The organism is Thalassobacillus sp. B23F22_16, assembly GCF_043496955.1.
Taxonomy (GTDB): Bacteria; Bacillota; Bacilli; order Bacillales; family Halobacillaceae; genus Thalassobacillus; species Thalassobacillus devorans_A.
Map to the genome: position 1 here is coordinate 56,508 of NZ_JBIEKD010000007.1, position 56,957 is coordinate 113,464.

General features: G+C 44.9%; 59 protein-coding genes (2 of these 59 cut by a window edge). 25 read left to right on the forward strand and 34 right to left on the reverse strand.

Annotated elements, in window-relative coordinates; genetic code table 11:
* A protein-coding gene (gene rnjA / locus ACGTNI_RS07645; RefSeq protein WP_394461266.1) for a ribonuclease J1 crosses the window boundary here: on the forward strand, positions 1-1,125 show its 3' portion. It extends 543 nt beyond the left edge of the window; only the last 1,125 of its 1,668 coding nucleotides appear in the window; its start codon lies off the left edge, out of view; the stop codon is at positions 1,123-1,125.
* 236 nt (positions 1,126-1,361) lie between these two features.
* On the opposite strand, the gene ACGTNI_RS07650 is transcribed toward rnjA, so the two are convergent.
* From ACGTNI_RS07650 to ACGTNI_RS07685, 8 genes are all read right to left on the reverse strand, one after another.
* Positions 1,362-3,083, reverse strand: coding sequence for a pyruvate oxidase (locus ACGTNI_RS07650; RefSeq protein WP_394461268.1), 1,722 nt, complete (start codon positions 3,081-3,083; stop codon positions 1,362-1,364).
* A gap of 182 nt (positions 3,084-3,265) precedes the next feature.
* Entirely contained in the window at positions 3,266-3,934 is a 669-nt protein-coding gene (locus tag ACGTNI_RS07655; protein WP_062445611.1) for a potassium channel family protein, read from the reverse strand.
* 116 nt (positions 3,935-4,050) lie between these two features.
* Positions 4,051-5,064: a cytochrome d ubiquinol oxidase subunit II gene (locus tag ACGTNI_RS07660; RefSeq protein WP_394461271.1), complete on the reverse strand. Its 1,014-nt coding sequence runs from the start codon at positions 5,062-5,064 to the stop codon at positions 4,051-4,053.
* On the reverse strand, positions 5,064-6,419 hold the full coding sequence (locus tag ACGTNI_RS07665; protein WP_394461273.1) for a cytochrome ubiquinol oxidase subunit I: 1,356 nt from the start codon (positions 6,417-6,419) through the stop codon (positions 5,064-5,066). The genes ACGTNI_RS07660 and ACGTNI_RS07665 overlap by 1 nt, the downstream gene beginning before the upstream one ends.
* A gap of 279 nt (positions 6,420-6,698) precedes the next feature.
* Positions 6,699-8,543, reverse strand: a complete 1,845-nt coding sequence (locus tag ACGTNI_RS07670; protein ID WP_394461275.1) for an ABC transporter ATP-binding protein — start codon at positions 8,541-8,543, stop codon at positions 6,699-6,701.
* A 22-nt stretch (positions 8,544-8,565) separates the two neighbouring features.
* Positions 8,566-10,320: an ABC transporter ATP-binding protein gene (locus tag ACGTNI_RS07675; RefSeq protein WP_394461277.1), complete on the reverse strand. Its 1,755-nt coding sequence runs from the start codon at positions 10,318-10,320 to the stop codon at positions 8,566-8,568.
* A gap of 223 nt (positions 10,321-10,543) precedes the next feature.
* Positions 10,544-10,993, reverse strand: coding sequence for a redoxin domain-containing protein (locus tag ACGTNI_RS07680; protein ID WP_085507924.1), 450 nt, complete (start codon positions 10,991-10,993; stop codon positions 10,544-10,546).
* A gap of 102 nt (positions 10,994-11,095) precedes the next feature.
* Positions 11,096-11,638, reverse strand: a complete 543-nt coding sequence (locus ACGTNI_RS07685; RefSeq protein WP_394461279.1) for a peroxiredoxin — start codon at positions 11,636-11,638, stop codon at positions 11,096-11,098.
* A gap of 325 nt (positions 11,639-11,963) precedes the next feature.
* Between ACGTNI_RS07685 and ACGTNI_RS07690 the strand changes: the two genes are divergently transcribed.
* Positions 11,964-12,818: a mechanosensitive ion channel family protein gene (locus ACGTNI_RS07690; RefSeq protein WP_394461281.1), complete on the forward strand. Its 855-nt coding sequence runs from the start codon at positions 11,964-11,966 to the stop codon at positions 12,816-12,818.
* Between the two features lie 211 nt (positions 12,819-13,029).
* On the opposite strand, the gene ACGTNI_RS07695 is transcribed toward ACGTNI_RS07690, so the two are convergent.
* The 6 genes from ACGTNI_RS07695 to cbpB form a co-directional block, all read right to left on the reverse strand.
* Complete coding sequence (locus ACGTNI_RS07695; protein WP_394461283.1) at positions 13,030-14,313, reverse strand: hemolysin family protein; 1,284 nt, start codon at positions 14,311-14,313, stop codon at positions 13,030-13,032.
* A 49-nt stretch (positions 14,314-14,362) separates the two neighbouring features.
* Positions 14,363-14,605 carry a YkuS family protein gene (locus ACGTNI_RS07700; protein ID WP_085507918.1) on the reverse strand — a complete coding sequence of 81 codons (243 nt, stop codon included), beginning with the start codon at positions 14,603-14,605 and terminating at the stop codon, positions 14,363-14,365.
* A gap of 79 nt (positions 14,606-14,684) precedes the next feature.
* Positions 14,685-15,803 carry an N-acetyldiaminopimelate deacetylase gene (locus tag ACGTNI_RS07705; RefSeq protein WP_394461285.1) on the reverse strand — a complete coding sequence of 373 codons (1,119 nt, stop codon included), beginning with the start codon at positions 15,801-15,803 and terminating at the stop codon, positions 14,685-14,687.
* Between the two features lie 680 nt (positions 15,804-16,483).
* On the reverse strand, positions 16,484-17,203 hold the full coding sequence (gene dapD / locus ACGTNI_RS07710) for a 2,3,4,5-tetrahydropyridine-2,6-dicarboxylate N-acetyltransferase (RefSeq protein WP_062445587.1): 720 nt from the start codon (positions 17,201-17,203) through the stop codon (positions 16,484-16,486).
* Positions 17,204-17,292: 89 nt separating this feature from the next.
* Positions 17,293-18,798 (reverse strand): MDR family MFS transporter, encoded by a 1,506-nt coding sequence (locus ACGTNI_RS07715; protein ID WP_394461287.1) that lies wholly within the window; start codon positions 18,796-18,798, stop codon positions 17,293-17,295.
* A gap of 90 nt (positions 18,799-18,888) precedes the next feature.
* On the reverse strand, positions 18,889-19,356 hold the full coding sequence (cbpB, locus tag ACGTNI_RS07720) for a cyclic-di-AMP-binding protein CbpB (RefSeq protein WP_394461289.1): 468 nt from the start codon (positions 19,354-19,356) through the stop codon (positions 18,889-18,891).
* Between the two features lie 464 nt (positions 19,357-19,820).
* Between cbpB and trhA the strand changes: the two genes are divergently transcribed.
* Positions 19,821-20,456 carry a PAQR family membrane homeostasis protein TrhA gene (trhA, locus tag ACGTNI_RS07725; protein WP_394461291.1) on the forward strand — a complete coding sequence of 212 codons (636 nt, stop codon included), beginning with the start codon at positions 19,821-19,823 and terminating at the stop codon, positions 20,454-20,456.
* A gap of 276 nt (positions 20,457-20,732) precedes the next feature.
* Here trhA and fadH read toward each other — a convergent pair whose 3' ends face one another.
* Positions 20,733-21,500: a 2,4-dienoyl-CoA reductase gene (gene fadH / locus ACGTNI_RS07730; RefSeq protein WP_394461293.1), complete on the reverse strand. Its 768-nt coding sequence runs from the start codon at positions 21,498-21,500 to the stop codon at positions 20,733-20,735.
* A gap of 199 nt (positions 21,501-21,699) precedes the next feature.
* Here fadH and ACGTNI_RS07735 point away from each other — a divergent pair, with 199 nt between their 5' ends.
* From ACGTNI_RS07735 to ACGTNI_RS07805, 15 genes are all read left to right on the forward strand, one after another.
* Positions 21,700-22,545, forward strand: coding sequence for a metallophosphoesterase (locus tag ACGTNI_RS07735; RefSeq protein ID WP_394461434.1), 846 nt, complete (start codon positions 21,700-21,702; stop codon positions 22,543-22,545).
* 116 nt (positions 22,546-22,661) lie between these two features.
* Positions 22,662-23,240: an SCO family protein gene (locus ACGTNI_RS07740; RefSeq protein ID WP_394461295.1), complete on the forward strand. Its 579-nt coding sequence runs from the start codon at positions 22,662-22,664 to the stop codon at positions 23,238-23,240.
* Between the two features lie 71 nt (positions 23,241-23,311).
* Positions 23,312-23,785, forward strand: coding sequence for a YkyB family protein (locus tag ACGTNI_RS07745; protein ID WP_085507902.1), 474 nt, complete (start codon positions 23,312-23,314; stop codon positions 23,783-23,785).
* Between the two features lie 465 nt (positions 23,786-24,250).
* Positions 24,251-25,156, forward strand: coding sequence for a branched-chain-amino-acid transaminase (gene ilvE, locus ACGTNI_RS07750; protein ID WP_394461297.1), 906 nt, complete (start codon positions 24,251-24,253; stop codon positions 25,154-25,156).
* A gap of 395 nt (positions 25,157-25,551) precedes the next feature.
* On the forward strand, positions 25,552-27,273 hold the full coding sequence (ilvB, locus tag ACGTNI_RS07755) for an acetolactate synthase large subunit (protein WP_394461299.1): 1,722 nt from the start codon (positions 25,552-25,554) through the stop codon (positions 27,271-27,273).
* A complete protein-coding gene (gene ilvN / locus ACGTNI_RS07760; RefSeq protein WP_062445571.1) occupies positions 27,270-27,791 on the forward strand; it encodes an acetolactate synthase small subunit in 522 nt (173 codons plus the stop codon). Before ilvB ends, ilvN begins: the two co-directional genes overlap by 4 nt.
* Positions 27,792-28,000: 209 nt before the next feature.
* On the forward strand, positions 28,001-29,014 hold the full coding sequence (gene ilvC, locus ACGTNI_RS07765; RefSeq protein ID WP_085507896.1) for a ketol-acid reductoisomerase: 1,014 nt from the start codon (positions 28,001-28,003) through the stop codon (positions 29,012-29,014).
* A 4-nt stretch (positions 29,015-29,018) separates the two neighbouring features.
* Entirely contained in the window at positions 29,019-30,563 is a 1,545-nt protein-coding gene (locus tag ACGTNI_RS07770) for a 2-isopropylmalate synthase (RefSeq protein WP_394461302.1), read from the forward strand.
* Between the two features lie 40 nt (positions 30,564-30,603).
* On the forward strand, positions 30,604-31,710 hold the full coding sequence (gene leuB, locus ACGTNI_RS07775) for a 3-isopropylmalate dehydrogenase (RefSeq protein ID WP_394461304.1): 1,107 nt from the start codon (positions 30,604-30,606) through the stop codon (positions 31,708-31,710).
* Between the two features lie 24 nt (positions 31,711-31,734).
* Complete coding sequence (gene leuC, locus ACGTNI_RS07780; protein WP_394461306.1) at positions 31,735-33,156, forward strand: 3-isopropylmalate dehydratase large subunit; 1,422 nt, start codon at positions 31,735-31,737, stop codon at positions 33,154-33,156.
* Positions 33,157-33,167: 11 nt separating this feature from the next.
* Positions 33,168-33,761, forward strand: coding sequence for a 3-isopropylmalate dehydratase small subunit (gene leuD, locus ACGTNI_RS07785; protein WP_394461308.1), 594 nt, complete (start codon positions 33,168-33,170; stop codon positions 33,759-33,761).
* Between the two features lie 113 nt (positions 33,762-33,874).
* Entirely contained in the window at positions 33,875-34,825 is a 951-nt protein-coding gene (ilvA, locus tag ACGTNI_RS07790) for a threonine ammonia-lyase (RefSeq protein ID WP_394461310.1), read from the forward strand.
* A gap of 123 nt (positions 34,826-34,948) precedes the next feature.
* Complete coding sequence (locus ACGTNI_RS07795) at positions 34,949-35,113, forward strand: YqaE/Pmp3 family membrane protein (protein WP_082412042.1); 165 nt, start codon at positions 34,949-34,951, stop codon at positions 35,111-35,113.
* A 624-nt stretch (positions 35,114-35,737) separates the two neighbouring features.
* Positions 35,738-36,475 carry a Bax inhibitor-1/YccA family protein gene (locus tag ACGTNI_RS07800; protein WP_394461312.1) on the forward strand — a complete coding sequence of 246 codons (738 nt, stop codon included), beginning with the start codon at positions 35,738-35,740 and terminating at the stop codon, positions 36,473-36,475.
* Positions 36,476-36,538: 63 nt separating this feature from the next.
* Positions 36,539-36,760, forward strand: coding sequence for a hypothetical protein (locus tag ACGTNI_RS07805; RefSeq protein WP_394461315.1), 222 nt, complete (start codon positions 36,539-36,541; stop codon positions 36,758-36,760).
* 234 nt (positions 36,761-36,994) lie between these two features.
* Here the strand turns inward: ACGTNI_RS07805 and ACGTNI_RS07810 are convergent, their stop codons facing one another.
* From ACGTNI_RS07810 to ACGTNI_RS07840, 7 genes are all read right to left on the reverse strand, one after another.
* Entirely contained in the window at positions 36,995-37,201 is a 207-nt protein-coding gene (locus tag ACGTNI_RS07810; RefSeq protein WP_085507881.1) for a PLDc N-terminal domain-containing protein, read from the reverse strand.
* Between the two features lie 138 nt (positions 37,202-37,339).
* Entirely contained in the window at positions 37,340-37,660 is a 321-nt protein-coding gene (locus tag ACGTNI_RS07815; protein ID WP_394461317.1) for a hypothetical protein, read from the reverse strand.
* Between the two features lie 109 nt (positions 37,661-37,769).
* Positions 37,770-38,054 (reverse strand): ferredoxin family protein, encoded by a 285-nt coding sequence (locus tag ACGTNI_RS07820; RefSeq protein ID WP_085509213.1) that lies wholly within the window; start codon positions 38,052-38,054, stop codon positions 37,770-37,772.
* Complete coding sequence (locus ACGTNI_RS07825) at positions 38,054-39,349, reverse strand: FAD-dependent oxidoreductase (protein WP_394461319.1); 1,296 nt, start codon at positions 39,347-39,349, stop codon at positions 38,054-38,056. Before ACGTNI_RS07825 ends, ACGTNI_RS07820 begins: the two co-directional genes overlap by 1 nt.
* Positions 39,342-40,364 (reverse strand): electron transfer flavoprotein subunit alpha/FixB family protein, encoded by a 1,023-nt coding sequence (locus tag ACGTNI_RS07830; RefSeq protein WP_394461321.1) that lies wholly within the window; start codon positions 40,362-40,364, stop codon positions 39,342-39,344. Before ACGTNI_RS07830 ends, ACGTNI_RS07825 begins: the two co-directional genes overlap by 8 nt.
* Positions 40,361-41,185 carry an electron transfer flavoprotein subunit beta/FixA family protein gene (locus ACGTNI_RS07835; RefSeq protein WP_394461323.1) on the reverse strand — a complete coding sequence of 275 codons (825 nt, stop codon included), beginning with the start codon at positions 41,183-41,185 and terminating at the stop codon, positions 40,361-40,363. Before ACGTNI_RS07835 ends, ACGTNI_RS07830 begins: the two co-directional genes overlap by 4 nt.
* Positions 41,186-41,571: 386 nt before the next feature.
* Entirely contained in the window at positions 41,572-41,976 is a 405-nt protein-coding gene (locus ACGTNI_RS07840; RefSeq protein ID WP_394461325.1) for a hypothetical protein, read from the reverse strand.
* Positions 41,977-42,111: 135 nt separating this feature from the next.
* On the opposite strand from ACGTNI_RS07840, the gene ACGTNI_RS07845 reads away from it, so the two are divergent.
* Both ACGTNI_RS07845 and ric read left to right on the forward strand, forming a co-directional pair.
* Positions 42,112-43,008: a DMT family transporter gene (locus ACGTNI_RS07845; protein ID WP_394461327.1), complete on the forward strand. Its 897-nt coding sequence runs from the start codon at positions 42,112-42,114 to the stop codon at positions 43,006-43,008.
* A 67-nt stretch (positions 43,009-43,075) separates the two neighbouring features.
* Positions 43,076-43,768 carry an iron-sulfur cluster repair di-iron protein gene (gene ric / locus ACGTNI_RS07850; protein ID WP_394461329.1) on the forward strand — a complete coding sequence of 231 codons (693 nt, stop codon included), beginning with the start codon at positions 43,076-43,078 and terminating at the stop codon, positions 43,766-43,768.
* Positions 43,769-43,808: 40 nt separating this feature from the next.
* Here ric and ACGTNI_RS07855 read toward each other — a convergent pair whose 3' ends face one another.
* Positions 43,809-44,660 (reverse strand): patatin-like phospholipase family protein, encoded by an 852-nt coding sequence (locus tag ACGTNI_RS07855; RefSeq protein WP_394461331.1) that lies wholly within the window; start codon positions 44,658-44,660, stop codon positions 43,809-43,811.
* A gap of 181 nt (positions 44,661-44,841) precedes the next feature.
* The gene (locus ACGTNI_RS07860) at positions 44,842-44,982 is read right to left on the reverse strand and encodes an FbpB family small basic protein (protein WP_139823822.1); all 141 of its coding nucleotides are present in this window, start codon (positions 44,980-44,982) and stop codon (positions 44,842-44,844) included.
* Between the two features lie 122 nt (positions 44,983-45,104).
* Between ACGTNI_RS07860 and ACGTNI_RS07865 the strand changes: the two genes are divergently transcribed.
* On the forward strand, positions 45,105-46,256 hold the full coding sequence (locus ACGTNI_RS07865) for an aminotransferase A (RefSeq protein ID WP_394461334.1): 1,152 nt from the start codon (positions 45,105-45,107) through the stop codon (positions 46,254-46,256).
* A gap of 228 nt (positions 46,257-46,484) precedes the next feature.
* On the opposite strand, the gene ACGTNI_RS07870 is transcribed toward ACGTNI_RS07865, so the two are convergent.
* The 3 genes from ACGTNI_RS07870 to ACGTNI_RS07880 all read right to left on the reverse strand — a co-directional run bounded on the left by ACGTNI_RS07870 (position 46,485) and on the right by ACGTNI_RS07880 (position 47,893).
* Entirely contained in the window at positions 46,485-47,342 is an 858-nt protein-coding gene (locus tag ACGTNI_RS07870) for an NAD(P)-dependent oxidoreductase (RefSeq protein WP_085507871.1), read from the reverse strand.
* Between the two features lie 114 nt (positions 47,343-47,456).
* Complete coding sequence (locus ACGTNI_RS07875; RefSeq protein ID WP_394461336.1) at positions 47,457-47,636, reverse strand: Spo0E family sporulation regulatory protein-aspartic acid phosphatase; 180 nt, start codon at positions 47,634-47,636, stop codon at positions 47,457-47,459.
* Between the two features lie 74 nt (positions 47,637-47,710).
* Positions 47,711-47,893 carry an aspartyl-phosphate phosphatase Spo0E family protein gene (locus ACGTNI_RS07880; protein ID WP_394461339.1) on the reverse strand — a complete coding sequence of 61 codons (183 nt, stop codon included), beginning with the start codon at positions 47,891-47,893 and terminating at the stop codon, positions 47,711-47,713.
* A gap of 360 nt (positions 47,894-48,253) precedes the next feature.
* Here ACGTNI_RS07880 and lepB point away from each other — a divergent pair, with 360 nt between their 5' ends.
* Positions 48,254-48,775: a signal peptidase I gene (gene lepB, locus ACGTNI_RS07885; RefSeq protein ID WP_085507869.1), complete on the forward strand. Its 522-nt coding sequence runs from the start codon at positions 48,254-48,256 to the stop codon at positions 48,773-48,775.
* A 53-nt stretch (positions 48,776-48,828) separates the two neighbouring features.
* Here lepB and ACGTNI_RS07890 read toward each other — a convergent pair whose 3' ends face one another.
* The 3 genes from ACGTNI_RS07890 to ACGTNI_RS07900 all read right to left on the reverse strand — a co-directional run bounded on the left by ACGTNI_RS07890 (position 48,829) and on the right by ACGTNI_RS07900 (position 49,497).
* Positions 48,829-48,966 (reverse strand): YvrJ family protein, encoded by a 138-nt coding sequence (locus ACGTNI_RS07890; protein WP_085507868.1) that lies wholly within the window; start codon positions 48,964-48,966, stop codon positions 48,829-48,831.
* Positions 48,967-49,027: 61 nt separating this feature from the next.
* Positions 49,028-49,240, reverse strand: a complete 213-nt coding sequence (locus ACGTNI_RS07895) for a DUF2922 domain-containing protein (protein ID WP_062445525.1) — start codon at positions 49,238-49,240, stop codon at positions 49,028-49,030.
* Positions 49,241-49,272: 32 nt separating this feature from the next.
* Complete coding sequence (locus ACGTNI_RS07900) at positions 49,273-49,497, reverse strand: DUF1659 domain-containing protein (protein ID WP_394461343.1); 225 nt, start codon at positions 49,495-49,497, stop codon at positions 49,273-49,275.
* A gap of 851 nt (positions 49,498-50,348) precedes the next feature.
* Between ACGTNI_RS07900 and ACGTNI_RS07905 the strand changes: the two genes are divergently transcribed.
* Entirely contained in the window at positions 50,349-50,855 is a 507-nt protein-coding gene (locus tag ACGTNI_RS07905) for a DoxX family protein (protein WP_085507865.1), read from the forward strand.
* An 82-nt stretch (positions 50,856-50,937) separates the two neighbouring features.
* Here ACGTNI_RS07905 and ACGTNI_RS07910 read toward each other — a convergent pair whose 3' ends face one another.
* The 3 genes from ACGTNI_RS07910 to ACGTNI_RS07920 all read right to left on the reverse strand — a co-directional run bounded on the left by ACGTNI_RS07910 (position 50,938) and on the right by ACGTNI_RS07920 (position 54,961).
* A complete protein-coding gene (locus ACGTNI_RS07910) occupies positions 50,938-51,456 on the reverse strand; it encodes a hypothetical protein (protein WP_394461346.1) in 519 nt (172 codons plus the stop codon).
* Positions 51,457-51,659: 203 nt separating this feature from the next.
* The gene (locus ACGTNI_RS07915) at positions 51,660-53,954 is read right to left on the reverse strand and encodes a thiamine pyrophosphate-dependent enzyme (RefSeq protein ID WP_394461348.1); all 2,295 of its coding nucleotides are present in this window, start codon (positions 53,952-53,954) and stop codon (positions 51,660-51,662) included.
* A complete protein-coding gene (locus ACGTNI_RS07920; RefSeq protein WP_394461350.1) occupies positions 53,951-54,961 on the reverse strand; it encodes a 2-oxoacid:acceptor oxidoreductase family protein in 1,011 nt (336 codons plus the stop codon). The genes ACGTNI_RS07915 and ACGTNI_RS07920 overlap by 4 nt, the downstream gene beginning before the upstream one ends.
* A gap of 297 nt (positions 54,962-55,258) precedes the next feature.
* On the opposite strand from ACGTNI_RS07920, the gene ACGTNI_RS07925 reads away from it, so the two are divergent.
* Positions 55,259-55,597: a DUF3905 domain-containing protein gene (locus tag ACGTNI_RS07925; RefSeq protein WP_085507859.1), complete on the forward strand. Its 339-nt coding sequence runs from the start codon at positions 55,259-55,261 to the stop codon at positions 55,595-55,597.
* 95 nt (positions 55,598-55,692) lie between these two features.
* On the forward strand, positions 55,693-55,803 hold the full coding sequence (locus tag ACGTNI_RS07930; protein WP_085507857.1) for a YjcZ family sporulation protein: 111 nt from the start codon (positions 55,693-55,695) through the stop codon (positions 55,801-55,803).
* Positions 55,804-55,877: 74 nt separating this feature from the next.
* On the opposite strand, the gene ACGTNI_RS07935 is transcribed toward ACGTNI_RS07930, so the two are convergent.
* A protein-coding gene (locus ACGTNI_RS07935) for a TrkH family potassium uptake protein (RefSeq protein ID WP_394461352.1) crosses the window boundary here: on the reverse strand, positions 55,878-56,957 show its 3' portion. Its footprint extends 288 nt past the window's final position; only the last 1,080 of its 1,368 coding nucleotides appear in the window; its start codon lies beyond the right edge, outside the window; it ends in the stop codon at positions 55,878-55,880.

Here is a 56,957-nt window from a genome sequence, read left to right on the forward strand (position 1 = left end):
GCTGAAATCGGAAAAGAAGGCGTCTTAGCTCTATTATCGGATAGTACGAACAGTGAAGTCCCAGGTTTTACAAAGTCTGAAAGTGTTGTCGGACAAAGCATCCAGGATATTTTCAGCCGCGTCAATGGACGAGTCATTTTCGCCACTTTTGCATCCAATATCTATCGTTTACAGCAGGCGGTAGAAGCAGCGGTGAAACATAACCGTAAAGTCGCCGTATTTGGACGCAGCATGGAATCGTCCATTCGAATCGGCCAGGAACTCGGCTATATTCAGGCGCCGAAGGATACTTTTATCGATGCCCATCAGATCAACCGTCTTCCAGCACATGAGGTCATGATCCTGTGTACCGGCTCCCAAGGGGAACCAATGGCAGCTCTATCCCGTATCGCCAATGGTACACATCGTCAGATTCAGATCATGCCAGGAGATACTGTCGTGTTCTCCTCTTCCCCAATCCCAGGGAACACGTTGAGTGTATCTAAGACAATCAACATGCTTTACCGTAACGGTGCGGATGTTATTCACGGACCATTAAATGACATCCATACTTCTGGTCATGGAAGCCAGGAGGAAATGAAATTGATGCTTCGTTTGATGCAGCCTAAGTATTTCATGCCGATACATGGTGAATACCGTATGTTAAAAGAGCACACGAAACTGGCACAACAGACAAACATCGATCCGAGCGACTGCTTCGTTATGGATAACGGGGACGTTTTGGCCCTCGGTAAAGATAATGCAATGATTGCAGGTAAAATCCCATCCGGTTCTGTATATGTAGATGGAAGCGGTATTGGTGATATCGGGAATATCGTGTTACGCGACCGTCGCATCCTTTCTGAAGAAGGGCTTGTGATCGTAGTTGTAAGTATCAACATGAAGGAATTCAAGATCGCATCCGGTCCAGATATTATATCGCGCGGTTTTGTCTATATGCGTGAATCTGAAGATCTCATCAAAGAAGCGCAAAAGCTTGTTTCCCAGCATGTTGAAAAAGTGATGGAACGCCGTACGACCCAGTGGTCGGAAATCAAGAATGAAATTACGGATACCATTGCACCATTCTTATTTGATAAAACAAAACGCCGTCCGATGATCCTTCCGATCATTATGGAGGTATAATAAAAAATCCCGGACATGTATAAAATGTCCGGGATTTTTTACATTTCAGGAGCCAGATTCGGATGATGGCTTAAATGGAAGCATATAACAGGAACTTCTTACTTAACGCCTCCATGTTCTTCCCTATCACCAATAACTTCTGCCCTAACGACCAGACGTTCCTCCCTAACTCAACAAACTTCTGCCCTAACGACGGAAACTTCTCCCCTAACTGAAAAATAGGGCTTACCCTGCCATCAGGTTAGTCGGTCGATTGTTTTTTTCATATCAGGAAGTTCAATGTTGCCTGTATCGAAGAATTCTTTAATCAAAAATTTGCTGTAATTGACTGCCTGGGTATAACCGATGTGACCTGGTAATGGCGCCTGCTCTTCAATTACGACGTCAATGATGGCGGGTTTGTCGCTAGCGAATGCCTGGTTCATACTGCTGCTTAAGTCTTCAAATTTTTCCACGCGATAACCTTCTCCGCCGCATGCTTCAGCAAATTTAGCAAAATCCATTTCTCCTAAGTCAGTTTGATACGTCTGGTGTCCCATTTGCTGCTGCTCGTATTTGATCATGCCAATGGATTTGTTATTGAGGATAATCACTTTGATCGGAAGTTCGTATTTTACGGCTGTCACAAAATCCTGGGATACCATATTGAAGCCGCCATCTCCGCATACAGCGATTGCCTGGCGATTCGGATAGGCAATTTGTGCCGCTATTGCTCCTGGAAGCCCGCTTCCCATCGTCGCCAGCCAGCCTGAAATGATGAAATCCTGCTGCATCAATGGAAGAAAGCGGGTCACCCAAACGGTCACATTACCGACATCACAGGAAATAACCGCATTCTTGTCCATCACCTGCTCGAGCTGATACATCACTTGCGGGGCATGCATTGGATCCTGTTCCAGCTTTTTCTCCTCCTGAATCTTAACATGCCATTCTTTCATTCTTTCCTGACTCTCTGTTAAAAACGAATCGTCTTGCTTTTCACTCATATGAGAAGTAAGATAGGCAAGTGTTTCCTTGGCATCGCCTGCAAGTCCCACTTCGATCGGATACATTTTTCCAAGATGTTCAGGCTTATAATCAATCTGGATGGCTTTTACACCATCGGGGAGGAAATCGCGGTACGGAAATTGTGTACCAATCAGGATAATTAAGTCTGCGTCCATCATTGCCTTGTAGGCAGGTTTTGTCCCTATCTGCCCATGCTGTCCAAGACAAAGCGGATGCTGGTCCGGGATCACCCCTTTAGCCAGCAGACTAAGGATAATTGGCGCTTTGATATGTTCAGCAAACGCCACCAGTTCCTCACTGGCTCCTTTCACCCCTTTACCCGCGAGGATGACCGGCTTTTTCGCCTCGTCAAGCAGCGATCGTGCTTCTTTTAATGATCCTTCTGATGGGAAAATTTGCGGACGATAGGATCCTTGAGATGTCAGCCGGCTTTCATTTTTAAACTTTTTGGCAAAAAAATCATCCGGTACAATCAATACCGAAACACCTTTATTTACATAAGCCTCACGAATCGCCTGATTCAATAAGTCAGGAAGCTGGGATTCCGTCGCTGCCCGCTTGTTAAAGACGGCGACATCATCAAACATCCGCTCCAGGTTGACTTCCTGAAATGCATCCGTGCCAATTTCTTCACTGTCCACTTGCCCGACAATGGCGAGGACAGGTGCCCTGTCAGCTTTGGCATCATATAACCCATTCATCAGATGGATGGCTCCTGGTCCTGCGATGGACATACATACCCCGATTTTTCCGGTTAGTTTAGCATACGAGGCGGCAGCGAGCGCTCCTACCTCTTCATGGCGCACTTGAATAAATTTTAATTTCTCTTCCTGTTTTCGTAGATCGTCAATCAATTCATTGATGGAATCACCTGGCATGCCATAGACATGATCAATTCCCCAATCGATCAACATTTCTGTCATTACTGTACCAGTTCGTTTTTCTAACACCATTAAGCACCCTCTCTACATCTAGTTATCTTATATCCATGTGTATATCCTTCCCCGCAACAAAGGAAACCTTCCCCATAAAAACACTTGGCAGAAAATTATCATACAAAAAAGACTGACAGAGTTCATTTTCCGCCAGTCCTTGATCAGCTTATCACTAATTTTTGTAAAACATTCCTAATTTAATCGTCTTCGACCACCAGATTTTTCTCGAAGCGTGAGATATCCTTATCAGCACCGATAACGATCAGGATATCGCCTTCCTGAATCATCTCGGTTGCCATTGGAGAGACGATAACATCCTTATCACGCTTAATAGCAACAACGTTACATCCATATTGCGCACGAATATCAAGATCGACAAGTGAACGTCCGCTCATTTTATTTCCGGCTTTCACTTCCACGACACTGTGGTCGTCAGAAAGCTCGATATAGTCGAGAATATTGTTAGACATGATGTTATGGGCAATTCGTTTACCCATGTCACGTTCCGGGTGAATGACGTGATCGGCACCTATTTTGCTCAGTATTTTTTCATGGTAATCATTCTGAGCTTTGACAGTAATCTTTTTAATACCAAGTTCTTCCAGGATTACGGTAGTCAGAAGACTTGCCTGGATATTGTCGCCAATGGCAACGATCACATGATCGATATTACGGATTCCCAGTTCTCTCAACACGGTTTCATCGGTAGAATCAGCAATAACAGCGTGTGATGCAATTTCTTTGTATTCATTTACTTTATCTTCATCTAAATCAATGGCGAGTACTTCAAGACCTTCTTTGCTCAATTCCTTGCAGATACTTCCGCCGAAGCGCCCCAAGCCAATGACTGCATACTCTTTCTTCATCGTTAATCCTCCATTTTCGCTTACATCAGATAGAAGTATTCTATCATAATTTAAGGTTTGCGACGACCACTCCAAAAGAATTAAACACAGCCTCCGCGTATGGGAGGCTGTCACCATCATTTTTTCCCTTTGACATAATCAGCATCAAACAAGAACATCCTCATTAATAAAATGAGCGATGGAATCAATAGGAACAACCCGGCAATAAAGGCAATCACCAGTGCAAGCCCCATCGCATCATTGACGACACCCTCGGAAAGGGTAATATAAGGATAAAGCAGGTAAGGCAAGTGAGATGCACCATAACCGAAAAATGCGGTGAAAAACTGGAACATGACGGCTATGAACGCCCAGCCGTAATATTTGCCCTGGTAAATCAGGAAGATTGCAAGCATGAAAAACCCGACAGACAGTCCAAACACCCACCATAGTTCCATCATCCGGTTAAAGTGATCTTCATTATGCTGACTCATCGCAATAAATGTGGTGAGACTGGCAATAATCGTAGGCGAACTCCAAAACAAGGCATACTTTTTCACTAAGTTTAATGCTCCCTGGTCATCAGCACGGTGGGCATAGAAGCTTAGGAATGCTGCACTGATATATAAGACAGAAACTATTGCTAGAAATACCACGCTCCAGGAATACGGACTGGTTAGTAATTCACCTGTCAGTAAGTGTACGCCTTCCGCGGTCTCTTTTATGAACCCGCCTTCCGAGATCGTCAGTGCTGTTGATAAGGAAGCAGGAATCAACAGACCAGTAGCTCCATAAAGGAACAAATAAACGTTACTCTGTTTCGACCCGTAGTTTTCAAATGCATAGAATGAGCCACGGATAGCAATCAGTACAATTGCTATACTCCCAGGAACGAGCAGTGTCTGCCCGTAGTAATAGGCCGCATCCGGGAAGAAACCGACAAGTCCCACGAAGAAAAATACGAAAAAAACATTGGTCACTTCCCACACCGGGGACAAATAACGGGAAATCAACCGATTGATTAAATGATCCCGCTTTGTCACCTTGGCATAATAGGCAAAAAATCCGGCACCGAAATCAATCGAAGCAACAATAAGGTAGCCGTATAAAAAGATCCATAATACAGTGATTCCTATCAGTTCGTATGTCATCAGCGCTCCTCCCCTTTAGCCGTGAATTCTGGATAATGCCGTTCCAGTTCTGATTCAGCAGGGTTGTTTTTGAACAATTTGCGCAGCACGGTGACGACACCGATCCCTAACACGGTATATAAAAGAATGAACAATAAGAGCATCCAGCCGACATTCGGAGAGGTAGTGGCACCTTCTGCAACGGTCATGTACCCTCTCAAAATCCATGGCTGCCGTCCTACCTCGGCATAAATCCAGCCGAATTCAATGGCAAGCATGGCAAGCGGCCCGTTGAATACAATCAGCCACAACAGCCATTTGTTGTTTTCATTCCATTTTTTCACCTTAGCCACTATCAAATAGAGCAAGCTCACCCCTAAGGAATAGAATCCAATCAGCACCATTAAGTCAAACATGTAATGCACCCATAACGGAGCTATTTCATCTTCAGGAAATTGATCAAGCCCGACTACTTCGCCATTGAAATCTCCGGTGGCAAGAAAGCTCAATGCTTTTGGCAGGCGAAGGGCATTTTCGACCTCGTTATCCTCGTTCAACCGACCGAATAATATTAAGTCTGCCCCTTCTTCTGTTTCAAAATGCCATTCTGCTACGGCCAGTTTTTCCGGTTGTTCATGCGCCAGGAATTTCGCAGATAAATCCCCCGCGACAGCCGTCAACAAAGCAAAAATGAATATGGAGCCGACCGTCAGTTTTAAAGCTTTTTTATGGTATTCCGTGTTTCTTTTTCTAATGATATAAAAAGCAGTGATAGCCGCAAGGATCGCAGCAGATGTCAAATAAGCTGTCGACAGCACATGGAACACCTTCGTCGGTGTCGCCGGATTGAACATGGCAACAAGCGGCTGGACATTCACTAACGCTCCATCCTTGACATCAAACCCTTGCGGTGTATTCATAAAGGAGTTGACGGTCGTAATGAAAAACGCCGACATTCCGGCTCCAATCACGACAGGAATGGATAAAAACCAATGATAGATCGGCTTTTTAAATCGATCCCAGGTATATAAGTAGGCACCAAGAAAAATTGCCTCAAAAAAGAAGGCGAACGTTTCCAGGAACAATGGGAGGCTGATGACGTTACCAGCAACCTGCATGAAACTCGGCCATAACAAGGACAATTGCAACCCAATAGCCGTACCGGTTACCACACCAACCGCTACGAGTATAATGAACCCTCTTGTCCACCTTCTGGCCAGCAGGGTATAATTCGGGTCTTTCTTTTTGATCCCCATGAATTCCGCAATGGAAATCAATAGCGGAACCCCGACCCCGATCGTTGCAAAAATAATATGAAAACCAAGCGTTAACGATGTCAATAACCTGCTTAGCATGACGTTATCTAATTCAAACAAATACCTTCCCTCCCCATTACACTTCAAAATACATGGTCTCTATGGTTACTCTACCCTAAAAATACTAACCCTAGTATAATATGTGAAATCGTTTTATTTTTAATATAATCATGACTATTTTGTGACATACTTCACATATTCTTTCTAGTTTTTATCGTATAATATTTGTTTCGTTATTGTCCAAAGAAAAAGCCTGGCTCGACTCCGTTTTCAAAACAAGATTAAATTAAAAAAACGCTTGGATTATGACATCCAAGCGTTTTGAGGTTTCTTTGCTTTTTATATAGCGTCTAGCATTTGGAATTGGGTCTTGACCAGGTCGTAATATTCACCTTTTTGGTCCATCAGTTCATCATGGCTGCCTTGTTCAAGAATCTTTCCATGCTCCAGAACAATGATGTTATCCGCTTCCCTGATCGTAGAAAGACGGTGAGCGATAATGATCGCTGTCCTTCCTTTTAGTAACCTGCGCAGTGCCGACTGAATTTTCACTTCGGTTTCTGTATCGATGCTTGCTGTCGCTTCATCCAGAATCAGGATTCTTGGATCAGCGAGCAGCGCTCTTGCAAACGAGAGTAATTGACGTTCCCCTGCAGAGAGAACGTTGCCTCGTTCTTCCACTTCTGTCTCATATCCATTCGAAAGACGCTGGATGAATTCATCAGCCCCGACGACCTTTGCCGCTTCGATTACTTCCTCATCCGTTGCATCCGGGCGGCCGAAACGAATATTTTCCATGATGGTGCCGGAAAAAATAAAGGTATCCTGAAGGACGACACTGATTTGCTGCCGGACACTGTCAATGGTAACATCGCGCAGGTCGGTTCCATCAATTTTCACAGCTCCTTTGGTAGGATCATAGAAACGACTGATCAAATTGGCAATTGTAGATTTACCGGAACCTGTATGACCGACCAATGCTACAGTCTGCCCTTGTTTCATCTCCAGTGAAATTTCATGAAGTGCAATCCTTTTATCATCATATGAAAACTGGACATGGTCGAATTCGATATGACCCTTGATGCGGTCTAACTGTTTCGCATTTGGCTTCTCCGCCACGTTTGGCTGCTCATCAAGAAATTCAAATATCCGTTCTGACGCTGCCATTGCCATCAGCAGCTGGTTATACATCTGTCCGAGACGTGAAATCGGCTCCCAGAACATTCCGAGGAAAAAGGCAAAGGAGACAAAGGTACCAACTTCAATTCCCCCGTTCGCCGGTCCCTGAATGATCAGCCACGCCCCATAAGAAATAAGAATGACTGTGCCAATGGCGTTACTCATTTCTACAAATGGACGGAACATAGCACTTTTCTTCGTCGCGTTCCGCCAGGCTTCAAAACTGTCGGTATTGACACCATCAAAGAACTCTGCATTTTCTTTTTCCTGCGAAAACGACTGGGTGATCCGGATTCCCTGAATGCTTTCATTCAGATGAGAATTCAAGCGGGATTGCTGGATCCTAACCCGCTGCCAGGAACGTCGGATATTCCGGCGTAATTTTGTTGAAATGTAAAACATGATTGGCAGGACGACCATGATCGCCAATGCCAGTTTCGGGCTCAGCACGAATAATATTATGATAATGCCAAGCAAGGTCACGATGTCCATCAATAGATTGATAATTCCATTAGTGAACAGTTCCTGCAATGAATTGATATCATTCATGATCCGGACAAGTATCGAACCGGCTGAACGCGAGTCGAAAAACCGGTGTGATAACCGCTGGACATGGGAGAACAAGTGCTGACGCAAATCATAAATGACGTTTTGCCCCAGGATGTTCACCCATTTAATCCGGAATACGTTCCCAAGATAACTGAATAAGTAAAGAATGGCGATTCCGACTACGAGCTGAATCAGCATATTGACGTCCTGATTCGCAATCGCAATATCAATCGCTACTTTACCTATCAGGATCGGTACGACTAACCGGATGATCGTTGATACCAGCATAGCTATGATTGCTGCCGGCAGCAGCGTTTTTGCGTATGGTTTTAAATATTTTAATAACCGGACCATCTGTTCCCAGTTGAACGGCTTCTCAATTGCCTGGTCGATGGTGTAATGAAACCGGTTCAAGTGCTTATTTTCCTGTGGTTTCGTTTTTTGTCTGCGTGCCAAGGTGACTCCCCCCTTTTTGATTTCAGGTATTGGATGCTTTCAAAATCTGTTCTTTATCCTGATACTGAATATCATAGATACGCTGATATGGACCACCGTTAGAAAGCAGGAAGTCGTGGGTACCACGCTCTTTTACTTCCCCATCCTCCAGGACGATAATTTCATCCGCGTGCTTCAAGGAAGAAATTCGGTGTGCAATGATGAAGGTCGTTCTCCCTTGCATCACTTCCTTCAAAGCTTTTTGTATCTTGAATTCTGTTTCCATATCCACAGCTGAAGTAGCATCATCCAAAACGAGGATACTCGGATCAATCAATATCGCCCGGGCAATTGCGATCCGCTGCTTTTGTCCACCGGATAAGCCCATTCCCCGCTCACCTAACAACGTATCGTAACCTTCCGGCATATCCATGATGAATTCATGTGCCTGTGCCCGCTTGGCAGCATCGATGACTTCTTCTAACGTAGCATCCGGGTTCCCATAAGCAATATTTTCTTTGATCGTCGTTGAAAAAAGGAACGATTCCTGAAGTACAAACCCGATATTGCGGCGTAAAGTTTTCAAGGAATAGTGGTCTACAGGTTTGCCATCAACTAGTACTTCTCCGGTTTCAGGTTCATAAAATCGAGTGATTAACTGGGTGATACTTGTTTTCCCGGAACCAGTTGCCCCGATTAAACCGATGACCTTGCCTGGAGGGGCATCAAAATTGACATTTTTTAATGCTGAATCATCATCTTCCGTATAAGTCAGCGTGACATCACGGAAAGTGACATGACCGTTTAAACGCTCCAGAGTAATTGGTTTATCCTTTTCCTGAATATCTTCTTTCGCTTCTAAAATTTCGAGAAGGCGTTCCCCGGACGCTTTCGATTGAGAAAATAAGTTAATCACAAAGCCGAGGTTCATTAATGGTCCAAGGATATACCAGACGAGGCTGAAGAATGCGACGAGTTCCCCGAGGCCAAGATTCCCATTGACGACCATGCTGCCTCCGTACGCCAGCAATGCGACGACAGACACATTTCCGATGAACTCCATCAATGGAAAGTATTTTGCCCAGATATTGGCGGTGGTCAGGTAATTCTGTCGGTAGTCCTGGTTACGGTCGGAGAATCTGCCGATTTCAAAACCTTCCCTTGATAATGATTTAACGGTTGTCATGCCGCTGATATTTTCCTGTACGCGTGTATTCAGTTTCCCGAACGATTTACGAATGCCTCGGAAAGCTGGATGGACGCGTTTATCAAACTGGAAAACTACGACTGCCAGAAATGGCATGGCTGCCATCGTTACAAGCGCCAGTGGCACGGAATAATAAAACATGACACTTAGGCTGATGACAATCAATAACGTGATACGGATCAATTCAGCAATACCGAATGAAAGGAAAAATCGGAACCCTTCCACATCCGCTGTCAGCCGGGACATGATATCGCCGGTTTTGGCGTTGTCATAATACTTAAATGGGAGACGCTGTAATTTTTTATAAAGTTCATCTCTTAATTTATAGACGGAAGTGATACCGAATAAATCACCTAAGTATTGTTGTAAGTAAGTAGCAATCCCTTTGATGGCCATCAGGATAATGAAGGCGCCTGCCAAATAAGGAATAAGATTATACCGTTCATCTGCTACCACATCATCGATTGTGATCTGCAGGATGATCGGGTATACCACAGTAATTCCCGTCACAAATAATAAAAATAACAGCGACCAAAAGAAATACTTTTTATAAGGCCAGTAAAATTCTTTCAGCTTTTTAAAAGTATCCATTGTCTCCCTCCTCTTTCTGTAAAATTTTAACGTAATTATAAATATATCGGGTTACGAAATAAATATCCACCTTTTTGAGCTAATTTTTTTAAAATTCTCCATGCTTTATTCTATTGTAAAATTGGATAGCACTAATGTACATGACAGGTGGATTTTCATAGGGAAACGAAGGATATAAGTCATAAAAAAACCACCAGCCTAAACTGGTGGTTTCGGTTACTGCTTATTTTTCTTTATTGCCAAGGACGCGATTGACGCGTTTGCGGAGCATTTTCATACCGCCGCCACCTGCCTGGAAGTGACGAAGGTTGCCTTCTTCATCGAACACATAGTACGCAGGTACATATTGATTTTCAAAGGCATCGGTAAGTGCGTGTTTGTTGTCTACGAAAATTGGCTGCGTAATATCATGCTCAGCAGCCACTTCTTTGATTTTATCCAAATCAAGATCTTTTTCAGAGCGTGGCATATGGACAGCAACCACGTTCAAGTCGTCTTTGTATTCGTCACGGAATTCATTGACATTCGGCATAGCTTCTTTACATAGGCCGCAGCTGACAGACCAGAAATGGATCAATGTAGGTTTATCTCCTAAAAGCTCATCTTTAGAGACTTGTCCGTTCAACCATTCGGTTGCGCCTTCCAGTTCAGGCATTGGTGCTCTTAAACGCATGTTAATTCCTCCTTAAAAAAGGTACAGTTCGATTATTTAGATATAAAAGGGCCTAACATGAAGTTAGACCCTTGTAAATAGCTTGTCCTTTTATGACCCCTATTATAGAGTCTCTTGACCTGGCTTCCAGTTTGCAGGGCAAAGTCCGCCAGTTTGAAGTGCTTGAAGTACACGTAGTGTTTCATCAACGTCACGACCGATGTTGTTGTGGTTAACTACTTGATACATCAATTCGCCTTCCGGGCTGATGATGAATAGGCCGCGAAGTGCAACACCTTCATCTTCAATTAGTACACCAAAGTCTTCAGAGACTTTATGGTTCGTGTCAGCAGCCAATGGGTAAGCAAGATCGCCTAGACCATTTTCATCGCGGGAAGTGTTGATCCATGCCAAGTGTGTGTGGATAGTATCTGTAGATACTCCAACTACCTCTGCATCCAGATCTTCGAATTCGTCATAACGATCGGAAAGTGCAGTGATTTCTGTCGGACATACGAAAGTGAAGTCCATTGGATAGAAGAATAGCACTGTCCATTTGTCGTTTTTCATGTTTTCTTCCAAAGATACTTTTCCGAATTCTTTGTTCGGAAGTACTGCGTCCATTTCGAAGCGTGGAGCTTGTTTTGCTACCATACGTTCTGCCATGAAAATCCCTCCAAAAAATATTGAATTAGTTGTTGTAATCACTCACAATTCCTATTATAACGAGCAGCTTGTTTAAAGTCAATATTAAATTATAATAAATTTAATCTGGCTTCTTTGACTTCCATAATCAAGCATGCCCTAATAATATAACCCTTACACATTCTCATTAAACAATAATGATTGATGAATGTAAAATGATAGGCTTTACATCCGGCAAAAACCTTTTCTATCCCGGTTATCAGCGAATCAACCGTTTGATTTGATAAATTATTACAAAATCCGCTATTCTATTACATAGCATGTTATGAACTAAGGAGTTGTTTACATGAATTTGTTTGAAGATGGTTTCCAGATCAACTTAACGGAAATCACAGAGCTATTGATTACAGTAGGGTTAAAAATCCTGGTGCTTCTCATAGCATTCGCAATCATAGCACCGATTGGCCGAAAAGCGACCAGTGGTGCCATCAACCGGATCAGCAGGCATAGGAAAATTCCGGAGCCTCGCACGAAAACATTGGAACGTCTTTCGATCAATTTGTTTTCCTACATTATGATGTTCGTTTTTGTGGTGATGCTGCTTGAGATGGTCGGTATTCCGATCGGACCATTACTTGCGGGTGCTGGTATTGTCGGTCTCGCCATTGGTTTTGGTGCTCAAGGCCTTGTCAGTGATATCGTTACCGGTTTTTTCATTTTAATTGAGCGACAGGTAGATGTAGATGATTACGTGACCGCAGCAGGTTATGACGGAGTGGTGGAAGAAGTTGGCCTGCGGACGACAAAGCTGCGCGGCTTTGATGGAACTCTTCATTATATCCCCAACCGGGAAATCTCAGGTGTCAGTAACCACTCTCGCGGCAACATGCGCGCGATGATCGACATCGGCATCGCTTATGATGAAAATATCGAGGAAGCCGTAGCTGTTCTTCAGCGCGTCTGTGATGATTTCGCAGCCAACGATGAACGAATCAAAGAAGGACCGGATGTCCTGGGCGTTCAAACACTTGGTTCGTCCGATGTCGTCTTACGAATTCTTGGTAAAACCACAAACATGGAACAATGGGGCGTCGAAAGAGATTTACGCAAGGCGATGAAAGAAGCCCTTGATGCTGCAGGCATTGAAATCCCGTTCCCGCATCAGGTTTATATGGAGAAGAAGGATATTGCGGAAGCTTAAGGGCCCCACTGTACCGGCTGTCTCATATATGGGTAGTTTGTCTCGAAAATTTTCGTATTTGTCTCATTAAATCACGAATTTGTCTCTCATAATTTAAATTTTGTCTCATTTACGAACCTGACTGTCTCAGATACGCAGGAGTATTCTCACATAAACAGGTTTTATCTCATTAAACATCATAAAGAATCCCGGGCTCCTGCGCCCGGGATTTTTATTCTTCCCATACCTCTACTTTTCTAATTTGCCCATCAATCATATCGACGATTTTAAAATGATGATTCCGGAAGGTGACCTCTGTCCCTTCCGAAGCATCGATATCATTCGTATAAATAAAGCCGGCAATCGTGTCGTAGTCTTCATTCTCAAGATCCAAATCAAAATATTCATTTATATCCTGAATAGAGACTTTCCCTTCCACAAGGAAGTGGCCGTTTTTCAGACGTTTGATCGCCCGCTCTTCTTCGTGGTCGAATTCATCGCGGATTTCCCCTACGATTTCTTCAATAATATCTTCGATGGTTACAATCCCGGATGTCCCTCCATATTCATCGATCAGGACAGCCATATGCGTCCGTTCTTTTTGCATCCGGACCAGCAAGTCATGAATTGGGATATTTTCAAATACTTTGAAGGCAGGGCGGATGAAAGGCTCTAGCGTCTCCAGATCTTCGAAATCATTATAGAATAATTCCTTCAAATGAATGACACCCAGGATATGGTCTTTATCACCGTCAATGACTGGATATCTCGTAAAACGTTCTTGCTGTATATAACGACTGATCGCTTTGACAGAATCGTTGATTTCTATAACAGCCATTTCCGTACGGGGAATCATGATTTCCTTTGCTGTCCGGTTATCAAATTCAAAAATACGGTCCACGTAGGTGAATTCCGATCGGTTAATTTCCCCTTTTTGATAACTTTCCGATAAGATGTGCCGCAATTCTTCTTCGGAGTGCACCTCTTCGGATTCATTGGCCGCATGAAGTCCGAACATACGGACCAGAATATTGGCAGACCCATTCAGCAGCCATATCAACGGGTACATTAGCTTGCTGTATAAAATCAATGGTTTTGCCAATAGCAGCGTGATTGCCTCTGCTTTTTGGATGGCAACTGTCTTTGGGGCTAGTTCTCCTAAAACCACATGTAAAAAGGTGATGACAAAAAAGGCGATTCCGAATGAGATGGTATGACTGACAGCACTCGGCAGCTCAAATCCTTCCAATAACGGGTGGAGAAGCACCTCGAGGGTCGGTTCACCGAGCCAGCCTAATCCCAATGCGGTAATGGTGATTCCCAGCTGACAGGCAGATAGGTAATAATCCAGGTTATTTGTCAGCCGTAATACACTCTTCGCTTTTTTATCCCCTGCTTCAGCCCTTGCATCCATTTTTGTTTTCCGAACCTTTACGATAGCGAATTCACTCGCTACAAAAAAAGCCGTCAATACGATCAGCAAGGCTACTGCCAAAAGCTTTAACGTGGTTTCCATCCAATCTCTCCTCTAACGACTATGTATCGGGGCAATGCGCCCCATTTGCTTATCGCATCCGCTGCTCCACTTGCTGACATACTTCTTCCGCTGTCGCACCATGGGCATTGATGACCGACTGCTCTGTTTGTGCGTCCGCCATTCCCATCACATCTTTATCCTGACCGGAAATGACACAGCAGTCGCATCCTTGTGCATCCTGTTCATTTCGAAGGGTTACTATATCATACCCTTTTTCCTGTAAAGCGGAACTAATATCTGTCAAACTTTCCTCTACTGCAATTTTTCTCATTTCTTATTCCTCCTTGAATAGGGTAAGGTCTACGTCCCTATTGTTACCAACGTTAAAGGAGGTATGCAGATAACCATGCTTACCAGTTTCGAGTGACAGCTTCCACTATGTCCACCCCAACAGCTAATGCACGTTCATCCGGTGTTAGTTTTGCGTGATGAAGTCCATATTCAGATTCCACTCCAAGCCAGAACATAAACCCGGGAATCTCTTTCAGCATATAACCGAAGTCCTCCCCAGTCATGGCTGGAGGTGCTTCCTGGAACGTGACACCATCCACTTTTTCGGAAATCTGGCGGAAAACATCCACATGCTTGCCGTTATTGTACACCTGATAATAATTGGCTCCATAATCAATAGAAGCGGTACATTCATGGCCGATTTCAAGTCCTTCTGCCAGCCGTTCAATATTCGCCTTTACCTTTTTCATCGCTTCCGGGGACATCGTCCGGATGGTCCCTTCCAGGCGGGCGTGTTCTGCAATTACATTCTGGACCGTTCCACCAGTAATTTTACCAATTGTGACGACTGCACTATCCAACGGATCGACACGCCGGGCAACGATTTGCTGCAGCTGCGTGACAAAATAGCTCGCGGCCACTACCATATCATGCGTCTGATGGGGGTAAGCGGCATGTCCACCCTTCCCTTTCAGATCAATAAACAACTCGCTGGTGTTGGCAAACAGGAGGCCTTCTCTGGAGGAAACGGTCCCGACTGGCAGATCTGGCGCAATATGAAGAGCAAAAATGACATCAGGACGCCACGCTTGAAATTCTTTACTATTCAAAAGCGGCTCAGCACCGCCCGGTCCTTCCTCTGCCGGCTGAAAAATAAACAATGTGTTGTCAGCTGCCGGGTTTTCGGCAAGCCGTCTTAATGAACCCAATGCGATTGTCATATGGAAGTCATGCCCGCAGGCGTGCATGCTGCCTTCATGTCGGGATTGAAACTCATACCCGGTTTCTTCCGTGATAGGCAGTCCGTCAATATCGGCTCGGTAGCCAATTGTTTTTGACGGATTCAAGCCTTTTACAAAAACTAGAATGCCTGTCCGCCATGTTTTAATTTCGATATGTTCCTGTGGCATCCGTCCGATTTCATCTAAGAGATACTGTTGAGTTTTGAATTCCTGGAAGCCAAGCTCCGGGATCTGATGCAAGTCTCTTCTTATTATTTGAAGCTGGTTTTTATCCAACCATACCCACCTCTTTCCTCTAGGATCTGCAAAACATTGTGGTTGATTTTTCAATTAAAAAGCCGAAAAGTCGAAGACTTGTCAAGGGTTCTTTATCATAAAGGAGTCAGGGGTGGCTGGGAAACTACTCGCTTTCCTGCGGGGGAACCGGCAAGCCTCCTCAGTCGTTTCACTCCCTGCGGGGTCTCACCTGGCTCCTTCTCCCGCGGGAGTCTCGCAGTTTCCCAGCCACCCCATTCGACGATTGAGAGCAACGAACCCCTGCCATATATAAAGATGTCTTACACGTAATGATGCAAGTGACAAGAACGCTTTTATAAACAGCTCTCCTCATTGTTGAAGGACTGCATATAAATGTTTCCGTTTTTCCCATAAACGCAAGGAGGCCCGGGAAATTGCGAGACTCCTCGAAAATGCTACGCATTTCCTTCGTGCGGTGTCTATTCAAGAAGCTTATTCAAAGTCCAATGGGAAGATAGTACATGGTGAGATCCCGCAGGGCTATAGCCCGAGGAAGCTCACCGTACGCCCATGGAAAGCGAGTGATTTCCCGGACCTCCCTACCGTTACTACCGTAACGGAAACAAATATATCTCGAAACTGAGTCTTCTATTAAAGGGAAACGGATGCAATAATTCTTATAGAAAAGGCCCTGCGATGTGCAAGGCCTTAAGGGTTGATCAGTTATCCAGTTTGCGTAGTTCCTGCTTAATTTCTGTCTTGGATTTAGTCTGATCGTCGATATCTTTGATTTTTTTCGCTGGTGTACCGGCAACCAGTGTATTTGGAGGGACATCTTCTGTAACGATGGATCCTGCTGCAACAACAGAACCTTCACCGACTGTGACACCTTCCAGTACTACTGCGTTTGCGCCGATTACGACACCATCTTCAATTACTACCGGGCTGGCAGATGGCGGCTCGATAACTCCTGCAAGTACCGCGCCTGCTCCGATGTGGCAGTTTTTGCCGACCGTAGCACGTCCGCCTAGTACCACGTTCATATCGATCATGGTACCTTCACCAACAACAGAACCGATGTTGATCATGGAGCCCATCATGATGACACAGCCATCGCCGATTTCAACCTGGTCACGGATGACAGCGCCTGGCTCGATACGAGCGTTGATGCCCTTCAAGTCAAGCAATGGAATCGCAGAGTTTCTGCGGTCGTTTTCTACTACGTAATCCGCAATAGCATCTTTATTATTTTCAAGCAGCTGTTCAATGTCTTTCCATTCACCGAAAAGTACACCGCTTTTTTCTTCGACAAAATCCTGAACGTTCTCACCGAAGTCGATGCTCTTCAAGTTTTCCCCTTTCAGGTAAACTTTGACTGGTGTCGACTTGGTGCTATTCGAAATAAACGAAATAATTTCGTTTGCATCCATTTGTTTCATGTGTCAATTCCTCCTTCATGGTATGTAACGTACTGCTTCATTTACTTTATCAAAGTGAAATGTTTGTGACAAGAATTTCACTTGTTTCTTTATTTTTTCGACATGTGGCTTTTGTCCCCTTTTGGCAGCAAACTGATCAAAAAAAGACTGATGATCGCAAGGACCAGTATACCGAGATAGACAAGATGAAGCCCGGAGGTTAAGGCGTCCTGCAGCACTTCAAGTGCACCGGGGGAAAGACTCTCCCTTTTTTCCGCATCCAGGAGCAGATTAGTAGAATCCACGGTCAACTCCTTGCCCAGGTCCGCTTGAGCAATGGCTGTCTGAATTCTGCTGTTGAGCATGCCTCCGAGCAAAGCTGCGCCGACCGCACTCCCCAGGGAACGCATGAACATGTTGGATGCTGTAGCGATTCCCCTTGTTTTCCAATCTACCGTACTTTGAATCGAGACAATGAAGGAAGTCGTCGAAAGCCCCATGCCGACACCGATGAAAAACGAGCCTGTCGCTGCCCAAACCGGACCTTTTTCAGGAGATAACAAAAAGAAGAAGATACAGCCGATAATTAAAGAAATACCACCAATTAATGAGGTGGACCGAAATCCGATCCGAAGCAGCAATCTCCCGGCAAGAGCAGATGAGATAGGCCAGCCAATCGACATCGTGGTTAACGTGAAACCGGCGACAATCGCAGGCTTCTCCATCACACCCTGAACGAATGCCGGCAAATAACTGGAAACACCGATAAGGATCATTCCTGTGGTCAATGAGGTGATATTGGCAATGGATATTGAGCGATGCTTCCAGATTTCAAATGGCATCATCGGTGCGCTTATCCTTTTCTCCTGGAAGAAAAATAAGACGAATCCGATAGATGATAGACTGGCAAGTAAGAGCATCAACTGTGAATTCCAGGCTATCCTGACCCCGCCTTCCACGAGAATCAGCATGAGGGCACTGACAGCAATGAACATGTACAAGGCACCGCCATAGTCGATTTTCCTGTCTGTCTTATCCAGTTCCTCATGAAAGAAAAGGATAATGCCTGCCATCGCCAGCAAACCTAACGGGATATTCATCCAGAATACATACGGCCAGCTCAACACATCAACAAAAAAGCCGCCGAGTGCCGGGCCGGTTACAGCAGAAATTCCCCAGACGCTTGCTAGGTAGCCTTGAATATTTGCCCGCTCTTCTTTCGTATAAATATCGCCGACGATTGTCGTGGCAATCGGCATCAATGCCCCGGCCCCTAATCCCTGGATCAGCCGGGTGAAAATAAGCATTTCCATGGAAACAGCAAACCCGCTTAATGTCGAACCAATTAAAAACACCGATATTCCAAATAAAAATATCGGTTTTCTTCCGAAGATGTCTGAGAGTTTACCGAATATCAGCACCGTGGCAGCATTCGTCAACAAATAAGCAGAAAATACCCAGCTGTATAGACTGAATCCTCCTAAATCGGCGACAATGCTTGGCATTGCTGTAGAAACAATCGTAGCTTCAATTGCTGCCAGAAACATAGCGAGCATAATAGATGCTAACACGAGCGGCCGTTTGATCGTTTTTTTATGTACAACAGACTGTTCCATAAATCCCCTTCACTTTCTTCATCTTAAGATAAAACAGGGGCTGACTCTTTAATAGAGTCGAGCCCCGGTTGATTACCTTTTCTTTTTTCTCTACCCCTTCACCTTATCCCGTAAGAGGTGCGTTTCTGTATGCAAATAACGATTCAACTGCTTTAAAATTGCTCTGCGCGTCAAAATACCATCAAAAGAACCTTCTTCATCTGCAACACAGACAAACGGGTGATCGATGACATACTTCAACGCCTTTTCAAACGAATCATCCCGGTGAAGAATCGGGATTTCTGTTTTCATGACCGTGTTGACACACATCTCGGATAGTTTATTAAATTCAAATTGTTCGATTCCTAATGTTTGTTCGATGATAGCGGCTTTGCTGATTGTCCCTTTCAGCTTAAATGCAGCATCCAGTACAGGAACAGCAGAATATCCGGTCTTCACTAAGACCAGTAAAGCGTGCTCGAGTGGATTGCCTACCTGAACATGGGCGACTTTATCAGCAGGAATCATCAGTTCGTTTACTGTGGTGTGGAGCAACTCATCGTTTGGTACATTAATCATTCTTCAACACTCCCTTATCATCCAGCAGTCGAAGGAGCATACGGAAAACACAATACATAGCAAAAAGGCTTTTATCAAAGCCTTCCCTCCCACTGTTCATGGATATTACATGGAACCACGGGATATGCTACCTCATTATTTTAACATAATCCGGTGAAGCGAGTAGACTTTTATGGAAGAAAACTTTTTTAACGTTCGCGGCCGACGGATCCCTCCTATTCCTCATTGGCAGCTTCTTTATCGACATTAATGATAATTTCGACTAATGTAATTTTATTACATTTCTTACAATACCCCGGCTTTCTATAAAGCAAACAGCATTTAGGACATTTATAAAACATAAGAAAAACACCCTTTTTAACAGTTTATGTACCAATTAAAGCCGTGGTGTTCTCTAGCCAGGCAAAATAAAACATGAGATAATGGATGTTAATGAAAGAAAACAAGGAGATGTTCGTCCAAAAATGTCAACACATACCTTTACGAAACCGGAAGAGATAGCCAATACGATTACCCATGGGATCGGAGCGATATTAAGTGTGGCGGCGCTTGTATTACTTTTAGTGTTTGCCAGTATGGAAGGAAACCCGTGGCATATTGTTTCCGTAGCTATTTACGGGGCGACCATGGTATTAATGTACGTTTCTTCCACATTATGTCATGGTTTTCCAAAAGGGAAAATGAAAGATCTCTTTGAAATTTTTGACCACTCGGCCATCTATTTATTTATAGCCGGAACTTACACTCCAATTATGCTCGTTCCATTGAGAGGCACTCTGGGCTGGACGTTGTTCGGCACCGTGTGGGGCATTGCTATTCTGGGTATTGTTTTCAAAGTTTTCTTTGTCAAACGCTTCGTCATGCTGTCAACTTTGTTCTATATTTTGATGGGGTGGCTGATTATTCTTGCCTGGGGACCGCTGACTGCGGAGTTACCGGCACAAGGGATAACCTATCTTGTTGTCGGCGGCGTGCTGTACTCGATCGGCAGTATTTTTTACGTGTGGCGGAGTTTTCCATTTCACCACATGGTGTGGCATCTGTTCGTGCTAGGAGGATCAATGTTCCACTTCTTCACCATTTTCTTTTATATCCATTGATAAAAACGAGAACAGGCACAGATGTGTAACACATTAGAATTTCATCTATATAAGTGAATGTAATAGCGTATATGAGACAGCCTACATCATAAGAGAGACATTTTTTTAATTATGAGAGACAAATTTGAAAATAAAATAGACAATACCTGCATTATATGAGAATGAAATAAGTGTAAAAGAGAAACCAACCTTTATAAGAGAGAAAAGAGAAGCACCACCTGACAGGTTCAGGTGGTGCTTCTTGTATTTCTTATGCAAATCGGGGCCCGTATAACCTTAAAAAGGGAATTGGTTAAGCCATTGGCCGCCGTCCAGGGTGACGACCTCGCCATTCATATAAGACGCCTTATCCGAAAGTATGAAATGCGCCAAATCAGCAATTTCTTCCGGGGTTCCCAGTCTTCTCAATGGAACCGATTGAAGCGTCCGCTTCGCTGCCTCTTCTGACTCAAACAGTTTATCTGCTCCTCCGGTTCGTTCGATCGGACCAGGCGCTATCGCGTTGACCCTTACCCCATATTTGGAGCCCCATTCCACTGCTAATGTCCGCGTCATACTGAGTACGCCTGCTTTTGCGGCTGCGGAATGAATGACACCAGCTCCAGCATTCCAGGCATAAGTAGCCACCATGTTCAATATAGTACCCTTTGTTTTATTTTCGATCCAGTAATTTCCTACAGCATGACTACAATAAAATGTCCCGTTTAAAACGATATCAATGACGGTCTTCCATCCATTTGCAGACAGCTTCTCTGCAGGAGCGATAAAATTACCGGCCGCATTATTGACCAGGTGATCAATCCGCCCGAAGGCTGCTTCTGTCTCTATTACCATCCGTTCGGCATCCTCTATATTTCTTACATCCATAACAACGGTAAGTACCTGAGCTGGGTCATCCCCCATAATTTCCTCTTTTGCTGATTGCAGGCGTTCCTCATTACGGCCGGTTATGACAACATTTGCGCCCTCCTGGACGAACTTCTTTGCCATGTACTTCCCCATTCCGCTGGAACCGCCTGTAACTATTACAACTTGACCTTCCATAACAACTCCTCCTTCACTATGTATGTATTCCATATCAAAAACTGAATTCCTGTTCATTTTTCAAAATATATCAATCTATTTTCATTTTCACCATAAATCTAGCACATATCCTACTTTCTGCTATAATAACCTAGACTGAGGGAATAGATGATGCAACCGAAGACATTTACATGGATATAGAAAGGAAATTTATATGAAGATGAATCGGCGAGCTTTCCTGAAAAAAGCATTCGGCAGTCTTCTTGCCTTCATGGGCCTAACCGGCGGAACATACTATTATGCGAGATACATGGAGCCGGATATGCTCACCATCCAGGAAGAAACACTGACAAATAGTAAAATTCCCGGGTCATTCCGTGACTTTAAGATCGTACAGTTTTCCGATACTCATATCGGCTTTCACTATACATTGGAGCAATTGAAAGAAGTCGTTGATCGAATTAACCGTATGAACCCGGATCTGATACTTTTCACTGGAGACCTGGTCGATCGTCCGAACGCCTACGAATGGAATGGCAAGATTGTAGAGGTATTAAAAAAGCTGCAAGCTCCCCATGGGAAGTACTGGATTTACGGCAATCATGACCATGGTGGTTATGGCACAGATATCGTCAAGAAAAAGATGGACGAAGCCGGCTTTCAACTGCTCCAAAACGAACATACTGTCATAAAAAAGGAACAATCTTCCTTTATTCTTGCTGGGGTTGACGATCTCATGCTTGGTAAACCGGATATGGAAAAAACACTTCAGGGAGCAGATAGCGATTCTTTCGTACTTCTGATGGTTCATGAACCGGATTATGCGGATGAGGTAGCCAACTATCCGGTAGACGTGCAATTATCAGGGCATAGCCATGGCGGTCAAGTCCAGATACCTTTTTTCGGATACCTTGTCACACCACCCTATGCTGAAAAATATGTAGAAGGCCGGCATACGATCGGTAATCTCGATCTCTATGTCAGCCGTGGTCTCGGTACCACCCGGCTTCCTTACCGATTCTTGTGTAAACCGGAAATTACGATTCATACGTTAAAAAATAGTTGAGAAAAATACGACATTTTTATGACAAATAAGCCAAAAATAGCAACACGCCAGCCTTCATGTTACAATAAATTCCGAATGTTAAAGAAGATGGACAGCTTCAGGTTGGAGGGAACAGGATGAAACTTATGTACAAACTGTCCTTGCCTTTTTTTGCTGTGTTGTTATTCCTTGCTGCATGCGGTCAGGAAATTGAGGAAAATATGTCCCGGGATGTAGAAGAATTCTCAGCAATCAATGAGCAAGGCGAGGAAAGAAGTTTAGAAGACTACCAGGGTCAATATTGGGTAGCTGATTTTATTTTCACCAATTGTGATACCGTATGTCCGCCAATGACTGCTAATATGGCACGCCTTCAGACAATGATGGAAGAAGAAGGTATTGAAGATGTGCAGTTAGTCTCTTTCAGTGTCGACCCTGAAAATGATGATCCTGAGGCATTAACAGAATTCGGAGATAAATTCCAGGCAGACTTTGGCAATTGGGACTTTTTGACTGGCTATGATTTTGATGAAATCCGTCAGCTTTCCATCAAGTCGTTTCAATCCATGCTGGAAGAAGAACCCAATTCAGATCAAATGATGCATGGTACACGCTTTTATTTGGTGAATCCTGATGGAGAAGCAATCAAACATTACAGTGGTACAGAATCGGGATCCATGGAAGAGATTTTAGAGGACCTTAAGAAAACACAATAATCCAATGGCGCACCTTATTGTGCGCCTTTACCTTTACCCTTGTCCAGTGTTGTAAGAAAGGAGTGTATCCGTTGAAAGAAAAACATGCCTTGACCGACCATGAATTAGCCGAATCGTTATTTATTATCAACCGCCACGCTAAGACAGCACCTGAACCAAAAGAATTATATGATTTAAAAAAACAAACCATCGCGAAGCTTCTCAAGGAAAACCGCGCCAAAAAAGTCGGTCTCCACTTTTCTGATCATCCTAAATTAAGTCAGCAGCATTCCACCCTGTTGATTCAGATAGGAAACTATTACTTTCATATTCCCGCTCAGAAAAAGGATTTTCAGGAACTTCGCCATTTAGGGAAGTTGGACAAGGATTACCGGAACCCCAAACCACGATTGTCTCTTTCCCGCGCGAAGAAAAATTTGTATCGTTATTTGGATCGGAAACCGGCACCCTCCAATAACAAATCTTTTCAAAAAAGCTCCTATACCTCCTCCTATCTTGGAAGTATGAACTTCCGCCCCTGGAATCAACGTGGTAAACGGTCTTGATTGAAAATCAAATAAAAGAAATAATAAATTCTCCTAAAAAACTTTCAGCCATTTTTGACTGGAAGTTTTTATTTTTTCGCCAATATTTTTTCCATTAACACCCAGGCCAAAACTTCCCCAACCCGCTCTGAACAGGTATTCACCCGCCATACAGAATATACTTTTAAAATTTTTTAGAAATATTTTTTAAAAACAAAAGGTTGTCATTTCAACGATGTAAGCGTTTACTGTTTTTCTGATTTATCTAAACTATCAGAAAATTTACTTTTACCCTGTTGACGCCCTGCAAATAAGGGCGTATAGTAATCGTCAAATTCAAAAAAAATTAATTTTCTGAAAGCTGAAAGGCAGGAAGTTTTGGGCCCTGAAACTTACACATATTTTGAAAGCCGGGCTCATAAATTTCACAACAATCCTTTATGAATTTTAAACAATAATCAGTTAAAGAGAGGAGTGTGCAAAAGGATGAGTAACCAATGGATTTATCTCAACGGCGAATACGTCACCAAACAGGACGCAGTCGTTTCTGTTTATGATCATGGTTTTCTATACGGAGATGGGGTGTTCGAAGGTATTCGTGTTTACAGCGGAAACATCTTCAAACTCGATGAACACCTTGACCGTTTATATGACTCAGCAAAATCGATCATGCTGAATATTCCCTACACAAAAGAGGAGTTTCAGGACATTATTGTCGAGACTGTCCGCAAGAATCAGTTGGAAACAGCCTATATTCGCGTCGTTGTTTCCCGCGGTCCAGGAGATCTCGGGTTAGATCCAAATAAGTGCTCAGAACCTCGAATCGTAGTCATCGCGGAAGCACTCGCTCTCTTCCCGAAAGAACTTTATGAACGAGGTGTCCGGCTGGCATCGGTTGCAAGTCGAAGGAACCGTGCCGATGTTCTTCCTCCACAAGTGAAATCATTGAATTATTTAAATAATATTTTAGTGAAAATGGAAGCGAACCAGGCTGGAGTCGATGAAGCGCTGATGCTGAACGACCAGGGTTATGTCACAGAAGGATCCGCCGATAATGTCTTCATCGTAAAAAACGGGGTCATCATAACTCCTCCCGTCTACCTGGGAGCCCTGGAAGGCATTACAAGAAACACAATCATCGACTTAGCGAAGCAATTAGGTTATGAAATGCGGGAAGAGCCATTCACCCGCCACGATGTCTATGTAGCAGATGAAGTATTCCTGACAGGGACAGCGGCTGAAGTCATTGCCGTCAATGAAGTGGATTCCCGGGTAATTAACAATCGTAAACCGGGTAAGGTCACCAACCATCTGTTATCGGAATTCCGTAAACTCACTACCGAAGACGGTGTGAAAGTATATGATTCTGATGCAAAAGTTCAAGTGAGCTGAAGCTGACAAATTAATAGTTAACTCCATGACGGGAACAAAGGGATAAGTTACTGTATTCACAGAGAGCCGGGGTTGCTGGAAGCCCGGAAATACACCTTATTCCGACATCCTCCCTGAGTGTCGGGCTGAACGATTTATCCATTAGGTCCGACCAGGTGCCTTCCTAAGCACCTGTTATCAAAAGAAGCTGTACTGGTTGAATAGGCAGCTTCCCAAGGCAGTATTTGTGAGGATACTGTAAACGAGGGTGGTACCGTGAAAAGCAAAGTCTTTTCTCCCCTCTTGCTCCACACGTTAGTTCCATGTGGAAACAAGAGATGGATGAAAAGGCTTTTTTCATTGCTAAAAATGTTTAGATTAAAAGTATCAAATATCACTTAGGAGGGATTTAAAAAATGAAGGTAGAAGCGAAGCCGCACTATGAAACCCAAACGAAACCAAAGTCAGGTGCGGACCTGCTCGTGGATGCATTGATCCAGGAAGAAGTCAAAACCATTTTTGGATATCCGGGGGGTGCAGTCTTACCGATTTATGACGCGCTGTATCGTGCCGGTGATGCATTCCATCACGTCTTAGCCCGGCATGAGCAAGGTTCTATCCATGCTGCTGAAGGCTATGCCAGAGTAACCGGGAAGCCAGGCGTTGTCATTGCCACTTCCGGACCAGGGGCGACAAACCTGATTACCGGCATTGCGGATGCCATGATGGATTCCCTTCCGGTCGTCGTTTTCACCGGGCAGGTGGCCCGCGGCGTTATCGGAACAGATGCTTTTCAAGAAGCGGATGTTATGGGGATTACGACGCCAATCACCAAGCATAACTACCAGGTACAGTCACTGTCCGACCTGCCTAGAATTGTAAAAGAAGCCTTTCACATCGCTTCTACCGGACGGCCGGGACCTGTTGTGGTTGATATTCCGAAAGATATTTCAACCGAGGTGGATGATAACCCTCCAAGTGTTGAGTTTTCCTTGCCGGGCTATCAACCGAACTTGAAACCGAATCCGCTCCAAATTAAAAAGCTGACAGATGCGATGGCGCAGGCAAAGAAACCAGTGCTGCTCGCCGGAGCCGGCGTGCATCACGGGAAAGCTTCCGAACAGTTGAAGGCTTTTGCTGAACAGCATTCCCTCCCTGTCGTACACACACTGCACGGGCTGGGTACTTTCCCTGGCAGCCACTCCCTTTCATTCGGAATGGCAGGAATGCACGGCACCTATGCAGCCAACATGGCGCTTTATGAATGCGATTTGCTCATCAACATCGGATCTCGTTTCGATGACCGTCTGACCGGAAAATTAGAACATTTCGCACCGAAAGCAACCGTCGCTCATATTGATGTCGACCCAGCAGAAATCGGAAAGAATGTACCAACCCAAATACCGATTGTCTCCGACTCAAAAGCGGCATTGGAAGCTCTATTAAAAAATGCAGATGCTTCCCCATCAACGGAAGAATGGTACAAAAAGCTGGATAGCTACCGTGAAGAATATCCACTTTGGTACAACAAACCGGAAACGGACATGGTGCCACAATGGCTGATGGAAAAGGTCCACAGCTACACCGGTGGAGATGCTATTGTGACTACGGACGTTGGCCAGCACCAAATGTGGGCTGCACAGTACTACAAATTGGAAAAACCGAATCGCTGGGTCACTTCCGGAGGACTTGGCACCATGGGATTCGGCTTCCCGGCAGCCATTGGGGCTCAGCTTGCTGCTCCTGAAGATAAAGTCGTAGCTGTCGTTGGCGATGGCGGTTTCCAAATGACATTGCAGGAGCTGTCCCTGCTTCAGGAAATGAAGCTTCCTGTAAAAGTGATCATCGTCAACAACCAGGCACTTGGAATGGTCCGCCAATGGCAGGAAAGCTTTTATGAAAAACGCTATTCCGAATCGATCCTGTCGACACAGCCTGATTTTGTAAAGCTTGCCGAAAGCTACAATATAAAAGGCATGAGAATCGAGTCACAGCAGGACCTGGAAGAAAGACTTCCAGAAGCACTCTCAAACGATGAACCAGTTGTCGTTGACTGCCGGGTACTCCAGCAGGAAAACGTCTATCCGATGATTGCACCAGGAAAAGGAATCCACGAAATGATCGGGGTGAAACCATGAGAAGAATTGTGACAGCAACTGTTCAAAACCGAAGCGGCGTACTGAACCGGGTGACAGGGCTGTTAGCGAAACGGCAGTTCAATATCGAAAGTATCTCTGTTGGCCGCACGGAAGCAGAAGGTATTTCAAAAATGACATTTGTCGTCGACGTTGAAGACGAACGGAAACTGGAACAGCTGACCAAGCAACTGAATAAACAAATCGATGTTCTCAAGGTTTCCGATATTACCGATAAAGCGATTGTTGCAAGTGAACTTGCATTGATACGAGTAGTCAGCAATGCACAGATAAGAAATGAAATTCAGGGTATCATCGAGCCATTCCGGGCGTCGATCATCGATATCAGCAAGGACAGTCTGACCGTTCAGGTGACAGGCAAACACGAAAAAATTGAAGCATTAATCGACCTGCTTCGCCCATACGGCATCAAAGAACTGGCACGGACCGGCCTCACCGCCTTCCTCCGCGGCCAGCAGCCACAAGTAGCAGAAATGAAAAACTACTCTATTTTAAAATAATAGTTTATTAGTTTAAGCATTGTTGATTCACCCATAGGCATGGGAAACGGCGAGACTCCCGCGGGAAGAGCAAGACTGACAAGACCCCACAGGGCGATAGCCCGAGGAGGCTTGACGTCTTCCCCGCGGAAAGCGAGTCGTTTCCCCCGCCTCCCATTAAAATATCAACAATAAATTACAAATAATAAAATTCTGGAGGATGATTAATTATGGCAAAGGTACTTTATCACAACGACATTAACGAACAGGTATTGATGAATAAAAAGGTAGCGGTTGTAGGCTATGGTTCTCAAGGTCACGCTCACGCACAAAACTTGAAAGAAAGCGGCCATCAGGTAGTTGTTGGTCTAAGACCAGGAAAGTCCTGGGACAAAGCGGAAGAAGACGGCCAGGAAGTCAAAACCGTACCAGAAGCAGTTGAAGAAGCAGACGTAGTAATGGTGCTCCTTCCAGATGAACACCAGCCGAAAGTTTTCGAAGAACAAATCAAGCCGAATCTGCAGGAAGGCAATGCACTTGTTTTCGCTCACGGATTCAACGTCCATTTCAACCAGGTCGTCCCTCCTTCTGACGTCGACGTATTTCTTGTAGCACCGAAAGGCCCAGGACATCTGGTACGCCGGACATTCGAAGAAGGCGCAGGCGTTCCGGCATTGATCGGTGTCGAACAGGATTATACTGGTGAAGCAAAAGAGTTAGCACTTGCCTACGCAAAAGGCATCGGCGCTGGCCGTGCAGGCGTATTGGAAACGACGTTCCAGGAAGAAACAGAAACAGACTTGTTCGGTGAGCAAGCGGTCCTTTGCGGCGGGCTTTCCAATCTTGTCAAATCCGGTTTTGAAACATTGACAGAAGCAGGCTACCAGCCTGAAGTTGCCTACTTCGAATGTATGCACGAACTGAAATTGATCGTCGACTTGATGTATGAAGGCGGACTGGAAGGCATGCGTTATTCCATTTCCGATACAGCACAATGGGGCGACTTCGTTTCCGGACCACGTGTCATCAACGAAGAAACAAAAGCCCGCATGAAAGAAGTGCTAAGTGATATCCAGACAGGTAAATTCGCGAAGGGCTGGATCACAGAAAATCAGGTCAACCGTCCAGAATTCAACGCAACCAACAACCTTGAAAATAACCATCAAATCGAAAAAGTGGGACGTGAATTACGCGAACTGATGCCTTTCGTCAAGCAGCAGAAGAAACAAAAACAGGAGGTGTAAGTATATGACCCATGTGAAGGTGTTTGATACCACCCTTCGTGACGGTGAACAATCAGCCGGAGTCAATCTGAACAAACTGGAAAAAATCGAAATCGCCAAGCAGCTGGAACGTTTCGGCGTTGATATCATGGAAGCCGGTTTTCCGGCTTCCTCAGAAGGAGAGTTCGAAGCGGTACGCGAAATCGCCCGAACGATCAAAAACGTTTCGGTGACAGGATTGGCTCGCGCAGTAAAAAGTGATATCGATACAGCATGGGAAGCATTAAAGGATGGTGTGGAGCCCCGCCTCCACGTCTTCCTTGCCACCTCCCCCATTCACATGACTTATAAATTGAAGAAAACACCGGAAGAAGTTTTGCAGACGGCAGTCGAAACAGTCGCTTATGCGAAACAGAAATTCCATCACATCGAATGGTCAGCGGAAGATGCTACCAGAACGGACAAAGATTTTCTTGTTAAAATCATCGAAGCTGTCATTGATGCCGGGGCTACCGTCATCAACATTCCGGATACAGTCGGCTATACGACACCGGAAGAATACGGCAGTCTGTTCCGCCATCTGAAAGAAAACGTTCCAAATATCGATAAAGTCTCCCTTTCTGCCCATTGTCATGATGACCTTGGCATGGCAGTAGCCAACTCGATCGCAGCGATTGAAAATGGTGCAACCCAGGTGGAAGGTACAATCAACGGCATCGGCGAACGTGCCGGCAATGCGTCTCTTGAAGAAATTGCAGTCGCGATGAAAATTCGCCAGGATGTCTATCCGTTTACAAACAGCCTGAACTTGAAAGAAATCAAACGGACGAGTGACATGGTCAGTAAGCTGACCGGCATGATGATTCCCGGAAACAAAGCAGTGGTCGGCCGCAATGCGTTTGCCCATGAATCAGGAATCCATCAGGATGGCGTCTTAAAAGAAGCCTCCACCTACGAAATCATCACACCGGAAATGGTCGGAGTGAAATCAAACAACATGGTGCTTGGTAAGCATTCCGGCAGCCATGCTTTCAAAGAAAAAGTTCATGAGCTTGGCTATCGCTTCAACGATGCAAAAATGAAAGAAGCGTTCAAAGCCTTTAAACAGCTGACAGCCAAGAAAAAAGAAGTCACCGACGATGACTTGTTTACGATCCTGATGGATACGCAGGTCGACAGTGCTGCCATCAAAAAATATAAGCTGGAAGCATTCCAGGTCCAATATGGTTCTGCCAACCTGCCAACAGCGACAGTAGCTTTGACTACTCCAGAAGGAACAAGACTCGAACATGCCGGCACCGGTCAAGGAAGTGTCGAGGCCATTTATAACACGCTCGAAAGTCTTGTCCATGAAGAAATTCACCTGGAGGACTATCAATTGAGCTCGATCGGTAAAGGACGCGATGCTTTAGCAGAAGTCCATGTGAAAATGACCGTCAATGACACAGAAACAAGCGGCCGCGGTACTGCCCAGGACGTATTAGAAGCTTCCGCCAATGCATTTTTGAATGCGGTCAACCGGGTATTTGTCACCCAGCACGTTCAGGAACAAAAACAAGCGCACGTATAAACGTCAAAGGACCACTACTTTTAATGAGGGAGGAAATTTAATGAACAAACATATCGTATTGCTGCCTGGAGATGGAGTCGGTCAGGAAATCATCGGTTCCGCCCGTTCCGTCCTGGAAGAAATTGCTGAAAAATACGGTCATTCGTTTACGTTTGAAACTCATGCCATCGGCGGTACAGCTGTCGATGAGCATGGCGCTCCCCTTCCGGAGGAGACAGTCGCCGCTTGTAAAGGAGCGGATGCTGTATTGCTGGGTGCGGTCGGTGGTCCTAAATGGGATGACCTCCCTTCCCACCTTCGTCCTGAAAAAGGATTGCTTGGCATCCGAAAAGAACTTGGTCTGTTTGCCAACCTTCGTCCGGTCAAAGGGTTCAAGAAATTACTTGGCGCTTCCCCGCTGAAGGAAGAACTTGTCGAAGACAGCGACCTGTTAATTGTCCGTGAATTAACGGGAGGGCTTTATTTCGGTACTCCATCAGAACGCCGCGAGGACGGACAGTCGGTTGTCGATACACTTTACTATGAACGCCATGAAATCGAAAGAATCGTAGATAAAGCATTCCAAAGCGCTCGTCTGCGTCGCAACCATCTTACTTCGGTCGATAAAGCCAATGTACTGGAGTCCAGTAAGCTGTGGCGCGAAGTCGTCGAAGAGAAGAAGGCAGATTATCCGGACGTTACGGTCGAGCATATGCTTGTTGATGCGGCGGCTATGAAGCTGATTCAGAACCCTGCACAGTTCGATGTCATCGTCACAGAAAATATGTTCGGTGACATCCTGAGTGATGAAGCTTCTGTATTGACTGGATCACTGGGCATGCTTCCTTCTGCCAGCCTTCGTTCCGATGGTGTCGGACTGTATGAACCAGTACACGGTTCTGCACCGGATATTGCCGGGCAGAATATCGCCAACCCGCTGGCGATGATTTTATCTACAGCCTTGATGCTGCGCCACTCTTTCGGTATGGAAGAAGAAGCAGCCTGCATTGAAAAAGCAGTAGAAGAAGTCATCGACACCGGTTATCATACAAAAGATTTGAAAGTAGCGAATGGCATTGAAACGGATACGACGAACATGACTCGTAAAGTCGTGGAATATCTGACAGAAAGTGATGCGGCCAGCTGTATCATGAGTGCCTATGCCTGATTACTGACGCGAGGAGTGAAAACAATGACCCAGCCAAAAACAATCATCGAAAAAATTTGGGAGAATCATATCGTCCATCAGGAGCCTGGCAAGCCTGATCTGCTTTATATCGATTTGCACCTGATTCATGAAGTCACTTCTCCCCAGGCTTTTGAAGGACTAAGAATGAAGGGGCGGAAAGTGCGTCGTCCTGAATTGACGTTCGCTACGATGGACCATAATGTCCCAACGAAGCAACGGCATATCATCAAAGATGAAGTTTCTAAAAAACAGATGCACACCTTGAAAGAAAATTGTGAAGAGTTCGGTGTCCCGCTTGCTGACATCGACCACCCTGATCAGGGGATCGTCCACGTTATCGGACCAGAGCTTGGTCTCACCCAGCCAGGCAAGACCATTGTCTGCGGGGACAGCCATACCTCGACTCACGGTGCATTCGGGGCGTTAGCCTTTGGAATTGGAACCAGTGAAGTGGAACATGTCCTTTCCACCCAGACACTTGGCCAGGCACCTCCGAAAACGCTTGAGGTTAAAGTGAATGGCAAGCTTGGCACAGGCGTTACGGCTAAGGATTTGATTCTGGCTATCATCGCCAAGCATGGCGTCCGTTTCGGTACCGGTTATGTTATCGAATATACCGGTGAAGCTGTCCGCAATCTTTCCATGGAAGAACGGATGACGGTCTGTAACATGTCGATTGAAGCCGGTGCTCGCGCCGGTCTGATTTCACCAGACGATACAACGATCGAGTACCTTCGCGGCCGACGCCATGTTCCGGATGGAGAAGCTTTTGATGAAGCTGCCGATCAATGGCGTGCCCTGGCTACCGATGAAGGTGCAAGCTACGATGCCACCGTTGAAATCGATGCCTATGAAGTCGAACCCCAGGTAACATGGGGAACGAATCCATCCATGTGTATTCCGGTCAGCGCCAATGTACCGGACCCTGCCAGCCAGGAAAAAGATTATGAGCAGGACGCTGTCCAGCGGGCTCTCGACTACATGGGACTGGAAGCCAATCAGCCGATCGATTCTGTTAAAGTCGATTATGTGTTCATCGGCTCTTGTACCAACTCCCGGCTGAGCGATTTGAAAAAAGCAGCAGATGTCATTCAAGGCAGAAAAGTCGATGAAAAAGTCACTGCCCTCGTTGTTCCAGGCTCGAGAACAGTCAAGGAACAAGCGGAAGCAGAAGGTCTGGATGTCATCTTCAAAACAGCCGGCTTTGAATGGCGTGAAGCAGGATGCAGCATGTGCCTGGCGATGAATGACGATATCGTCCCTCCTGGCGAACGGTGCGCATCTACTTCCAACCGTAACTTCGAAGGCAGACAAGGAAACGGGGCCCGCACCCACCTGGTCAGCCCGGAAATGGCGGCAGCGGCTGCACTTGAAGGTCATTTTGTTGATGTAAGAAAAATTACCGATACAGCAGTAAACAGATAGGAGGTCTTTCCATGGAACCGATACGCGTTCATTCCGGGCTTGTCTACCCATTGAATCGCTCAAATGTCGATACAGACCAAATCATCCCAAAACAATTCCTGAAACGAATCGAACGCCAGGGCTTCGGCCAATTCCTTTTTTATAACTGGCGTTTTGATGAAGAAGGAGAAAAACGTGACATCTTTACGATGAATGATGAGAAGTATAATGACGCTTCCATTCTGGTCGCCGGAGATAATTTCGGCTGCGGTTCCTCCCGGGAACACGCACCCTGGGCAATTTTGGATTACGGCTTCCAAGTTGTAATCGCACCAAGCTTCGCCGATATTTTTTATAATAACTGCGTCAAGAACGGCATCCTCCCTGTCAAACTGACAGAAGATGAAACACAGGCAATCATTAAAAAAGCGGAACAGCAGATGCTTAACTTGACGGTTGATCTGGAAAAGCAGCTGGTCGTCGATGAAGAGGACTTCAGCTTCAGCTTCGACATTTCGGATTACCATAAACAGATGCTGTTGAACGGCTGGGATGAAATCGCCGTCACATTAACAAACGAAGACAAAATCACCGCCTATGAAGAACGTCAGCAAATTATTGGATGATGAGATTGGATAGAGTTTAATTCTTCCACCATCATTAGAAAATCATAATAAAAAATTATAAGGAGTGTGAAGACATTGGGAATTCGTTATTATTAACCAAGGTGGCGGATGCTATGGAACAGCTTTCCTCTGTTGTGCATCGTACCCCGCTCACCACTTCAGCGACATTAAATGAACAAACAGGAAAAAATGTGTTTATGAAGATGGAAAACCAGCAAAAAACCGGCGCATTTAAAATCAGAGGTGCCAGCTACAAAATCTCGCAATTGACCAAGCATGAAATGAAGCGTGGGGTAATTGCCGCTTCTGCCGGCAACCATGCCCAGGGTGTCGCGCTGGCAGCCGCAAAACGCGGCATCGAAGCAAAAATTTTCATGCCAGCCAACACACCGAAAGCAAAGACCAAAGCTACGGAAGGCTACGGAGCAAAAATCGTGCTGACGGGCGAGTCTTTTCAGGAAGCCTATGAGGCGGCTATCGAAGAACAGAAGCGATCCAAAGCTGTATTCATCCACCCTTTTGATGATCCCGATGTCATGGCGGGACAAGGAACGATTGCCATCGAGATGCTTGAGGACCAGCCTTCCCTCGATACACTTATCGTCCCTGTCGGCGGGGGCGGCCTGATCAGCGGCATCGCTTTTGCCGCGAAAAGCATCAACCCGGCCATCCAGGTAATCGGCGTTCAGGCGGAAGGTGCGAGTGCCACTTATAATCAGTTTCACTCCAAAGGGGCTACTTCCCTGCCATCTGTTTCGACGATTGCTGATGGAATTGCAGTAAAACGCCCGGGAGAAAAAACGTATCCGATCATCCGAAACTATGTCGATAAGATGATCACAGTTTCTGATCAGCAGATTGCGGCCACCATGGTCCAGCTGCTGGAAAGGGAAAAAACCATGGTAGAAGGCGCCGGCGCTACAGCATTAGCAGCCCTCCTTTCCTATCATAAAAAAATCAATTCCCAAAACTGTGGTATCGTCGTCAGTGGAGGTAACATGGATATTGCAAAACTCCCTGCCATCCAGTCCTTGTCTCAGCAAAACAAATATAAAGTCGTATGATCGTACAGGCAGCCCACATATCGGGGCTGCCTGTTTTTCTGAGCTATATTACTCATTTTTCAATGAGAAGATTAATGCCCGCCTTCTAGTGGTATGTTATACATTAAAAGGAGGCATTTGATTATGTTAAAATACATTCTAGCCGTACTACTGCCGCCTTTAGCAGTATTCATGGCAGGCAGACCAATGACAGCTCTATTCAACTTGATTCTTACAGCGATTTTCTGGATTCCAGGTGCCATCCACGCTGTCTTAGTAGTACGTAACAAAGAACTCGGCACCGTTTAACTAAAATTCATTCTGAAAGGGCCCCTTCCCCCAGGGGTCTTTTCTTTTGGCTTTTTACAATGCACTGTCGCCCTTTAACACCCAGTATATATAAACTGCGAAACAATGATTTTTTTCGTGAGTGCTGCTCACCCGCTTCGGCAGAACACTTCGCTTTCCTGGGGCACGGCCTCAGCCTCCTCGCGGAAACCCACCGCTGTGGGGTCTTCGGACTCGTGCTGTTCCCCAAGGAGTCTACGTATTCTGCCTACGCTAGTATTAATTCTCAAATGAAAATTTTATTATTTAGAATCTTCGTGTGCAATTAAGAAACCTCAGTATAAAAAAAGACAAGATACTTCATTAAAAAGACACAGCTCACTATCAGCGGAAGAAATACACGGAGACTCCTGCGGGAGCAGAGGCCTGGATGAGACCCCGGAGAGCGTTAGCTCGAGGAGGCTCATCAGCCGCCCGCGGAAAGCGTAGTGTATTTCTGCAGCGGTATTTTAGCCTGAACCATAAAGTATTTCACTAGTTCGCAGTTTGTTTAAAACAGTCTTTTTTTTTACATAGCTTACGGATAGGCATAGAATAAGAAGGAAGAAACATAGACTAGCCTAACGATATATAAGGAGGGATCCCATGCGAACTGCTAATCCTACGTTGAATGACCGGACTTTCAATAAACAGCGTGCTGCCACTGGTAAGCGCACGATGACGGTACAAGGGACCGTCAATCGAGTATTCATTCTGCTGTTCCTTTTGATGGCTACTGCCTACTATACCTGGAACCTCTACGCTGCAGGTGAGCCTGTCGGCGTCTACATTTGGGTTGGCATCATCGGCTCGTTGATTTTTGCTTTAATCACAGCTTTTGTACCAAAAGCGGCTCCTGTCACAGCTCCAGTATACGCCGCGTTAGAAGGGTTATTCATCGGAGCTATTTCGGCGCAGTATGCCAGTTTGTACGAAGGCATCGTCGTCCAGGCTGCACTGCTTACGATCATGACTTTATTCGGACTATTGATTATTTATAAACTGCGTATTATCAAGGTCACGAAGAATTTCCGTATGGGTGTGATGGCTGCTACTCTCGGAATTTTCCTTGTCTATTTAGTGGATATTGTCCTTCGTGTCTTTACATCATCGATGCACGTACCGCTTCTTCATGAGTCCAGTCTGCTCGGAATCGGTATCAGTCTTTTCATTGTAGCGATTGCCGCTTTGAACCTCGTGCTTGATTTTGATTTTATTGAGCGGGCATCGAATCGTGGAGTTCCAAAGCACATGGAGTGGTATGGAGCATTTGGCCTTGTGGTTACCCTTGTCTGGTTATATATTGAGATGCTCCGGCTGCTCGCAAAATTAAGAAGCCGCTAGGACCCCCTGCTATCAGCTCTACGCTGACTGCAGGTTTTATTTTTTCCGATAAGAGGAAGATAGATGGTAGAGGAGGTAGATATGATGGATCAAATGAATGATTTTCTCTATCAATTGAAACGGCATATGCAATACACAAGTGAACTCAGGGACGCTTACGAAAAATTGCCAGTCGAGCAAAAAGAAATCGTGAAAAATGCTTCCCCACGGAAGGAATCCCCGGAGGATCTATCCAAGCATGCCTATCAATGGCACGACAACCTGTTCAAGGTGGTTGACAAATAAAATCTCTCACCGGAATAGAAAAGGCTGTACCCAACCGGGTGCAGCCTTTTGGTTATGTATCATACGATTTTTCCAGACGCGCAGCTGGTTTACTAGACAGAAGGTGTAGCCTTCTGGACATCTTGATGAACTTACTAGACAGTTCTGAAGTTTATTGGACACTTATTATTTTTTTACTAGACTTTCTTGAACATTTACTGGACACAACCACCGATTACTAGACAATTTCAGAAATCAGACGTCATTACGGATGATTAAGTAAATGATCAAGCCGATAACCGGAAAAAATAAAGTGCCGATTAAAATGAGTAAGGCATACTCCTGGCTTTTACCTTTTCTCCGTGAATCGCGGTAAGCCCAAATGCTGGTTATAATATTCAGCACAAAGACCAGCACTCCAAATAACAGGAATAAAGCAAAAATGCTTCCCACTTCCACCATCAACATACGCTCCCTTCTGTTTCTCCCATTCTATTATCGGCTTCCTGCGTTTATGTTTCAAGAATTTGAAAACCATGCCTGAAGCTAATTTAATGATTTTCCTACAAAAAATAAAACACGTCTATGGTGTAGACGTGTTCATGTCGCTTGCCCTTCTTCAAACCAGCGATCTTCCCATAACCTGTACTCCCACTCTTTGATAAGATCGAGACCTGCCTGGAAAGAAGTACAGTCTTTTTCACTAACAGGCCTGGCATGGCAGTCATAACTTCCATCACGCCTCGCTGTCATTAAAGCAACCTTCCATTTTTCTTTTACATCTTCCGCATCGGCTCCTCTTAATACGACCAGCCAGTATTCTGCCTCCCTGTCATTACTATTCACTAAACTTCTTAATACTTTCAGATCTCTTTCTCCAATCGAAATCGCTTTTTTCGTATAGTATTCTACATAATTCATCCCAGCCTTCCCCCTCTCCTGAAATCAAAACGGTAATTTGAATTTTCTGAATTCAATACTCAAAAATGTTGTGCTGCCCCTATGATTAAATTAAGAGCAGCACTTCTAACTATGCCAGTCGGAATACGACGCCATACCCGCCTTTCGGGTACTTCCATTCAATATTATCGTGAGGACAGCCAATCCTGCAGCTGCCGCATTCATGACAACCTTCATACCCCACCTGAATTCGGTCCCCTTCAAACTTATACACTTCTCCCGGACAAAAATACGTACAAGGCTTATCCGGGCATTTTTCCAGGCAAATCGTCTGGTCAAGAATCTTCAAATGGGATTCCTTATCCGCTCGGAACCTGACGAGGTACTGCTTTTCTTCAATCGTCGCTTTCGCCATTATTTCATCACCTTCCATGCCCGGTACATATCCTGTACTGTCCGGATTTTTCCGCGTTCCATAAACATATTGAAAATCCCTTTTTGCTTTTCCTGTTTACTTATTCCGTCCACGGTAAAGAAGGTACGGGCAGCCCGGTTCAGCATCGGAATATACTCTTTCAAATATTGCGGATGGTTTTCCAATGTTTCCGTGGCATCTTTATACTTTTTTAAGTCCTTGCCAATAAAGCTTTCGTAAACTTTTTCCCGGTAGATATCCAGTACTTCTTCGGTATACTTACCGGTTTGTTTCGCCAGCAAGATGGCTTCAGCAGCAAAACTACCGGATTTCATCGCCATATTAGAACCTTCGCGGTGAATGCCGTTGACCAGCTGGGCGGCATCGCCGGCAACAATCACTCCGTCACCAACCAGCTTCGGGATGGCGTGATACCCTCCTTCTGGTATTAAATGGGCGAGATATTCCGCTTCCTCGGCGCCTTTAATGAGCGGTTTGACGATCGGATGATTTTTCACATATTCCAAAAGATCATAGGGCTTCATTTTACTGTTAACAAGGCTCGACAATGTGGTTCCCACACCGATATTCAGGCTTTCCTTGTTTGTATACAGGAAGGCCGTCCCGAGATGACCTTTTGTGGCATCACCGAACATTTCTATCGTACACCCCTGCCCGTCTTCCAGGTTGAACCGCTCATTGATGGTTTCCGCTGGCAGGTTGAGTACTTCCATCACCGTCAATGCCACTTGAGCAGGCTCGATTTCCTCATGGAAACCGAGTTGTTTGGCAAGCAGCGAATTGACACCGTCTGCCAGTACGACGACATCAGCATACACATCCCCATCAGGACGATCGGTTCTTACCCCTACGACTTTTCCATTTTCAACAAGACAAGCATCCACTACCGTTTCGTTAATTAATGTTACCCCTTGTTCCTGTGCTTTTTTTGCAAACCATTGATCGAACTTGGCACGCAATATCGTAAAGTTATTATAGTTCTCTTCATTTGCCCACGCCTGGCCCTTATAGCCAAGTGTAATCGCAGATTCTTCATCGAGCAGCCACATCCGCTGCTCCACTATCGGTCGTTCAATGGGAGCTTCCTTCCAGAATTCAGGAATGATTTCTTCCAACTGCTGCTTATACAGCACCCCGCCCATGACGTTTTTTGCGCCAGGATATTCCCCTCGTTCAATTTGGAGTACCTTCAGTCCGTTTTTCGCACATAAATAGGCACAGCTGGTACCGGCCGGACCGGCACCAACGACGATGACGTCAAATCTTTCAGGCATGGGAAACCACCTCTTCCTTCAGCAGCTCATCAAAAGCATGGATCAGAACCGGCAGGATTTCCCTGGCATCTCCTACCATCCCGTAGGTGGCGACTTCAAAGATAGGAGCCTCCGGATCTTTATTAATGGCGATGATCATTTCGGAGTTTTTCATCCCGACTGTATGCTGGATCGCACCGGAGACTCCAATGGCGAAATAAATTTTCGGAGTCACTGTTTCACCCGTCTGCCCGATCTGGTGATCATGGGAAAGCCAGCCTGCTTCGACAGCATCCCTGGTACCGCCAACCGTGGCACCGATTGTTTCGGCAAATTGATGAATGAGCTGGAATCCTTGTTCATCTCCCATCCCTTTGCCGCCGCAGACAATGACATCGGCATCTTCCAGGTTTACCGACTTACCTGGTCCTTTGACAATTTCAAGTACCTTCGTGCGGATATCTGCTTCCTTCATGTCCAGGCTTTCTTCGATAACCGCGCCTTTCCGGGAAGCATCCGGTTCTAATGCTTTCATCACCTTTGGGCGGACAGTGGCCATTTGCGGGCGATGTTTTTTACATAGAATGGTCGCCATGATGTTGCCTCCAAACGCGGGTCTGCTTGCCTCTAATAATCTTTTATCTACATCGACATCAAGCATCGTACAATCGGCCGTAAGCCCAGTCTTCAAGTCGGTTGCGACTGCAGATGCAATGTCTTTTCCATTGGGAGTAGCTCCATAGAGGATGATTTCCGGCAGGTGTATGCGCGCTAATTTTCCCATTCCTGCTAAATATGGTTCGGTTCTGTAGTCCTTTAATACCGGTGCGTCGATGACATATACTTCATCGGCACCATGGTGGATCAACGGTTCGGTCAGATGCCGGATTTCATGTCCTAACAGTACCGCTGCAAGCGGCGTTTCCAGCTTATCTGCTAATTCTCTTCCTGCGCCGAGAAGCTCAAGCGATACTCCTGCTATGCTGCCATCGACGACTTCAGCGAACACCCAGATACCCCGATGGTCTTCTATCATACCGCTGCTCCCCCTTTCTTATGGAACAAGTGACGTTTTTCCTGCAATACATGAAGCAGCTGGTCTACTTGCTCCTGGGGGCTACCTTCCAGCCTGTGTCCGCCTTCCTGCTTCGGAGGTGCGAACATTTTTCCTACTACGGTCGGCGATCCTTTCAGTCCTAGTTGTTTTCGGTCGACTTCTCCTAACTGGTCGACATTCCAAACGACCGGTTGATAAGAGACTGCTTTCAACATATTCGGGAACGGTGCATATTCAATCTCGTTTATTTCCTTTTCTATGGTTATCAGACAAGGAAGTATGGTACGGATATGGGCATACCCGTCTTGAAGCTTACGTTGGAGTTCTACATAGTCTTTGGTGACTTTTGTGATGGAAGTGATGTTTGTTACTGGCGGGATATCGAGCCTGCTGGCTATACCGGGTCCTACCTGCCCGGTATCTCCGTCGATAGCATGTTTTCCGCAGAAAATCATATCGATCGGGGAAGCTGAGCTTATTTTTTCGAGCGCTTTTGTCAGGGCATAACTGGTGGCTAATGTGTCGGCTCCGGCAAATGCCCTGTCGGAGATCAAGTACCCTTCATCAGCACCGATTTCGATGCTTTTTTTGATAACCGCATCGGCCTGAGGCGGCCCCATGGATAATACGGACACCTTTCCTCCGTATTCGCGTTTCAAACGCACGGCTTCCTGTACCGCATGAGCATCATAAGGATTCATGATCGAGGGGACGCCCCGCCGGTCCAGCGTATTTGTTTTCGGATTGATTTTGATTACTTTCGTATCTGGTACCTGTTTCACACAAACAACAATGTGCATGCAGTATCAACCCCCTTTCTTTTAAATGGCCTTGTTCCCAACCCTAACCAGCAAAGGAGCAAAGCCTGATAGTAAGATTTTCTGTCCATCATTTGTTAGCGCTTGCAAGATTGGGTGAACAGGCGAATGTTCCCAAGAGCAAGACAGATAACGGGGATGAAATCTATCTATTCCGATTAGATGATGACAGAAAATTCATTTTCCACCTTGATACTAGCAAACAACTGAACCTTCCTCTATGACATACATCACAGATTGTTCAGGGTAAGGAATAATTTTTGCAAACGACGATGAGATATATGCTAGTTTTATCTTTACTTGGTCCTCCCCTCATGTATTTGGGCATAAAAAAACCTGCTGCCTTTTTAGCAACAGGTTTGTAATCTTTACCACCGCTTGACGGCGGGTCTTGATGATTTTCTGAAGAAACGGAACACTTGCCTGATGAGGCCATACAACGTATAACAAACACCAAATACTACGACTGCGAGCAGCTGCACGGCCAATGCTTCCTCCGCAATACTTCCATTCAGTTTCACCACCCGGTACAACTGAATGCTGATCAACAGATTGGTTACCGCAAGGCTGATCACCAAAAATGTGAGCAGCCGCTTCCAGTTGGCGTGCATAAGCCATAACGTAACCGGTTCAAACAGCCAGACTCCGGCAGCCAGCAGCATAAACGGCAGAAGAAAATGTATATAAATCGGATCGATTCCAAGGATTGCAAACGTGTCGACATCGAACTCCAGCCACTTGCTTATCATATTCCAATTAAACCAGTCTTTCATTTCATCACGTCCCCTTTTCATTTACGACCAGTTTGGCCAGTTCTGGGGGATTTTAAACCCATGTAAGTAATCGGAAAGAATGATAGCCGGTCAGCTTTTACTTCTGATATAATTCGTTCATCAGGAGGAATTTCAATGAAAAAAGCAATCCTATTCGTGCTGATCGGCGCCTCGCTTTGGGGAACGATCGGGTTATATGTAAAAATGCTGGAACAAGCAGGCTTTACCTCAATGGAAATTGTAACGATTCGGGTGTTTTTCGCCAGCGTATTTCTGCTTGGCTACATGCTGCTACGGTATCGTAAACAGATGAAACTGAAAAACTGGAAAGACATCCGGTATTTTATCGGCACCGGAATCGGGAGCATCGTGTTCTTCAACTATTGCCTGTTTGCCAGTATGGCAGAAACCAACATCCCGATTGCCACTGCCCTCTTATATACTGGTCCAGCTTTTGTGATGATTCTATCTATTATTCTATTTAAAGAGCCGTACACGGCTAAAAAGGGGCTGGCACTAGGGCTGACACTGGTCGGTGCTGCTTTTGCAGTTGGTGCCTTTCCCTCACCGGATGCAAGTTTATCTACTGCCGGTATTTTACTCGGAATCGGATCCGGCTTCGGCTATGCCTTATATAGCATTTTCAGCAAATTCGCCTTTGTAAAATATGACAGCCTGACCATTACCTTTTATACATTTATTACCGCGACGGCGGCTTTGCTTCCGTTTTTTCCGTATCAGGAAAAATTGGCGATCCTGTTGTCTCCCGGTCCGCTCCTGCTTGGCATCGGACTTGGGTTGTTGCCGACAGCTGTTGCCTATATCTCCTACACACTCGGATTATTTGAAATGGAAGCATCGAAAGCGTCCATATTGAGCACCATCGAACCGGTAGTGGCCATTATCATCGGCATTACTGTTTTTGATGATGCCTTCAATGGATGGCAAATGGCTGGCATGCTTGCTATCATTTCTGCAGTGGTCGTCATTTCAAAAAGTCGTAAACGTGTGAAAATCACAGCCAGGGTGTGATTTATATCATTATCTCCATAGTGGATACCTTGTATGATAGAGGTAACCAATGAAGGAGGTAGATGAAATGACTACTTTTACAAGAGAAAATACACCTGCTGAAATCGTAAATATATATCCGAAGGCGAGCGACTTATTCAAAAAGAACCGGATCGACTTCTGCTGTGGAGGAGATCGTCCGCTAGGTGAAGTATTTGATGAAAAGAAAATGGATGAAGGCATGATTTTACACCAGCTGAACGAAGATTACTCCGACTGGATTACAAAAGGAAATGAAGGTCCGGATTGGAGCAAAGTTTCCAACACGGAACTTGTCGATCACATCGTCTACACCCATCATGCTTTTTTGAATGATGAACTGCCGGCATTAGGCCAGTTTGTCACAAAAATCTACCGGGTCCACGGTGCCAACCACCCGCATTTGCAAGAATTACATCGATTGTATAATGAGCTGAAAGTCGAATTGGAGTCCCACCTGATCAAAGAAGAAATGGAAGTATTCCCGCTGATCAAGCAATATGATGTGGAGCCTAGTGAAGAATTGCGACAGCGGATTCACGAGGCGAATGGCGGCTTAGAAGATGAACACGACCAGGCCGGGGATCTCTTAAAAGAAATCCATAACCTGACCAATGGGTTTGAACCACCTGTGGACGCTTGCAACTCGTATCGGATCACTTACAAGCGGCTGGCAGAACTCGAAGCCGATACATTCCAGCATATCCATTTAGAAAATAATATTTTGTTTAAGCGGATCTAAATTAAAAAAATCCACCTGGACGCGGTCCGGGTGGATTTTTCTATGCTTTCAAAAAGGCTTCCAAGGCTTTCTCCTGCTGTTTCATTTCGTTATAACCTTGCATGTAAAGATTATGGAGCTTTTGTTTGTTACGCTCTATTCTCCCGACCGCAAGCGGCTCATCCGGTCGGATAATGAATACTTTCCCCTCTTTTTCAAGCTCATGCAGCCTTCTGGTCAACTGGTTGTATTTATCATGACGAGTCAGGAGGCTGTCCACGAATTTAGGATATTGTTTGAACTTGCGCTGGATATACCAGCCAAGCCGCATCCTTTTCTTCATATATCCTTGATTTCTCGTCAGGATGACGACGTGCTTTTCGTTCCCTTGTTCAATTGACCGCTCGATTGGCACAGGGTCGGCTATCCCGCCATCCATCAGATATTTACCATCATAAGGAATACTCGGCGATATCAATGGAATCGAACACGATGCCCGCATGATCGTAAGTAAACTGTTCCGGTCCGGAAAATCATCATAATAGTGGGGCATTCCTGTCTCCATATCTGTTGTAGCAACCGCAAACTTCGTCTTTCTCGCTTCGAATGTATCATAATCGAATGGAACAAGCTCATTCGGCAGTTTGTCAAAAATAAAGTCCATGCCGAACAATTCTTTTTGACGGAACGCCCGTTTATAGGAAATATACTCCGGATGATCCCCGTAGCCGACGAGCACATCATAGTTCCTGCCCCGCTGTTTGGCTACATAGGAGCTTCCGTTTGACGCTCCTGCCGATGCACCGACTACATAGGGAAAATGAAGATCCATATCAAGAAAATAATCCAGGACACCTGCAGTATAGGTCCCTCGCATGCCCCCGCCTTCTAATACAAGCCCTGTTTTTTCCATACCTAAACACCTTCTTTTTGCTGATATGGAAATTTTAACATTTTTCAGGTTGGGGTCAAACGTATCCACTCAAAATGTAAGACAGCTGCCTGGTTATAGGCAGCTGTCTGTTTATTTGTATAAAATGGAGGCTTTCGCCATAAAAAACCTGGCTGCAGGCCAAGTTTTTCTAATGGTATAATCAGTTTACATTCAGTTTGACATTTTTGGATTGCTTTTCTTCGAGATTCTTCTCGATTTCCTGCATGGCGCGCGGATCTCTTAAAAGTTCTTCCTTGTTTTTGTTGACAAGTTCATCAAAGGAAGGTAAATTTGGTCGCATGTCGTATGCTCCTTTCATGAAGTTTACGTTATCATTATATCAAAGTTATTAACTCACTTATCTAAATTGTTTGAACATTTTGTTAACATTTTTGATTTTTCTAATAATTGGAGGCCTTTTTTATGGAACATTTAGTGAACAAAAATATTAAAGACATCGAAATTTCCGGCATCCGCAAATTTTTTAACATGGTCAGTGACTATGAGGATGTCCTATCCCTATCAATCGGCCAGCCTGACTTCCACACCCCGGAGCACGTGAAACAGGCTGCCCATCAGGCAATCGACGCAAATTACACTACCTATACCCACAATGCCGGCATTTTAAAACTGCGGGAGGCAATCAGTGCTTCTGCCTCCCATAAATATAACCTGGACTATGACCCGGCAGAAGAAGTGATTGTGACGGTCGGGGCATCTCAGGGCATTGATATTACCTTAAGGACCTTGCTTTCCCCCGGAGATGAAGTTCTGTTGCCAGGACCGGTTTATCCGGGTTATGAACCTTTGATCCACTTGGCTGGCGGTGTTCCTGTCCATATTGATATAACAGGTAACGGGTTCAAAATGACAGCTGATTTAATCGAACAGGCAATGACCGACCGGACAAAGTGCATCATCCTTCCCTACCCGTCCAACCCGACCGGAGTGACGTTGACCAAACAAGAGCTGAAAGAAATCGCCACACTCATTGCTGGTAAAGACTTGATTGTACTTGCCGATGAGATCTACAGTGAGCTCGTTTATGAGCAGGAGCATGTATCCCTTGCTTCGTACCCTGAAGTAAGGGATCAGGTCATTGTCGTTAATGGGGTTTCCAAATCCCATGCGATGACCGGCTGGCGGATCGGCTATCTGCTGGGGCCGGCAGTATTGATGAAACACATATTAAAAGTACACCAGTACAACGTGTCATGTGCCACCTCCATCAGCCAGTATGCAGCACTGGAAGCGATTGAAAACGGAGCAGACGACCCGGCTGCCATGCGCGAAGAATATCGAAAACGTCGTGATTATGTGATGGAGCGGATGGATGAAATGGGGCTTGAATACATCCAGCCTGGCGGAGCCTTTTACATTTTTCCAAAACTTGCGAAAGGGGAACTGACTTCCTTTGAGCTTGGGCTTGAACTGGTACGTGAGGCAGGAGTTGCATTAGTGCCGGGGGATGCTTTTTCCAATTACGGTGAAGGATATATGCGGCTGTCTTACGCCTATGATATGGAGACGTTGGAGAAAGGAATGGATCGTCTGGCCGAATTTATGAAAAAGTAATTTTCACCTCTTTTGTGAGACAATTTCACGTTAAATGAGCACTATTTTGATTAAGATAGACAATAATAAGGGTAAGAGAGAAGCTCTTGAAATTATGAGAGACAAAATCGAAATTATGAGTGACACATTTGAAAATAAGAGTGAAATAAAATTCCTAATAGAGACAACATAAGAAATGAAAAGAAGTCAAATTAATAACACCGCTGGCAGCTTCCAGCGGTGTTTTGCTTACTTGTAAAAATTGTAGACAGCTTGTGTGCCATCGTCTTCATAACCTAGTTCAACGAGACGCTCATAAATGGACTCCGACAGCTTAAGACCCGGAAGTTCCAGTCCCATCCGGTCAGCTTCTTCGATGGCGATTCTCAGATCCTTCACAAAATGCTTAATATAAAAACCAGGAGCGAAATCGCCGCCGATCATTCGCGGAGCCAGGTTGCTTAACGACCAGCTGCCTGCTGCCCCTGTGGAAATGCTTTTCAGTACATTTTCCGGAGATAAGCCAGATTTCTCAGCATAGACGACCGCTTCTGCTACTCCTAACATATTAGAAGCAATCGCAATCTGGTTGCACATTTTTGTATGCTGACCAGCACCAGCCTGTCCCTGATAAACAATGTTGGTTCCCATCGCTTCGAAAATTGGTTTGACCGTTGCAAATGCTTTTTCAGAGCCGCCAACCATGATGGACAGCTTGCCTTCTCTTGCTCCTATATCCCCGCCGGACACCGGTGCATCTAATGCTTCTGCCCCCTTCTCACTGGCAGCCTTCGCTATTTTCTCAGCCAGGCTTGGGGTCGATGTTGTCATATCGATCAGGTGCATTCCCTCACGAACATGATCCAGCAAACCGTTTTCCTCGAAATAAACTTGTTCGACATCGTAAGGATAGCCTACGATCGTGATGATCGTATCACTTTTTTCTGCCAAATCCTCGATATTATCACACCACTCTGCCCCTGCTTCTATCAACGCTTCAGCTTTTGATTTCGTCCGTGTATGTATACAAACCTCATAACCTTTAGAAAGCAGCTGGCCGATCATACCTTTCCCCATGACTCCTGTACCGATAAAACCAATGTTCATGCAGCATTCCTCCTTTGCCCTTTCTATCATGATAGCAGATAGAGCATCAATCAAACCAGACATATCAATCATCATTATAAAAAGGCTCTCCCATTGCGATAAAGGACAGCCTTTTTATGTTTTTTTATATTTGTTTGTATAATCGTCATAGATGTTCAATAGTTCGTCCAGCTCCTGGCTGATACGGACCGATTCAGGGCTTGAGAAGCCTTTCACTAAGGCAACCCTGGTCATTTTGTTGCGTAGGCGTTCAATTCTCTCCAGAAGTTGTTCAGCCTGATTGAAATTGGACACAAGGTTACCTCCAATCCCTGCTTTTAAAGATAGTTTACCATAGCAGAAATGGATTGACACGTATCCGTTTCAGGCTAACTGATTTTTCTTTTCCGTCTCATATACTCGATGATAAGCGTATCTAAAACCTGGCTTTGCTTAATGGTATATAGACTATCCCTTCCATACTGATCAGCTAAGGACAACATCTTTTTTTGAGAATGGTTGATTTTTCCTTCCAATTCCACCAATGCGACTTCCTTTTCTGTTTGTTCCACGAAAATAAAACCTCCAGCTATTTTTTTCACCGAGATAAATTATGACCGATAAACAGAGGGTTGTAAATATAATCGCAAAACTAGACAAACATCGTCAAAATTAGTTGTTCTATTATGGTAAATATACTCGTATTTATACATTTTAACTCGGATAATTTTCCTCAGGCAGAAAATTCAATTATCATAGACAGAGATAATGGAAAATCGCAAGGTCTGCTCATGATGGCTGACAAATGTGTTAAAATAAGGATGGATGAAGCCGTGGTTTACACGTGCATCGCGGACAATCACGTCCCCCCTCTTCTTGATGTCCAAGAAGAGCTTATCACATTGGCTATCATTAGGAAGGGAAGATCAAGATTGTCAGAAGAAGCTAAAAACGAGTGGTGGGAATGGCTGAAAGCGATAATCATCGCTGTTCTCCTTGCTTTCTTATTACGCACTTTTTTCTTTGCCACCTCGATCGTCGAGGGTATAAGTATGAATCCAACGCTTGAGAGCGGCGAACGTGTCATGTTCAATAAAATCATCTATTACCTGGAAGAGCCTTCGTATGGCGAAATTGTCATTATTCATAGACCAGTTAAAAGTTATGTGAAACGCATCATCGCCTTGCCGAATGATATTGTCGAAGTACGCGATCACAAGCTTTATATCAATGGGCGAGAGCAAGATGAAAGCTACCTGGATAAAGATTCCATTCAAGAAACGACCAATTATGGGCCGGTTAAAGTACCGGAGGATCACTATTTTGTAATGGGGGACAACCGGTCGATCAGTAAAGATAGCCGTAACGGACTCGGCTTCATAGAGAAAAGTGAAATTATCGGACGCTCCGAACTTGTCATCTATCCTTTCAACGAATGGGGCATGACCCGATGAGGACGTTCCATCGTAAAAACCATCCTGTCTTTTAGGCAGGATGGTTTTATCGATTATGGATTCAATTTTTCTGGCAGTTGGTGTAAGGTCTCGATCATGATATCAAGTCTACCCTCCACTCGGTGAAGCAGATAAAAAGTCACCGCGATGGGGAAACCGACATCTGTGAGCAATGCTACCCAATGGTCCATCTCCTATCGTCCTCCTTTCCTAACTAGAAAGAGGCTGCCCTGCCGGACAACCTCTTTGGACTTACAATTGGATCTCTTCGACGTTACGTTCGACGATACGTGCTTCTTTTTTAGTAACGAGATCACCGCCGTTTGAATAAAAACAATTAGCAGCAATGATGGCATCCATCGCAGCATTGATCAATGCCGGGTCAGCCGGTTCGACTGGCTCATCCAGCGTGATGGTAACTGTCTTGTCTTCTTCGTTTTGAAATTTCAATTCAAGTTTCTTCATGATTCTCCTCCTCTCTTGTTAATGGAATTTGATTAAATGTTCATGATTTTGTTATCGTCTTTACGTTCGATCGCATAGAGTTCACGCTGCTGTAACGGCTCTAACGCTTTAGCTACCGTATACAACTGTTCTGCTGTTGCTTCTATTTTTACGTTGTTGAAGTTTTTGCTTTTGAAAATAAAATTTCCTCGGTCGTCCTGTCCGTTCTCCAGTACCATACGCAACAGAGAGCCTACTTTTTCACTTGTAACTGCCATGTCCCTCACCTCCTTTCAACTCTATAATCGAAAGGAGAATGAAAGTGGTGCTGGTCTAATTAAAAAACTTTACTCACAAGAACAATATTCACTTAAAAAGCCGAAAGTCGAAGACTTGATTTCGAGACGTTTTTTGGTCCGTTACCGAGTCAATAGTATAGACGGCTGGGAAATTGCGAGACTCCGATGGGAGAATAGTACATGGTGAGACCCCGCAGGGCTTTAGCCCGAGGAAGCTCACCGTACACCCATGGAAAGCGAGTGATTTCCCGGACCTCCAGAGGCTCTTGACCGTAACGGAAACAATTTACAAACAAAAAAGTAGTTCAGCTATGGGGTACAATGCTTGTTTGTACTCCAAAACTGAACTACTTTCGATTTCCTTGTGATGAATTAACCGTGATCAAAGATACAGTATCCGATGTTCAAAAGGATGATAAGTGCTGAAATAATAAAAAATGTTACCTCCCACATGTGCTTCACCTCCGAAACTGTAGAAAGGATCGTACAAATCCATTCTCTTTAACAGTGTGCTCATAAAATAAGTAATCAATCATTGCTCTTCATCAGAAGATATGTCTATTAAGATTTTACCTGCCTTTTCCTTTTAAATCAAGCAAATTCATGCGTCCACCCTTTCTCGTGTGTGCATCCGTTGCCAGCAATTCACAGGTTTGCCACAACTTTATTACCAAAATGTGAAATCCATCACAAAGTTTCCTCAAAATTGATAAAAGGTGATATGATGTAACTGTAAAAGATAACACCAACACAAATAGCCGGCTAAGGTGTTCTTCTTTTAGCTAATCATGTGAAATGTTGAACAAAACACTATTTAAGGAGTGGGAATCATGATTAATAACTTTTTAAGAGAAAACAATGTTGCGGCAGCTATTCTTACGGTGATTCGGGTCTATCTAGGTTATGCCTGGCTGACTGCAGGCTGGGGAAAATTGACTGGAGGCGGTTTCGATTCTGCCGGTTTCATCCAAGGGGCAATTGGCAAAGCAAGCGGTGAACACCCTGCTGTTCAAGCCTGGTGGGCCAGCTTCCTGGAAGGTGTAGCACTTCCTAACGCAGAAATCTTTACGTTCCTTGTCATGTGGGGTGAAGTATTAGTAGGTATCGCACTTATTCTAGGAATTTTCACTAACTTTGCAGCAATCATGGGATTAGCAATGAACTTCGCCTTCTTGTTCAGTGGAACAGTAAGCACGAACGCTCAAATGGTTTTATTGACAGTATTCATTGCAGCAGCTGGATACAACGCTGGCAAGATTGGTTTAGATCGCTGGGTCATCCCTTACATCCGCCAATATACTACTAAAAAAGAAGCCAAAACAGCTCCGGCAGCTTAACTAATGCAACAGCTTATTAATACCACAAGCCGTTCACTTCCACCATAACAGGCGATTCTCGCAAAAGAGAATCGCCTGTTTGTTATTTATCCTTTATCGTCACAAGCATCATCCGACGGTATCCGAAGATAAGAAAAGAAGTATGATCAGATTCCGTCACGTAATGAAAGTAGTCCAGCAATCGCCCTCGTTGATCATAATAATCGATCACTATGTCCACGGGGACGTATAAGGTAATAGCTTCCGTCGATTCGCCTTGGTTTATAGGAGGAAAGGCATCACCGTAGCGCGCTTTTGCATTCAGCTTAGAATAACGGGGGTTCGCATGGATCAAGCGCAGTATAGCTTCTCCTGTTGGAGGCCGTTCGATTGGATAGGTCTCCACGCGGGCTCCTCCAGGATATTCAATAAGGCAATAAATATGGGTGGCAGAAACGTTTGACTTCTCTTTGCCAAAGCGAAATGTTGAAATCACTTGGGTCCAATGTCCTGCCGACAGCTCATGATTACGGCCATCCACTTCCACTGAGACAGTTCTTTTACCGGCATTTATCAGGACAGACCCCTCCGTCAATTTGATTGTTGCAGCTGCCTTTTTCATTGCTCCCCTCCTTCCCTGTTCGTTAATATATATTTTTATTTTCCTTTCATCATGTTAGAAAAACCTGGCAAACATTCTAAGTATTTATGGTGAAGGACTTTATATTTTTTCATAAAAAAGTACGCTTGGAAAGTGAAATCCAAGCGTTTTGTTTGTTCTGTATTTGATTTTTTCTACGAAACCAGTCCTAAGAAGTAAAGCTTTTATAGGTATTCGCATTCATGTTTTGCTTTGAGACGATTCCAGCGTTTATCAACTTCTATTTCAAATGCGCGATACAGCTGTTCATTTTCCGGTTTCAGCATATGCTTCGCCTTACCGAGATACTTCAGCCATTCACTGACAGGTTCCCGCTTGTTTTTGGCTTCTGGATTATAAGTGATAGTCGTCTTCCCTTTTTCTACTTCATATAACGGGAAGAAACAGGAATCAACGGCCGCCTTGATGATCGTCTGACCATACCGCTCTTCACTTTTCCAGTTCAACGGACAGGTAATCAAAAGCTTTCCATAAACCAATCCTTCATTTTTGGCGTACCATTGGGCTTTTGCTGCTTTTTTGATTAAATCCTGAGGATATGCTTCTGTTCCTGTGAAAACGTATGGAATATTTGTTGCCGCCATGATTTGGGGCGTGTCTTTATGATGGAACGATTTCCCCGTTTGGTTCTTGCCGACATTCGAAGTGGAAGTCATATGACCGATTGGAGTCGAATAAGACTGTTGCGACCCGGTATTCATATAACCTTCGTTATCATATTCCACGATGATCATTCCATGGTTTCGCAACGAAGTCCCAATGGCAGAACCCATCCCGATATCCATCCCGCCGTCACCGGTTACCATGACGAATGTGAAATCATCACCGATTTCAACTTCGCCCCGGCGTTTCATTTCATAAAAGGCTTCCACTGTCCCGGATAAGGTGGCTGCCCCATTCTGAAACAGGTTATGAATGAACGTCTGCTTATGGGATGTATGTGGATAAGCTGCACTGACGACGTAGCCGCATCCTGTCTGGAATAAAACCACGACGTCCCCTTCAATTCCTTTGAAAAATAATTCAAGCCCAGGGAAGATCCCACAGCCTGGGCAAGCGCCATGCCCTGAGGCTATCCGCTTCGGTTTACTCATCAGCTGACGGAGCGGCGGAACTTTCACTTTCAATTGATCAGTCTCCACGTCATGCGTGACTTTGATCAGTCCGGTATCATAAGAACCTGTCTGCGGCTCGATAACCGGGAGCAGCCGTTGTTTCTTATCACCAGCATGAATGCCATGATAATCAAACCGCTTCGCAGCAACAGAGGTTTCTGCCGCTTCTAATGCTTCATCGAAAAACACCTCTGCGTCTTGTTCATAAAAATCTTTTCCACCGACACCAAAGACACGGCTTAACACCACCGGTTGTGCTCCTGATAGCTCCTGGAGAGCTGATTTGATTTCCAGTGTCATATTGGCTCCATTAGCGCCATAACTATCTGCCCGTTCTCCAACGAGGACAGCTTTGACGTTTTTTAATGCCTCTTTCATTGCTTCTTTTGGAAATGGCCGAATCATGTTCGGTGTGATGACACCGACTTTTTTTCCTTGTTTCCGATAGCGGTCGACGACATCTTTCGCGGTCTCAGCCGCTGAGTTGATTAAAAATACTGCGGCTTCTGCGTCTTCCATGGCATAGGTTTCAATTGTCGGATAGGACCTCCCTGACAATTTTTCATATTCTTCCTGGATTTCTTCAAATACCTTGTCTGCATGGTACATCGCCTGGGACTGCTGGTAATTATTATGGATCAAATCGTCGCCATTCATATGGGCCCCGATGGTTACCGGGTTATTTTTATCAATAGCATTCGGGAAATCTGCCGGCCGTTCGCCAACAAATTCAGTCACTACTTCTCTATCTTTAAACGATAGGACTTTTCTTTTTTGATGGGAGGTAAAAAACCCGTCATAAGCGACAATGACCGGAAGACGGACGTCTCTGTGCTCTGCCACTTTCAATGCCATGATGTTCAAGTCGTAGACTGCCTGTGGTGTATTAGCAGTTAATATGACCCATCCGGTATTGAGAGCAAAATATAAATCCGAATGGTCCCCTCGAATATCAAGCGGGCCGCTCACGGCTCTCGTGACGAGATTCAACACCATCGGAAACCTGGTGCCTGACTGTACCGGTAACTGCTCCAGCATGAACAGGAAACCATTCGCACTTGTCGCGTTGAAGACCCGCGCTCCACTGACAGAGGCACCATAACAGATGCCTGCGGATCCATGTTCCCCATCAGCCGGAATCAGCTTGATATCATGCTCCCCTTTTGCCTTCATCTGATCCAGATACTGGGCAATTTCAGTTGATGGAGTGATTGGAAAATAACCCATAATATGGTAGTTGATTTGCGCAGCAGCTTTTGCCGCCATTTCATTGCCGGATTCAAAACTTACCTGCTGATTGACAGGTGCCTGCAATTTCTCCTGTTCTGTTATGACGTGGTTCATTTCATCACTCCTTCTGCATAAGCGAAAGGTTGTTTAACGCGATTCTCATCGCTAAAACCAAGCGTTTCACGGATTTCGGTTAAAGCGGAAGTCGGACAGACTTCAACACATTTCAAGCAGCCCTTGCAATAGTTATAGTCAATACCTTGAAGAAACATCTGCTTCCGTCCCCGTTTGTCTTCCCCTTCCTCCCATACAAAACAAAAATCCGGGCATACTGTATCGCAATGGGTACAATTGATGCATTTCTCTTGTTCGAAAGCTGGAAGAAATCCCTGTCTCGAACCGCTCAAGTCTTTTTCAATACTGTTAGCCTGGGCACTGATGATGCCGCCGATTTCCTGGGTTTCATATCCCAGGCGCGGCAGTTTCCGCTCGAACTGTTTTTGTACGGCGTTAAGCGTTTCGAAACTTTGAAACTGTACTTCTTCATAACCCCGGTTGAATGTACGAAGATTAGCTTCGACGAGGTGTGGATATTTTTTTTCGAACGTCTGGCGGATAACATCCCGCATATTATCGGCATCTAAAAAACCAAGTACGCGATAAAGTGCACCTAGCATAGCGGTATTTAGACGAGAGTTCTCTTCTACAGCAATGTTCATCGCATCGACCACCGCTAACGTTCCGTGATCAAGCTCGAGCTCTTCTTTCACTTCTTCCATGGAGCGTTCGCTGTTGACCAGCACGATGCCATCCGGCTGCAAGCCCCTTGTCACATCGATCGTTTTGTACAACGCTTCATGAAAAACTCCGATAACATGAGGCTCTTCAATCGGAGAATGGGCACGGATTTCCACCTCTGGCTCACAAAAACGAATGAATGCTTTGACCGGTGTCCCCTTTTTTTCTGAACCATAGGATGAAAAATTAGAGCCATTCAATCCATGCCCTAACACACCGGATTCTGCCAGCATTTTCCCGGCAAGATTGGCGCCAAGACCACCGATCGATTCCAGGCGTATTTCAAAAAAACCGAGTGGATTGGTTTTCGGTAAAATAGACATAAGATCCCCCTTACTTTTTTAAATTTCGTATGAAGTGACGCGTAGGCTGATTCTACATCCATTATAAAAACGGTTGCAGCTTTTGTATGTGACAAAGGTCATAACTGTATTATTTTTTTATAAGAAATCATGAAACACATTTATAAAACAGGACTAAACTTCAATCTATAACACAGAGACAGAAACTCTTTTGATATACAACAGAAATTAGAAGTGTGCATGCAGGAGGAAATTACAGGAGTATTTTTTCATAATCTGCCCGCTGATGGAGATGATAGAAATAAGGAGGGATGTCTGATGCGTGAAGAAAATATCGAACAGCAAATGGATGAATTCACTTCGTTTCCACATCAAATTAATGCACCGAATGTCGATAAGAAAAAAAGGAAAGCTCCATTTGTGAACCCATATGGGGTGACGATCGGAGACAGTTACTATGATTCCATGAATTCACCGCTCAATCATTGGAGCGAGGAAATCGATCCAGCTGTCATGTCTGGTGATGAATGGGTACATGAGACCAATGATATCGGTTGGAATACGTCGCATAACCGCAAACTCATGGAAGAAAATTATTATGCCAAGCGAAAAAACTTCTCTCACCCTACGCATGATGCCTCTTATCAGACCGACTGAATCGAGATAAATGACCGATATCTGGGTAAATGACCATACGCGAAACTCCCGGTTGCATATAGTATCAGTGTACCAATCGAGGAGGTGAGCTTTTCATGTACCATTGTTACCCATACGGACGCCGAGGTGGTTATGGCAACAACTTCGCGTTGATTGTAGTGTTGTTTATTTTGCTCATCATTGTAGGAGCAGCATTCTACTGCTAATAGCAGCTGAGAAAGCACAAAAAGCGCACTCCTGGTGTCAGGAGGCGCTTTTTTTGTGCTTTTTACATTTCCTTTTAACCGATAATGATGCGTTCTTTAGGATAATGATAGTTGCCTGTTTTCTTCTTCTCCTGTTTTAAAGTAAACAAGAAGGTCAGTATCCCAATTCTTCCGATGAACATCAGCATCATTAATACAAATTTTGCAAAAGTGGATAACCCCGGCGTAATACCGGTGGACAAGCCAACGGTTCCAAAAGCGGAAGTCACTTCAAACAGGATATCTCCAAGGCTGAACGGTTCCGTAATAGTCAATGCCACCACCGCGGCAAAACAAATGATTACCGCCATGATGGTAACAACAACTGCCTTGATCAAATCTTCGTCATGAATCTCTCTGCGAAACACTCGAACGCGTGTCTGCCCTCTGGCATAAGTAAGCATAAAAATGACCAGGAGTGCGAAGGTCGTCGTCCGAATCCCGCCTCCGACACTACTTGGAGAAGCCCCGATGAACATCAGGGAAGACAGGAACAATTTTGTTTGTTCTGTCAGTAAGCTTACATCCATCGTCGACAAACCGCCACTACGGGTGGTCACGGATTGGAATAAGGCATAGAACAAAATTTCATGCCAGTTTTTATCGCTGAAGAAATGATTCATTTCAAACAGGATGATAAATGCCATTCCAACGATAACCAACATTAAGAAAGTGAAAGAGGTCAGTTTCGCAAACAAAGAAAACTTTTTAGCGTCCAGGCCCTTGGAATTATTGAATAAGTATTCCTTGACTTCAATAAGAACCGGGAAACCAATAGCACCGGCAACAATCAGCAGCATATTAATGAACTGGACAAAATAATCATCGGCAAACGGGATTAGTGATGCACCGGTTATATCGAATCCCCCGTTGGTCATGGCACTGATCGAACCGAAAAAGCCTTGCAGGTATGCCTCTTTCGGAGGATAATATTGTAAAAAATAAGTACCAAGTGTAAGAAAGCCGATAAACTCAATCAACAAAACAACCAGGAAAATCTGCCTGATTAGCCGGACCACACCCTGGAAGGACGTCTGATTCTGGTCGGTCATGATCAGCCGTCGCTCCTTGAGTCCGATCTTTTTCCCCAGCAGCATCCAAATAGCTGTCCCGAT

Excerpts from the sequence above, each read along its gene's own strand:
- ACGTNI_RS07655 (WP_062445611.1), bottom strand. The coding sequence starts at position 3,934 with ATGAAGAAAGAGTATGCAGTCATTGGCTTGGGGCGCTTCGGCGGAAGT.
- ACGTNI_RS07660 (WP_394461271.1), bottom strand. The coding sequence starts at position 5,064 with ATGACATACGAACTGATAGGAATCACTGTATTATGGATCTTTTTATAC.
- ACGTNI_RS07675 (WP_394461277.1), bottom strand. The coding sequence starts at position 10,320 with ATGGATACTTTTAAAAAGCTGAAAGAATTTTACTGGCCTTATAAAAAG.
- ACGTNI_RS07680 (WP_085507924.1), bottom strand. The coding sequence starts at position 10,993 with ATGCGTTTAAGAGCACCAATGCCTGAACTGGAAGGCGCAACCGAATGG.
- ACGTNI_RS07685 (WP_394461279.1), bottom strand. The coding sequence starts at position 11,638 with ATGGCAGAACGTATGGTAGCAAAACAAGCTCCACGCTTCGAAATGGAC.
- ACGTNI_RS07690 (WP_394461281.1), top strand. The coding sequence starts at position 11,964 with ATGAATTTGTTTGAAGATGGTTTCCAGATCAACTTAACGGAAATCACA.
- ACGTNI_RS07695 (WP_394461283.1), bottom strand. The coding sequence starts at position 14,313 with ATGGAAACCACGTTAAAGCTTTTGGCAGTAGCCTTGCTGATCGTATTG.
- ACGTNI_RS07700 (WP_085507918.1), bottom strand. The coding sequence starts at position 14,605 with ATGAGAAAAATTGCAGTAGAGGAAAGTTTGACAGATATTAGTTCCGCT.
- dapD (WP_062445587.1), bottom strand. The coding sequence starts at position 17,203 with ATGAAACAAATGGATGCAAACGAAATTATTTCGTTTATTTCGAATAGC.
- ACGTNI_RS07715 (WP_394461287.1), bottom strand. The coding sequence starts at position 18,798 with ATGGAACAGTCTGTTGTACATAAAAAAACGATCAAACGGCCGCTCGTG.
- cbpB (WP_394461289.1), bottom strand. The coding sequence starts at position 19,356 with ATGATTAATGTACCAAACGATGAGTTGCTCCACACCACAGTAAACGAA.
- trhA (WP_394461291.1), top strand. The coding sequence starts at position 19,821 with ATGTCAACACATACCTTTACGAAACCGGAAGAGATAGCCAATACGATT.
- fadH (WP_394461293.1), bottom strand. The coding sequence starts at position 21,500 with ATGGAAGGTCAAGTTGTAATAGTTACAGGCGGTTCCAGCGGAATGGGG.
- ACGTNI_RS07735 (WP_394461434.1), top strand. The coding sequence starts at position 21,700 with ATGAATCGGCGAGCTTTCCTGAAAAAAGCATTCGGCAGTCTTCTTGCC.
- ACGTNI_RS07740 (WP_394461295.1), top strand. The coding sequence starts at position 22,662 with ATGAAACTTATGTACAAACTGTCCTTGCCTTTTTTTGCTGTGTTGTTA.
- ilvE (WP_394461297.1), top strand. The coding sequence starts at position 24,251 with ATGAGTAACCAATGGATTTATCTCAACGGCGAATACGTCACCAAACAG.
- ilvB (WP_394461299.1), top strand. The coding sequence starts at position 25,552 with ATGAAGGTAGAAGCGAAGCCGCACTATGAAACCCAAACGAAACCAAAG.
- ilvN (WP_062445571.1), top strand. The coding sequence starts at position 27,270 with ATGAGAAGAATTGTGACAGCAACTGTTCAAAACCGAAGCGGCGTACTG.
- ilvC (WP_085507896.1), top strand. The coding sequence starts at position 28,001 with ATGGCAAAGGTACTTTATCACAACGACATTAACGAACAGGTATTGATG.
- ACGTNI_RS07770 (WP_394461302.1), top strand. The coding sequence starts at position 29,019 with ATGACCCATGTGAAGGTGTTTGATACCACCCTTCGTGACGGTGAACAA.
- leuB (WP_394461304.1), top strand. The coding sequence starts at position 30,604 with ATGAACAAACATATCGTATTGCTGCCTGGAGATGGAGTCGGTCAGGAA.
- leuC (WP_394461306.1), top strand. The coding sequence starts at position 31,735 with ATGACCCAGCCAAAAACAATCATCGAAAAAATTTGGGAGAATCATATC.
- leuD (WP_394461308.1), top strand. The coding sequence starts at position 33,168 with ATGGAACCGATACGCGTTCATTCCGGGCTTGTCTACCCATTGAATCGC.
- ilvA (WP_394461310.1), top strand. The coding sequence starts at position 33,875 with ATGGAACAGCTTTCCTCTGTTGTGCATCGTACCCCGCTCACCACTTCA.
- ACGTNI_RS07795 (WP_082412042.1), top strand. The coding sequence starts at position 34,949 with ATGTTAAAATACATTCTAGCCGTACTACTGCCGCCTTTAGCAGTATTC.
- ACGTNI_RS07800 (WP_394461312.1), top strand. The coding sequence starts at position 35,738 with ATGCGAACTGCTAATCCTACGTTGAATGACCGGACTTTCAATAAACAG.
- ACGTNI_RS07805 (WP_394461315.1), top strand. The coding sequence starts at position 36,539 with ATGGTAGAGGAGGTAGATATGATGGATCAAATGAATGATTTTCTCTAT.
- ACGTNI_RS07810 (WP_085507881.1), bottom strand. The coding sequence starts at position 37,201 with ATGGTGGAAGTGGGAAGCATTTTTGCTTTATTCCTGTTATTTGGAGTG.
- ACGTNI_RS07815 (WP_394461317.1), bottom strand. The coding sequence starts at position 37,660 with ATGAATTATGTAGAATACTATACGAAAAAAGCGATTTCGATTGGAGAA.
- ACGTNI_RS07820 (WP_085509213.1), bottom strand. The coding sequence starts at position 38,054 with ATGGCGAAAGCGACGATTGAAGAAAAGCAGTACCTCGTCAGGTTCCGA.
- ACGTNI_RS07825 (WP_394461319.1), bottom strand. The coding sequence starts at position 39,349 with ATGCCTGAAAGATTTGACGTCATCGTCGTTGGTGCCGGTCCGGCCGGT.
- ACGTNI_RS07830 (WP_394461321.1), bottom strand. The coding sequence starts at position 40,364 with ATGATAGAAGACCATCGGGGTATCTGGGTGTTCGCTGAAGTCGTCGAT.
- ACGTNI_RS07835 (WP_394461323.1), bottom strand. The coding sequence starts at position 41,185 with ATGCACATTGTTGTTTGTGTGAAACAGGTACCAGATACGAAAGTAATC.
- ACGTNI_RS07840 (WP_394461325.1), bottom strand. The coding sequence starts at position 41,976 with ATGAAAGACTGGTTTAATTGGAATATGATAAGCAAGTGGCTGGAGTTC.
- ACGTNI_RS07845 (WP_394461327.1), top strand. The coding sequence starts at position 42,112 with ATGAAAAAAGCAATCCTATTCGTGCTGATCGGCGCCTCGCTTTGGGGA.
- ric (WP_394461329.1), top strand. The coding sequence starts at position 43,076 with ATGACTACTTTTACAAGAGAAAATACACCTGCTGAAATCGTAAATATA.
- ACGTNI_RS07855 (WP_394461331.1), bottom strand. The coding sequence starts at position 44,660 with ATGGAAAAAACAGGGCTTGTATTAGAAGGCGGGGGCATGCGAGGGACC.
- ACGTNI_RS07860 (WP_139823822.1), bottom strand. The coding sequence starts at position 44,982 with ATGCGACCAAATTTACCTTCCTTTGATGAACTTGTCAACAAAAACAAG.
- ACGTNI_RS07865 (WP_394461334.1), top strand. The coding sequence starts at position 45,105 with ATGGAACATTTAGTGAACAAAAATATTAAAGACATCGAAATTTCCGGC.
- ACGTNI_RS07870 (WP_085507871.1), bottom strand. The coding sequence starts at position 47,342 with ATGAACATTGGTTTTATCGGTACAGGAGTCATGGGGAAAGGTATGATC.
- ACGTNI_RS07890 (WP_085507868.1), bottom strand. The coding sequence starts at position 48,966 with ATGGACCATTGGGTAGCATTGCTCACAGATGTCGGTTTCCCCATCGCG.
- ACGTNI_RS07895 (WP_062445525.1), bottom strand. The coding sequence starts at position 49,240 with ATGAAGAAACTTGAATTGAAATTTCAAAACGAAGAAGACAAGACAGTT.
- ACGTNI_RS07900 (WP_394461343.1), bottom strand. The coding sequence starts at position 49,497 with ATGGCAGTTACAAGTGAAAAAGTAGGCTCTCTGTTGCGTATGGTACTG.
- ACGTNI_RS07905 (WP_085507865.1), top strand. The coding sequence starts at position 50,349 with ATGATTAATAACTTTTTAAGAGAAAACAATGTTGCGGCAGCTATTCTT.
- ACGTNI_RS07910 (WP_394461346.1), bottom strand. The coding sequence starts at position 51,456 with ATGAAAAAGGCAGCTGCAACAATCAAATTGACGGAGGGGTCTGTCCTG.
- ACGTNI_RS07915 (WP_394461348.1), bottom strand. The coding sequence starts at position 53,954 with ATGAACCACGTCATAACAGAACAGGAGAAATTGCAGGCACCTGTCAAT.
- ACGTNI_RS07920 (WP_394461350.1), bottom strand. The coding sequence starts at position 54,961 with ATGTCTATTTTACCGAAAACCAATCCACTCGGTTTTTTTGAAATACGC.
- ACGTNI_RS07925 (WP_085507859.1), top strand. The coding sequence starts at position 55,259 with ATGCGTGAAGAAAATATCGAACAGCAAATGGATGAATTCACTTCGTTT.
- ACGTNI_RS07930 (WP_085507857.1), top strand. The coding sequence starts at position 55,693 with ATGTACCATTGTTACCCATACGGACGCCGAGGTGGTTATGGCAACAAC.